This window comes from Sphingomonas jejuensis, assembly GCF_011927695.1.
Classification (GTDB): Bacteria; Pseudomonadota; Alphaproteobacteria; order Sphingomonadales; family Sphingomonadaceae; genus Sphingomonas_K; species Sphingomonas_K jejuensis.
Window position 1 is genome coordinate 57,672 of record NZ_JAATJE010000002.1, and the last position, 47,329, is coordinate 105,000.

At 67.7% G+C, this 47,329-nt stretch carries 42 protein-coding genes, 2 tRNA genes and 2 rRNA genes (2 of these 46 only partly in view); 16 read left to right on the forward strand and 30 right to left on the reverse strand.

Features of this window, described 5'->3' with window-relative positions; genetic code table 11:
• From lpdA to GGR88_RS09755, 12 genes are all read right to left on the reverse strand, one after another.
• Nucleotides 1–1,176: the 5' portion of a dihydrolipoyl dehydrogenase gene (gene lpdA / locus GGR88_RS09700; protein ID WP_167954525.1), read on the reverse strand. It extends 228 nt beyond the left edge of the window; the window shows 1,176 of its 1,404 coding nt (coding positions 1–1,176); it begins with the start codon at nt 1,174–1,176; the stop codon falls past the left edge of the window.
• A 47-nt stretch (nt 1,177–1,223) separates the two neighbouring features.
• Nucleotides 1,224–1,514, reverse strand: a complete 291-nt coding sequence (locus GGR88_RS09705; protein WP_167954526.1) for a GIY-YIG nuclease family protein — start codon at nt 1,512–1,514, stop codon at nt 1,224–1,226.
• A 42-nt stretch (nt 1,515–1,556) separates the two neighbouring features.
• Nucleotides 1,557–2,822, reverse strand: coding sequence for a 2-oxoglutarate dehydrogenase complex dihydrolipoyllysine-residue succinyltransferase (gene odhB / locus GGR88_RS09710; protein WP_167954527.1), 1,266 nt, complete (start codon nt 2,820–2,822; stop codon nt 1,557–1,559).
• A gap of 42 nt (nt 2,823–2,864) precedes the next feature.
• Nucleotides 2,865–5,822 carry a 2-oxoglutarate dehydrogenase E1 component gene (locus GGR88_RS09715; protein WP_167954528.1) on the reverse strand — a complete coding sequence of 986 codons (2,958 nt, stop codon included), beginning with the start codon at nt 5,820–5,822 and terminating at the stop codon, nt 2,865–2,867.
• A gap of 42 nt (nt 5,823–5,864) precedes the next feature.
• On the reverse strand, nt 5,865–6,749 hold the full coding sequence (sucD, locus tag GGR88_RS09720) for a succinate--CoA ligase subunit alpha (RefSeq protein WP_167954529.1): 885 nt from the start codon (nt 6,747–6,749) through the stop codon (nt 5,865–5,867).
• Nucleotides 6,750–7,247: a hypothetical protein gene (locus GGR88_RS09725; RefSeq protein ID WP_167954530.1), complete on the reverse strand. Its 498-nt coding sequence runs from the start codon at nt 7,245–7,247 to the stop codon at nt 6,750–6,752.
• Entirely contained in the window at nt 7,244–7,750 is a 507-nt protein-coding gene (locus tag GGR88_RS09730; RefSeq protein WP_167954531.1) for a hypothetical protein, read from the reverse strand. The genes GGR88_RS09725 and GGR88_RS09730 overlap by 4 nt, the downstream gene beginning before the upstream one ends.
• Entirely contained in the window at nt 7,747–8,709 is a 963-nt protein-coding gene (gene mdh / locus GGR88_RS09735) for a malate dehydrogenase (protein WP_167954532.1), read from the reverse strand. Before mdh ends, GGR88_RS09730 begins: the two co-directional genes overlap by 4 nt.
• Before the next feature lie 143 nt (nt 8,710–8,852).
• A complete protein-coding gene (gene zapE / locus GGR88_RS09740) occupies nt 8,853–9,956 on the reverse strand; it encodes a cell division protein ZapE (RefSeq protein WP_167954533.1) in 1,104 nt (367 codons plus the stop codon).
• 56 nt (nt 9,957–10,012) lie between these two features.
• Nucleotides 10,013–10,597, reverse strand: coding sequence for an ATP-dependent Clp protease proteolytic subunit (locus GGR88_RS09745; protein WP_167954534.1), 585 nt, complete (start codon nt 10,595–10,597; stop codon nt 10,013–10,015).
• 33 nt (nt 10,598–10,630) lie between these two features.
• A complete protein-coding gene (locus GGR88_RS15525) occupies nt 10,631–11,080 on the reverse strand; it encodes an acyl-CoA thioesterase domain-containing protein (protein ID WP_167954535.1) in 450 nt (149 codons plus the stop codon).
• 5 nt (nt 11,081–11,085) lie between these two features.
• Nucleotides 11,086–11,871 (reverse strand): succinate dehydrogenase iron-sulfur subunit, encoded by a 786-nt coding sequence (locus GGR88_RS09755; protein ID WP_167954536.1) that lies wholly within the window; start codon nt 11,869–11,871, stop codon nt 11,086–11,088.
• Between the two features lie 97 nt (nt 11,872–11,968).
• Here GGR88_RS09755 and GGR88_RS09760 point away from each other — a divergent pair, with 97 nt between their 5' ends.
• Both GGR88_RS09760 and GGR88_RS09765 read left to right on the forward strand, forming a co-directional pair.
• Nucleotides 11,969–13,021: a glycosyltransferase gene (locus tag GGR88_RS09760; protein WP_167954537.1), complete on the forward strand. Its 1,053-nt coding sequence runs from the start codon at nt 11,969–11,971 to the stop codon at nt 13,019–13,021.
• A 96-nt stretch (nt 13,022–13,117) separates the two neighbouring features.
• Nucleotides 13,118–13,285: a hypothetical protein gene (locus tag GGR88_RS09765; RefSeq protein WP_167954538.1), complete on the forward strand. Its 168-nt coding sequence runs from the start codon at nt 13,118–13,120 to the stop codon at nt 13,283–13,285.
• Nucleotides 13,286–13,306: 21 nt separating this feature from the next.
• Here GGR88_RS09765 and sdhA read toward each other — a convergent pair whose 3' ends face one another.
• Genes sdhA through sdhC form a run of 3 tightly spaced genes read right to left on the reverse strand, consistent with a single transcriptional unit; the run spans nt 13,307 to nt 15,902 of the window.
• Nucleotides 13,307–15,097, reverse strand: a complete 1,791-nt coding sequence (gene sdhA / locus GGR88_RS09770) for a succinate dehydrogenase flavoprotein subunit (protein WP_167954539.1) — start codon at nt 15,095–15,097, stop codon at nt 13,307–13,309.
• Nucleotides 15,097–15,486, reverse strand: coding sequence for a succinate dehydrogenase, hydrophobic membrane anchor protein (gene sdhD, locus GGR88_RS09775; RefSeq protein WP_167954540.1), 390 nt, complete (start codon nt 15,484–15,486; stop codon nt 15,097–15,099). The genes sdhA and sdhD overlap by 1 nt, the downstream gene beginning before the upstream one ends.
• Nucleotides 15,483–15,902: a succinate dehydrogenase, cytochrome b556 subunit gene (gene sdhC, locus GGR88_RS09780; RefSeq protein WP_167954541.1), complete on the reverse strand. Its 420-nt coding sequence runs from the start codon at nt 15,900–15,902 to the stop codon at nt 15,483–15,485. The genes sdhD and sdhC overlap by 4 nt, the downstream gene beginning before the upstream one ends.
• A gap of 158 nt (nt 15,903–16,060) precedes the next feature.
• Here sdhC and GGR88_RS09785 point away from each other — a divergent pair, with 158 nt between their 5' ends.
• Nucleotides 16,061–17,410, forward strand: a complete 1,350-nt coding sequence (locus GGR88_RS09785; protein ID WP_167954542.1) for a methyl-accepting chemotaxis protein — start codon at nt 16,061–16,063, stop codon at nt 17,408–17,410.
• Here the strand turns inward: GGR88_RS09785 and GGR88_RS09790 are convergent.
• The 3 genes from GGR88_RS09790 to GGR88_RS09800 form a co-directional block, all read right to left on the reverse strand.
• The gene (locus tag GGR88_RS09790) at nt 17,389–17,799 is read right to left on the reverse strand and encodes a hypothetical protein (RefSeq protein ID WP_167954543.1); all 411 of its coding nucleotides are present in this window, start codon (nt 17,797–17,799) and stop codon (nt 17,389–17,391) included. The genes GGR88_RS09785 and GGR88_RS09790 overlap by 22 nt on opposite strands.
• Before the next feature lie 111 nt (nt 17,800–17,910).
• Entirely contained in the window at nt 17,911–18,498 is a 588-nt protein-coding gene (locus tag GGR88_RS09795; protein WP_167954544.1) for a PEPxxWA-CTERM sorting domain-containing protein, read from the reverse strand.
• Nucleotides 18,499–19,004: 506 nt separating this feature from the next.
• Nucleotides 19,005–19,355 (reverse strand): hypothetical protein, encoded by a 351-nt coding sequence (locus GGR88_RS09800; protein WP_167954545.1) that lies wholly within the window; start codon nt 19,353–19,355, stop codon nt 19,005–19,007.
• Between the two features lie 285 nt (nt 19,356–19,640).
• Here GGR88_RS09800 and GGR88_RS09805 point away from each other — a divergent pair, with 285 nt between their 5' ends.
• From GGR88_RS09805 to GGR88_RS09815, 3 genes are read left to right on the forward strand one after another with little or no spacing between them, the layout of a single operon-like run.
• Entirely contained in the window at nt 19,641–20,333 is a 693-nt protein-coding gene (locus tag GGR88_RS09805; protein WP_167954546.1) for an SDR family NAD(P)-dependent oxidoreductase, read from the forward strand.
• Nucleotides 20,323–21,288 carry a 50S ribosomal protein L11 methyltransferase gene (locus GGR88_RS09810; protein WP_167954547.1) on the forward strand — a complete coding sequence of 322 codons (966 nt, stop codon included), beginning with the start codon at nt 20,323–20,325 and terminating at the stop codon, nt 21,286–21,288. Before GGR88_RS09805 ends, GGR88_RS09810 begins: the two co-directional genes overlap by 11 nt.
• A gap of 15 nt (nt 21,289–21,303) precedes the next feature.
• On the forward strand, nt 21,304–22,005 hold the full coding sequence (locus GGR88_RS09815; protein WP_342449773.1) for a DUF2459 domain-containing protein: 702 nt from the start codon (nt 21,304–21,306) through the stop codon (nt 22,003–22,005).
• Here the strand turns inward: GGR88_RS09815 and ligA are convergent.
• Genes ligA through GGR88_RS09830 form a run of 3 tightly spaced genes read right to left on the reverse strand, consistent with a single transcriptional unit; the run spans nt 22,002 to nt 26,719 of the window.
• A complete protein-coding gene (gene ligA / locus GGR88_RS09820; protein WP_167954548.1) occupies nt 22,002–24,110 on the reverse strand; it encodes an NAD-dependent DNA ligase LigA in 2,109 nt (702 codons plus the stop codon). The genes GGR88_RS09815 and ligA overlap by 4 nt on opposite strands.
• A 50-nt stretch (nt 24,111–24,160) precedes the next feature.
• The gene (recN, locus tag GGR88_RS09825; RefSeq protein ID WP_167954549.1) at nt 24,161–25,867 is read right to left on the reverse strand and encodes a DNA repair protein RecN; all 1,707 of its coding nucleotides are present in this window, start codon (nt 25,865–25,867) and stop codon (nt 24,161–24,163) included.
• A 36-nt stretch (nt 25,868–25,903) separates the two neighbouring features.
• Nucleotides 25,904–26,719 carry an outer membrane protein assembly factor BamD gene (locus GGR88_RS09830; RefSeq protein ID WP_167954550.1) on the reverse strand — a complete coding sequence of 272 codons (816 nt, stop codon included), beginning with the start codon at nt 26,717–26,719 and terminating at the stop codon, nt 25,904–25,906.
• A 110-nt stretch (nt 26,720–26,829) separates the two neighbouring features.
• Between GGR88_RS09830 and GGR88_RS09835 the strand changes: the two genes are divergently transcribed.
• Nucleotides 26,830–27,660: a class I mannose-6-phosphate isomerase gene (locus GGR88_RS09835; protein ID WP_167954551.1), complete on the forward strand. Its 831-nt coding sequence runs from the start codon at nt 26,830–26,832 to the stop codon at nt 27,658–27,660.
• 19 nt (nt 27,661–27,679) lie between these two features.
• Here the strand turns inward: GGR88_RS09835 and GGR88_RS09840 are convergent, their stop codons facing one another.
• From GGR88_RS09840 to yajC, 4 genes are read right to left on the reverse strand one after another with little or no spacing between them, the layout of a single operon-like run.
• Nucleotides 27,680–28,054 (reverse strand): Mth938-like domain-containing protein, encoded by a 375-nt coding sequence (locus tag GGR88_RS09840; protein WP_167954552.1) that lies wholly within the window; start codon nt 28,052–28,054, stop codon nt 27,680–27,682.
• Nucleotides 28,054–29,037 (reverse strand): protein translocase subunit SecF, encoded by a 984-nt coding sequence (gene secF, locus GGR88_RS09845; RefSeq protein ID WP_167954553.1) that lies wholly within the window; start codon nt 29,035–29,037, stop codon nt 28,054–28,056. Before secF ends, GGR88_RS09840 begins: the two co-directional genes overlap by 1 nt.
• A gap of 12 nt (nt 29,038–29,049) precedes the next feature.
• A complete protein-coding gene (gene secD / locus GGR88_RS09850) occupies nt 29,050–30,651 on the reverse strand; it encodes a protein translocase subunit SecD (protein ID WP_167954554.1) in 1,602 nt (533 codons plus the stop codon).
• 4 nt (nt 30,652–30,655) lie between these two features.
• The gene (gene yajC, locus GGR88_RS09855; RefSeq protein WP_167954555.1) at nt 30,656–30,994 is read right to left on the reverse strand and encodes a preprotein translocase subunit YajC; all 339 of its coding nucleotides are present in this window, start codon (nt 30,992–30,994) and stop codon (nt 30,656–30,658) included.
• Between the two features lie 154 nt (nt 30,995–31,148).
• Here yajC and GGR88_RS09860 point away from each other — a divergent pair.
• Together GGR88_RS09860 and GGR88_RS09865 are read left to right on the forward strand one after the other, a co-directional pair.
• A tRNA-Pro gene (locus GGR88_RS09860) sits at nt 31,149–31,225 on the forward strand.
• A 52-nt stretch (nt 31,226–31,277) separates the two neighbouring features.
• Nucleotides 31,278–32,483 carry a thiolase family protein gene (locus tag GGR88_RS09865; protein ID WP_167954556.1) on the forward strand — a complete coding sequence of 402 codons (1,206 nt, stop codon included), beginning with the start codon at nt 31,278–31,280 and terminating at the stop codon, nt 32,481–32,483.
• Here GGR88_RS09865 and GGR88_RS09870 read toward each other — a convergent pair.
• Both GGR88_RS09870 and GGR88_RS09875 read right to left on the reverse strand, forming a co-directional pair.
• Entirely contained in the window at nt 32,473–33,333 is an 861-nt protein-coding gene (locus GGR88_RS09870) for a YhjD/YihY/BrkB family envelope integrity protein (protein ID WP_167954557.1), read from the reverse strand. The genes GGR88_RS09865 and GGR88_RS09870 overlap by 11 nt on opposite strands.
• 47 nt (nt 33,334–33,380) lie before the next feature.
• A complete protein-coding gene (locus GGR88_RS09875) occupies nt 33,381–35,258 on the reverse strand; it encodes an AI-2E family transporter (RefSeq protein ID WP_209023366.1) in 1,878 nt (625 codons plus the stop codon).
• A 174-nt stretch (nt 35,259–35,432) separates the two neighbouring features.
• Between GGR88_RS09875 and GGR88_RS09880 the strand changes: the two genes are divergently transcribed.
• From GGR88_RS09880 to GGR88_RS09910, 7 genes are all read left to right on the forward strand, one after another.
• The gene (locus tag GGR88_RS09880) at nt 35,433–36,560 is read left to right on the forward strand and encodes a Gfo/Idh/MocA family protein (protein ID WP_167954559.1); all 1,128 of its coding nucleotides are present in this window, start codon (nt 35,433–35,435) and stop codon (nt 36,558–36,560) included.
• The gene (locus GGR88_RS09885) at nt 36,557–37,564 is read left to right on the forward strand and encodes an SMP-30/gluconolactonase/LRE family protein (RefSeq protein ID WP_167954560.1); all 1,008 of its coding nucleotides are present in this window, start codon (nt 36,557–36,559) and stop codon (nt 37,562–37,564) included. The genes GGR88_RS09880 and GGR88_RS09885 overlap by 4 nt, the downstream gene beginning before the upstream one ends.
• 109 nt (nt 37,565–37,673) lie before the next feature.
• Nucleotides 37,674–38,528: a type 1 glutamine amidotransferase gene (locus tag GGR88_RS09890; protein WP_167954561.1), complete on the forward strand. Its 855-nt coding sequence runs from the start codon at nt 37,674–37,676 to the stop codon at nt 38,526–38,528.
• Nucleotides 38,525–39,478 carry a glutaminase A gene (gene glsA / locus GGR88_RS09895; RefSeq protein ID WP_167954562.1) on the forward strand — a complete coding sequence of 318 codons (954 nt, stop codon included), beginning with the start codon at nt 38,525–38,527 and terminating at the stop codon, nt 39,476–39,478. The genes GGR88_RS09890 and glsA overlap by 4 nt, the downstream gene beginning before the upstream one ends.
• Before the next feature lie 20 nt (nt 39,479–39,498).
• Nucleotides 39,499–40,578, forward strand: coding sequence for an SPL family radical SAM protein (locus GGR88_RS09900; RefSeq protein WP_167954563.1), 1,080 nt, complete (start codon nt 39,499–39,501; stop codon nt 40,576–40,578).
• Nucleotides 40,579–40,686: 108 nt separating this feature from the next.
• The gene (locus GGR88_RS09905) at nt 40,687–43,311 is read left to right on the forward strand and encodes a TonB-dependent receptor plug domain-containing protein (RefSeq protein ID WP_167954564.1); all 2,625 of its coding nucleotides are present in this window, start codon (nt 40,687–40,689) and stop codon (nt 43,309–43,311) included.
• A 13-nt stretch (nt 43,312–43,324) separates the two neighbouring features.
• Nucleotides 43,325–45,919 (forward strand): M14 family zinc carboxypeptidase, encoded by a 2,595-nt coding sequence (locus GGR88_RS09910; RefSeq protein ID WP_209023367.1) that lies wholly within the window; start codon nt 43,325–43,327, stop codon nt 45,917–45,919.
• A 528-nt stretch (nt 45,920–46,447) separates the two neighbouring features.
• Here GGR88_RS09910 and GGR88_RS09915 read toward each other — a convergent pair.
• The 3 genes from GGR88_RS09915 to GGR88_RS09925 all read right to left on the reverse strand — a co-directional run.
• Nucleotides 46,448–46,524, reverse strand: a tRNA-Met gene (locus GGR88_RS09915).
• A gap of 70 nt (nt 46,525–46,594) precedes the next feature.
• A 5S ribosomal RNA gene (gene rrf, locus GGR88_RS09920) occupies nt 46,595–46,709 on the reverse strand.
• 101 nt (nt 46,710–46,810) lie between these two features.
• Nucleotides 46,811–47,329 (reverse strand): 23S ribosomal RNA (locus tag GGR88_RS09925) (it continues 2,272 nt past the right edge of the window).

Consider the following 47,329-nt stretch of genomic DNA (forward strand, 5'->3'; position numbering starts at 1 on the left):
GCGGTTGGTCTTGGCGCGGCTGTTGCCCGCAAACGGGAACTTGCCGACCTTGATCTCGCCCTTTTCCTTCGCCTGCTCCTCGGTCAGGCCGACGCCGGCGATCTCGGGGTGGGTGTAGACCACCGACGGGATGATGTCGTGGTTCACGATGCCGGTCAGCCCGGCGATGTTGTCGGCCACCGCGATGCCCTCGTCCTCGGCGCGGTGCGCAAGCATCAGGCCCGGCGTCACGTCGCCGATCGCCCAGATGCCGTCCACCGCCGTCTCGAACTCGTGGCCGACCTCGATCTGCCCGCGGCCGTTCACCGACAGGCCGGCGGCCTCCAGGTTCAGGCCCTCCGTGTTCGGCCGCCGCCCGATCGACACCAGCACGGCATCCGCCGCCAGCGTCTCGGCCGCGCCGCCCGCCGCCGGCTCGACCGTCACGGTCGCGCGTCCGCCGTCAACCGCGACGCCCGTCACCTTGGTGGACACCTTGAGCTCGAAGCCCTGCTTCTTGAATATCTTGGTCGCTTCCTTGCGGACCTCGGCGTCGAAGCCCGGCAGGATCTGGTCGACGAACTCGACCACCGTCACCTTGGCGCCCAGGCGGCGCCACACGGAGCCGAGCTCCAGCCCGATCACGCCGCCGCCGATCACCACCAGGTGCTCCGGCACCTTGGGGAGCGACAGGGCGCCGGTGGAATCGACCACCACCTGCTGGTCGACCGTGACGCCGGGCAGCGGCGTGACGGACGATCCAGTGGCGATCACGATGTTCTTCGCGCGCACGCTGCGGCCATCCACGTCGACCGTGTCCTTGCCGGTGAAGGCGGCGCGCCCCTTCAGCCATTCGACCTTGTTCTTCTTGAACAGCATGGCGATGCCGCCGGTCAGCTCCTTGACCGCCGTCGCCTTCTCGTTGTGCATCGCGCCAAGGTCGAGCGACGCGCCCTCCAGCTTCACGCCGAACTTGGCGAGCTCGCCCGATGCGGCCTCCTCGAACAGCTCGGACGCGTGCAGCAGCGCCTTCGACGGAATGCAGCCGACGTTGAGGCAGGTGCCGCCCAGCGTCTCGCGGCTTTCGACGCAAGCGGTCTTCAGCCCGTTCTGCGCCGCCCGGATCGCGGCGACATAGCCGCCGGGGCCCGCGCCGATCACCAGGACATCGAAATCGTAGCTCTGCTCGTCAGCCATGTCTCACCTCGTTCAGTGCTCCTGCGCAGGCAGGAGCCCAGGGTCGCTCAGAAGAGCGTTGGATATAGGTCATGCCATTGTGGATTGCCGCCCTCGATCAAGCGCAGCTTCCACGCACGTTTCCACTTCTTCATCTGCCGCTCGCGAAGACGGGCCGACTGAAGATCATCATGGGCCTCATACCAGTTGAGCAGTGTGCAGCCATGCTCCTTGGTGAACCCGTCCATTGATCCAGCACGATGCTGGTGCGCCCGGAGGATCAGGTTGCTCGTCACACCGACGTAGAGCGTTCCGTTCGGAGCGCTCGCCATCAGATAAACGAAGCCAGCCTTCTGCACTTGTCTCCCCCCGGGCTCCTGCCTTCGCAGGAGCACGCGCGATTACAGGTCGATCAGCAGCCGCGTCGGATCCTCGATCGCGTTCTTGATGGCGACCAGGAAGGTCACCGCCTCGCGCCCGTCGATCAGGCGGTGGTCGTAGGACAGCGCCAGATACATCATCGGCCGCACCACCACCTGCCCGTCGCGCACCACCGGCCGCTCCTCGATGCGGTGGAGGCCGAGCACGGCCGACTGCGGCGGATTGATGATCGGCGTCGACATCAGCGATCCGAACACGCCGCCGTTGGAAATGGTGAAGGTGCCGCCCTTCATCTCGTCCATTTTCAGCGTGCCGTCCTTGGCGCGCTTGCCGAAGTCGCCGATCGTGCGCTCGATGCCGGCGACCGACAGGTCCTGCGCGTCGCGGATCACGGGCACGACCAGGCCGTTCGGTGCGGACACCGCAACCGACACGTCGACATAGTCGTGGTAGACGATCTCGTCGCCGTCGATCTGCGCGTTGACGCCCGGGATGTCCTTCAGCGCCTGCACCGCCGCCTTCACGAAGAAGCCCATGAAGCCGAGGCGCACGCCGTGCTTCTTTTCAAACAGGTCCTTGTACTTGGCGCGCGCCTCCATGACCGCGGTCATGTCGACATCGTTGAAGGTGGTGAGGAGCGCGGCGGTGTCCTGCGCCTCCTTCAGCCGCCGGGCGACCGTCTGGCGCAGGCGCGTCATCTTGACGCGCTCCTCGCGCCGCTCGCCGGCGCCACCGGCAGTGGCCGGCGCGGCCGTCGACGGCGCGGGCGATGCCGCCGCGGCCTTCGCCACCGGCGCGTTCATCACGTCCTCGCGCGTCAGGCGACCGTCCTTGCCCGTCCCCTGGATGGTGGACGGATCGATGCCGCGCTCCAGGACCAGCCGGCGAACCGACGGCGACAGGGTGGGCAGTTCACCCTCGCCGACGCTCGGCGCGGGGGAAGGCGCAGGTGCAGGTGCCGGCGCCTGGGACGGTGCCGGCGCGGACGCCGGTGCGGCAGCCGGCGTCGGCGTAGGCGCGGGTGCGCTCGCTGCGGCGGCACCGCCACCACCGGCCTCGATCGTCGCGATCGCCGCGCCGACCTGCACCGTGTCGCCGACCGCCACCAGCTGCTCGCCCATCACGCCGTCGGACGGGGACGGCACCTCGACCGCGACCTTGTCGGTCTCCAGGCTGACGATCGGCTCGTCGGCCTTCACCGGCTCGCCCGGCTTCTTCAGCCATTCGCCGACCGTCGCTTCCGTGATCGACTCGCCCAGCGCGGGCACCTGAACTTCGGTCGCCATGTCAGTCTCTTTCCTCGAGCAATGGGTGGGGCCGGCGGCGCATCAGCTCGCGGCCTTGCCTGCCTTCTTGTCGCTTTCGCGGTTGCGGCGGATCTCGTCGCGGACGCTGTGGCCGAGCGCATCGGCGATCAGCGCGCCCTGCTCGGCCTGGTGACGCTTCATCAGGCCGGTGGCAGGCGACGCGGCCGCCGCACGGCCTGCATAGCGGGCGCGGGACACGGGCGCACCGGCGGCCGCCAGCGCTTCCTCGATCAGCGGCTCCACGAAGAACCAGGCGCCGTTGTTCTTCGGCTCCTCCTGGGCCCAGACCACGTCCTTCAGGTTCGGCATGCGCGAAATGCGCTTGGCCAGCGGCTCGCCCGGGAAGGGGTAGAGCTGCTCGATCCGGACAATGGTCGTGCCGGTGTCGCCCGCCGCATCGCGCGCTTCGATCAGGTCGTAGGCGACCTTGCCCGAACACAGCACCAGCCGCTCCACCGCCTCGTCGGCAGGCGCGTTGGTGTCGGACAGGATCCGTCGGAACTGCGTGTCGCCCAGGAACTCGTCGGCCGTCGACACCGCCATCTTGTGGCGCAGCAGCGACTTCGGCGTCATCACGATCAGGGGCTTGCGGAACGGCCGCAGCATCTGCCGGCGCAGCATGTGGAAATAATTGGCGGGCGTGGTGACGTTGGCGACCTGGATGTTGTCGCCCGCGCACAGCTGCAGGAACCGCTCCAGCCGGGCGGACGAATGCTCCGGCCCCTGCCCTTCATAGCCGTGCGGCAAGAGCATCACGAGGCCGTTGGCGCGCAGCCACTTGGCCTCGGCGGCGGCGATATACTGGTCGATGACGATCTGCGCACCGTTGGCGAAGTCGCCGAACTGCGCTTCCCACAGCACCAGCGTCTTCGGGTCGGCCATGGCATAGCCGTATTCGAAACCGAGCACGCCATATTCGGACAGCGGCGAATCCAGCACCTCGAAACGGCCGTGCGGCAGCGTCGACAGCGGCACGAACTTGCGCTCGTCGGTCTGGTCGACCCAGACGCTGTGCCGCTGGCTGAACGTGCCGCGTCCGCTGTCCTGCCCGGACAGGCGCACGCCATAGCCTTCGGACACCAGGCCGCCGAACGCCAGCGCCTCGCCCGTTGCCCAGTCGAAGCCCTTGCCGCTCGCGAACATCTCGCGCTTGGCCTCCAGCACGCGGCCCAGCGTGCGGTGGATGGTCAGCCCCTCCGGCACGGTGGTGAGCGTCCGGCCGAGCGCATCGAACAGCTTGCGGTCAAGGCCCGTGTCAACGCTGCGCCGCGCGCTTTCCGGATCGGCCGGTCGGCTGAGGCCCGACCAGCGCCCGGCGAACCAGTCCGCCTGGTTGGGCTTGTAGCTCTTGGCGCCCTCGAATTCCTCTTCCAGCCGGTCGACGAACTGCTTGCGCTCGCCCTCGGCGAACGCGCCGTCGATCACGCCCTCGCCCTGCAGCCGCTCGGCATAAAGCGTGCTGACCGGCGGGTGCGTCTTGATGGCGGCGTACATCAGCGGCTGGGTGAAGCTCGGCTCGTCGCCTTCGTTGTGGCCGAAGCGGCGATAGCACCACATGTCGATCACGACGTCGCGGTGGAAGGTCTGCCGGAACTCCACCGCCATCTTGGTGGCAAAGGTCACCGCCTCCGGATCGTCGCCGTTGACGTGCAGGATCGGCGCCTGGACGCCCTTCGCCACGTCGGACGGATAGGGGGACGAGCGCGCGAACTGCGGGCTGGTGGTGAAGCCGACCTGGTTGTTGATGATGAAGTGGATGCAGCCGCCGGTGTTGTACCCGCGGATGCCGGAAAAGCCGAAGCATTCCCACACGATGCCCTGCCCGGCAAAGGCCGCGTCACCGTGGATCAGGACCGGCAGCACCTGGTTGTGGTCGGCCAGATCGTCGCGCAGCACCTGGATGGAACGCGCCTTGCCCAGCACCACCGGATCCACGGTTTCCAGGTGGCTGGGGTTCGGCACCAGCGACATGTGGACGCTGATCCCGTCGAACGCCCGGTCGGTTGAGGTGCCGAGATGGTACTTCACGTCGCCCGATCCGCCGACATCCTCCGGATTGGCGGAGCCGCCGGAGAATTCGTGGAAGATCACGCGGAACGGCTTCGCCATCACGTTGGCGAGCACGTTCAGCCGGCCGCGATGCGCCATGCCATAGACGATCTCGCGCACGCCCTGCTGGCCACCATGCTTGATGACCGCTTCCAGCGCCGGGATCATGGACTCGCCGCCGTCGAGGCCGAAGCGCTTGGTGCCGACATATTTGCGGCCCAGGAACTTCTCATATTCCTCGGCCTGCACGACCTTGGACAGGATGGCGCGCTTGCCTTCCGGCGTGAACTCGATCGCCTTGCCGCGGCCTTCCATGCGCTCCTGCAGGAAGCGGCGCTCGTCGAGGTCGACGATGTGCATGTACTCGAGGCCGACCGGCCCGCAGTAATTGGCCTTCAGGATCTCCACCAGCTCGCGGATGGTGGCGGTCTCCAGCCCCATCGTGCCACCGAGGTAGATCGGGCGGTCGAGGTCAGCGCCGGAAAAACCGTGATATTCGGGCGTGAGGTCGGCCGGCGTCTCGCGCTGGGCGAGGCCGAGCGGGTCGAGATTGGCCGCCAGATGCCCGCGCACGCGATAGGTGCGGATCAGCATCATCGCGCGGATGCTGTCGTTGGCCGCGCGGGCGACCGCGTCCTTGTCGACCGGGGCCGGCGCGGGCGCCGCGGGCGCGGCACCCTTCTTCGGCGGCGCCGGCGGCACCTGCATCTGCGTGGGGTCCAGCGCCGCGGTCAGCGCGTCCGTGTCGGCGATCGGCCAGTTCTTGCGCTGCCAGCTGGGGCCGGCGACCGCCGCCTCCAGCCCGCCGAAATAACGCTGCCAGCCGGCGTCCACGCTGGCCGCATCCTCCGACCAGCGCCGGTAGAGCGCCTCGACATAGGAGGCGCTGACGCCCTCCATCTCGCTGAAATCCTGGCCTTCGATGCCCATCGCGTCCGCCTGTGCCTTCGACCTCCGGTTCGAGGTCTCCGATTAACCCTTCAGAACCTCGACGAGCGTCGTGCCGAGCTCGCTGGGGCTTGCCGCCACGCGGATGCCGGCGGCCTCCATCGCGGCGATCTTGTCCTCGGCGCCGCCCTGCCCGCCGGACACGATCGCGCCGGCATGGCCCATGCGACGACCCGGAGGCGCCGTGCGGCCGGCGATGAAGCCGACCATCGGCTTCTTGCGCCCGCGCTTGGCCTCATCCGCCAGGAACTGCGCGGCCTCTTCCTCCGCCGATCCGCCGATCTCGCCGATCATGATGATCGATTTGGTCTCGTCATCGGCCAGGAACAACTCCAGCACGTCGATGAAGTTGGTGCCGTTGACCGGATCGCCGCCGATGCCGACCGCCGTGGTCTGGCCCAGGCCGGCGTTGGTCGTCTGGAACACCGCCTCATAGGTCAGCGTGCCGGAGCGGGAGACGACGCCGACCGATCCCTTGGAGAAGATGGAGCCCGGCATGATGCCGATCTTGCACTCGCCCGGCGTCAGCACGCCCGGGCAGTTGGGGCCGATCAGCCGAGACTTCGATCCCGACAGCGCGCGCTTTACCCGCACCATGTCCAGCACCGGGATGCCTTCGGTGATCGTCACGATCAGCGGCACCTCGGCATCGATCGCCTCCAGGATGCTATCGGCGGCAAAGGGCGGCGGCACGTAGATGACGGATGCGGTCGCACCCGTCTTGGCCACGGCTTCGGACACGGTGTCGAACACGGGCAGGTCGATATGGGTGGTGCCGCCCTTCCCCGGCGTCACGCCGCCGACCATCTGCGTGCCGTAGGCCAGCGCCTGCTGCGTGTGGAAGGTGCCGGTCTCGCCGGTCATTCCCTGCGTGATGACCTTGGTGTTCTTGTCGACCAGGATGCTCATTCAATTAACTCCGCGGACGAAGGCCACCGCCACGCGGACAGCCGGCTGGGCGTCGCTGCCGGTGGCGGCAAGCTGCACGATGTGGGATGGCGCGCGCCAAAGGATGCCGTCGGGCGCGGACTGGATCGGATCGCCGAACGCGCCGGTCAGCGCGGCCTGCACCGCGCCGCGCCCGCGCACGTCGGCCACGCGCGCCGTCACCAGGCAGACCTGCGGCTGCCCGGCGGCACCCGGTCCCGTCATCAACACCACGTTGCCGTTCGGGCGGCCGTAGAAGCTGAGCGGCGTCTCGACCGCCTGCCCGTCCGACGACGCGGTGCCGCGGCGCCAGCCGTCCGCCTCCAGCCGCGCGCCATCGACGGCGCCGTTGCCGGATGCCGCGATGCACGACCGGGTCGCCGCCAGCACGTCGGCGGGCGCCGCCACGCTCAGCTGCGCCGCTGCGGGCGCGACGGCGGCGACGGTGGCAAGCCCGGCGGACAGGATGAAGCGGGTCATTGATTGCTTCCCATATGGACGGCCGCGTTCTCGTTGAGCACGGCGACGCGGAGCGCGGGACCACCGTCCGCCTCGCCCGCCGTCAGCACGATCTGCTGGTCGCCGGCGCGCCACACGCTGTTGCCGTTGTGGTCGGCGGGTTCGCCATAGACGGTGGCAAGCGCCGCGCGGACCGGCTCGCGACCATCCTCCCCCAGCGTCTCGGCCATCGCCACGCACATCGCGACCGGCGACGGCATGACGACCAGGGTCACGGCAGAGCCTGCCTTGCCATAGAAGCTCATGCCCGTGTCGGCCGACGCCTGGTCGCTGCCGAGGGCGCCTGCCGCGTAGCCGGCCGCCTGCAGCCGCGCGGTGTCGACGCCGGACGACGACACCGCCGATGCGCAGGCGCGCATGCCGTCGACGACCATGGCCGGCGCGACCGGCACCGTCGCCGCCGGCTGGGCGGCGACCTGAACCGGCGCCAGCGCCAGCGCGGCGGCGATGACAGGCATGCTCACCCCAGCGATCCGTCGATCGCGCGGCACGCCACCAGCAGTTCCTTGACCGCGTCAACCGACACCTGGAGGTTGGCCTTGGCCTCGTCGCCAAGCTTCACCTCGACGATCTTCTCCACGCCGCCCGCGCCGATCACCACCGGCACGCCGACATAAAGGTCGTCGATGCCATATTGGCCGGACAGGTGCGCCGCCGCCGGCAGGATGCGCTTCTGGTCGAACAGATAGGCCTCGGCCATCGCGATGCCGCTGGTGGCGGGCGCGTAGTAAGCGGAACCGGTCTTCAACAGCGCGACGATCTCGCCGCCGCCGCCGCGCGTGCGCTTCACGATCTCGTCGACGCGCTCCTTGGTGGAAAAGCCCATCTCGATCAGGTCGGTGACGGGGATGCCGCTGACGGTCGAATATTCCAGCACCGGCACCATCGTGTCGCCGTGGCCGCCCAGCACGAAGCTGTTCACGTCCTTCACCGACGTGCCGAACTCCTCGGCCAGGAAGTGGCTGAACCGCGCGCTGTCGAGCACGCCGGCCATGCCGACCACCTTCTCGTGCGGCAGGCCGGAAAACTCGCGCAGCGCCCACACCATCGCATCGAGCGGGTTGGTGATGCAAATCACGAAGGCGTCCGGCGCGTTGGCCTTGATGCCCTCGCCCACCGCCTTCATGACCTTCAGGTTGATGCCCAGAAGGTCGTCGCGGCTCATGCCCGGCTTGCGGGCGACACCGGCGGTGACGATGATGACGTCCGCGCCCGCGATGTCGGCATAGTCGTTGGAGCCGGTGATCTTGGCGTCGAAGCCCTCGACGGGGCCGCACTGGCTGAGATCGAGCGCCTTGCCCTGCGGAACGCCCTCGACCACGTCGAACAGGACGATGTCGCCCAGGCCCTTCAGCGCCGCCAGATGCGCAAGCGTGCCGCCGATGTTGCCCGCGCCGATCAGCGCGATCTTCTTCCTCGCCAAGAGCGTCTCTCCTCGTCGGGACGCGCGCCAATGCACCGGACGCGCGTCCGGGAACTATGCGCGCGGCCTTACCCCGCCCGGACCGGAAGAACAACCACGCATGTCGGACAATCTTTGCACATGCGAACCATGTGCAACAAGCATCAGTCCGCCCCGTGTCCGGTCGACAGATAGGCCTCCGACTGCATCTCGGTTAGGCGCGACACGGTGCGCTCGAACTCGAACGCGCCCGTCCCCGCCGGGTAGAGCGCGTCCGGCTCGACATCGGCGGCGGCAAGCAGCTTCACCCGATACTCGTAGAGCGCGTCGATCAGCGTCACGAAGCGCGCCGCCTCGTTGCGCTGGTCCGGCCCCATCTGCGGGATGCCGACCAGGATCACCGTGTGGAACGTCCGCGCGACCGCCAGATAATCGGCCGCCCCCCGCGCCTCGCCGCACAGCCGCTTGAACGAGAACACGGCGACCCCTTTCAGCGCCTTTGGCACGAACAGCGTGCGCCCGGGCGACACGGCAAGCTCGCACGACGGCACATGCTCCCGGTCCTCCACCGGATAATCGGTCAGCGCGAAAAAGGCGCGGGACAGCGCCTCCGTCGCCTCCGCCCCGTTCGGCACATGCCAGGTCTCGACGCCCGACAGCCGCTCCATGCGGTAATCCACCGGCCCGTTCAGCGGCAGCACGTCCAGCCGTTCTTCCAGCAGCGCGATGAAGGGCAGGAAGTGCTCCCGGTTGAGGCCGTCCTTGTAGAGGTCGGCCGGCGCCCGGTTCGACGTGGCGACCACCGTCGTCCCGGCGGCGAGGATCGCGGTGAACAGCCGGGACAGGATCATCGCGTCGGCCGAATTGTTGATCACCATCTCGTCGAAGCAGAGCAGCCGCGCTTCGGCCGCGATCGCGGCGGCGACCGGCAGGATCGGGTCGCCGCGCTCCTCCGCGCGCTCCTGCCGGACGCGCTCGTGCACCTCCAGCATGAAGGCATGGAAATGCACCCGCCGTTTGGAGGCGAGCGCGACCCGCTCGAAGAACAGGTCCATCAGCATCGACTTGCCGCGCCCGACACCGCCCCACAGGTAGACGCCGCGCGGCGGCGGCCGGTCGCGTCCCAGCAGCCGCGCGAGGCGGCCCGGCCGCGGCGTCTCCAGCGCGCGCGCAAGCGCATCCAGCCGGTCGGCCGCCCGGGCCTGGTCGCCGTCTGGCCTCAGTTCGCCGGAGACAACAAGGACGTCATACTGTTCGCGCACGCTCATCGGCGCGGTGGGAGGGAGCAGAAGGTCATGGGCAAGCCGCCTCGCTCGCCCAAAGCTCAGATCACGTCAAGCACCAGTCCCAGCCGCTCGGCCTCCTCGGCCTCGATGTACCAGTTGGACGGCGCGCGGCTCGTCAGCTCCTCGAAGCTGACCTGCGAGCCGGCGATCAGGTCACGGAACCCTTCTTCCTGGATGATGATCGACTGCTCGATCTCGTTGAGCTTGGCCTTCAGCACCGCCGGCAACGTGTTCAGCGGACCGGACAGCTGGACGGTGGAACTCATGAGCCGCTCGTGGATCATCAACCGCGTGCGCCGCGTCAGGAAGCGGCACTCCACCGGAAACGCCGACATGAAGGTCGCACCCGCCGAATAAACGGCGACCTTCCCGAGGAACAGCGTCTCCCGACCATAATAGTCGCGCATCAGGCGGATCGCGTCACCCATCGCCCGCGCCATCTCCGGATCGCCGCCCAGGGTGGTGATCGACACCACCAGCGGGCCGTCCTTGGGTGCTGCAAGCACCTGATCCTTGAAGGATCGGTACATGACATCGTCGACGGTGCCATGAAGCTGGACGTGCGGCGCAGCCAGCAGCGGGTATTTGGTCGCCTTGGCGGCGCGGGTCTGATCATCGGGCATGCGCGCCAAACAGGTCGCGGCCCCGCTTGTTCCTCAGGCTTTCCTGACGGTGCCGGAGAAGGCGGCGCCGCGCACCCCGTCCTGTTCGATCACGCCGCGCAGGAAGATCAGGCGGCGCGTCTCGCGCAGCAGCTCCACCACCGCGTCGACCGGCTTGTCGCTGCTGAGCGCGGCGAAGAACTGGCAGCTGGCGTCGATCGTCGCACCGCCCATGCCGTCGCTGATCCCCATCGCGCGCAGGCCGAGGAACAAGGCCTGGTCGACGACGGCGAGCGTATAGCCGCCGTGCACGCCGTCCGAGATGTTGCGCACCCGCGGCCCGGTCTCGAACCGCACGCGGGCGAGCCCGTCGCCCTCGCGCCGCATCCGGATGACGCCGAAGATCGCGACGAAGCGGTCGGCATCGCGCGCTTCCGCCACGGACCAGCCGCCGCCGGCGGGATCGTCACGGAAGTCGAGCAGCGCCTCCGGGTCGATCGGCACCGCCGTCAGACCTGGCGTTCGAACATCAGCTTCTTGGTCTCGGCGATCGCCTTGGCCGGGTTGAGGCCCTTGGGGCACACGTTCGCGCAGTTCATGATCGTGTGGCAGCGATAAAGGCGGAACGGATCCTCGAGCTCGTCGAGTCGCTCGCCGGTCATCTCGTCGCGGCTGTCCGCCAGCCAGCGATAGGCCTGCAGCAGGATCGCCGGGCCCAGGAACTTGTCGCTGTTCCACCAGTAGCTGGGGCAGGCCGTCGAGCAGCACGCGCACAGGATGCACTCGTAAAGCCCGTCGAGCTTCGCGCGGTCCTGCGGCGACTGCAGGCGCTCCTTGCCTGACGGCGGCGGCGTCACCGTCTGCAGCCAGGGCTGGATGGAGGCATATTGCGCGTAGAAGTGGCTGAAGTCCGGCACCAGGTCCTTCACCACATCCATGTGCGGCAGCGGCGTGATGCGGATCTCGCCCTTGTGATCCTCGATCGCGGTGGTGCAGGCCAGACCGTTGCGGCCGTCCATGTTCATGGAACAGCTGCCGCAGATGCCCTCGCGGCACGACCGGCGGAAGGTCAGCGTCGAATCCTGCTCGCCCTTGATCTTGATGAGCGCGTCCAAGACCATCGGCCCGCATTCGTCCAGATCGACCTCGAACTGGTCGTAGCGCGGGTTCTCGCCGCTTTCCGGATCGTAGCGGTAGATCTTGAACGATTTGACGTTTTTCGCGCCCGCCGGAGCCTTGTGGACCCGGCCCTTGCCGTTGATCTTGCTGTTCTTCGGGAGCGTGAACTCAGCCATCGTCGTCCTCGGTGTCTCTCGCGATCCGGCTATGCCTTTCGCCGTTCGCGCGCAAGCACCTATGGCGATGCCGCGCCGTCCGGGCTAGCAGGCGGCGATGCCCAAGCTGCTGATGATCCACGCGGGGATCGGTGCCGATCCGCTCGATGCCGTTGCTGTCCGACTCGCCAACGGCCTGGCCGACAAGGCGCAAGTCACGCTGCTCGCCCCCGCCGGCGTCCACCCGGGCGCCGCCGCCGGCGCGATCGGCCGCAAGGTCGCGGTGGAGGCGGGCAGCGGCGGGAGCCGTCCACTCCTGTCGGCGCTGCCGGCGCTGGTTCAGCGGCTGAAGCGCGACCGCTTCGACCATGTGATCGCCACCGGCAACGGCGTCGGCTGGCTGGCCGCCGCCGCCAACATCGCAGCCGGGCGTCCGTCGCGGCTGACCATCAAGGTGGACCGCCCGCTCGACGCAAAGGGCGCGCTGACGACCCGGCTGCAGGCAAGCGTGTTTGCCGAGGCGGTGCGGGTGCTGGTTCCGTCCGATGCCGACCGCCGCCTGCTCGCCCGGCGCTTCCCGGCCGCGGCATCGCGCTTCCTGGCCGTTGCCGAACCGATCCTGCCCGCGACCGGACGTTCGCTCCCGCCGCCGCGCCACAAGGGCGGCCGCCGCCGGCTGGTCGCATCCGGTGTTGTCGATAAGGCGGCGCGGTTCGACCTGCTGATCGATGCCGTCGCTGCGGCCGCCAGCGACGTGCAGTTGTCGGTCGTCGGCGACGGGCCGGACCGCGACCGGCTGCTCGCGCGCGCCGCGGCGGCGGGCATCGCCGACCGGGTCGAGATCGTGCCGGGCGCGGATCTGACGCCCCACCTGCGCGATGCCGACCTTTATCTGCTCGCCGCCGCGCGCGAGGCGATGCCGCCGCACCTCATCGAGGCGCTCGGCCATGATCGCGGGGTCGTCTCGACCGACAGCTTTGCGGCCGCGCGCGACCTTCTGGACGGCGCACCGGGCTGCGCCGTGGTGCGCCGCGACGATCCGCGCCTGATCGCGCAGGCGATCGACGAAACGCTTGCCGCCGGGCCGCGTCCGTCGCTCCGCCCGATCGCGGAGCGGCACGGCGTTGCCGCGGCTGTTCAGGCCCATGCCTGGGCCATGGGGATGCTGTGACCGAAACGCCACAGCATCGATCCACTGCCCAAGTGGGTGATGCGCAAGCGATTTTCAGCTGCTAATGTCGCAATGGTCCAATTAGAGTCGCGTTGCATGTCACGAGACGATCAGCCGCGGAGCAAAGCCGATCCGGACGGGGAGCGCCGCGACCATGTCGGACGCAACCTGCGGGCGAGCTTCGCCATAACGGGCGAAAGCCGGGAATCGCGCGACCTGCTGATCCGCCTGCTGTCGGTCGAGCACCCGCCCCGCAAGCCTTGAGGCGGGCGCCCGGCCGGCGCCTCAGTAAACGCGCTTCTTCGGCTTGATGTAGTCGATGTCGTCGGTCAGCGTGTAATCGTGCACCGGACGGGTATCGAGCCGCACCGTGTCGCCGCCGTCCAGCCACGCCACCGTATGCTTCATCCAGTTGGCATCGTCGCGCTCCGGGAAGTCCTCGTGCATGTGCGCGCCGCGGCTTTCCGTCCGGTTGGCGGCCGAGCCGATCGTGACCAGCGCCTGCCCCATCAGGTTGTCGAGCTCCAGCGTTTCCACCAGGTCCGTGTTCCAGATCAGGCTGCGGTCCTTGATGCCGACATGGCCCAGGCCGCGCGCGACCTCGGCCATGTGCGACTTGCCCTCGTTCAGCAGCTCGGTGGTGCGGAACACCGCACAGTGGCGCTGCATCGTCTTCTGCATGTCCAGGCGAAGCGCCGCCGTGGTGGTGCCGCCGGATGCGTTGCGGAAGCGGTCGAGCCGGCCGAGCGCCTGGTCCTCCGATGCCTTGGACACCGGCGCATGGGCGATGTCGGGCTTCACGGTCGCGGCGATGCGCTTGCCCGTCGCGCGGCCGAACACGACCAGGTCGATCAGCGAGTTGGAGCCGAGCCGGTTGGCGCCGTGAACGGACACGCAGGCCGCCTCGCCGACCGCGAACAGGCCGGGGACCACGCTGTCGGGGTCGCCGCCGCGCAGCGTCACCACCTCGCCATGATAGTTCGTCGGGATGCCGCCCATGTTGTAGTGGACGGTGGGCACGACGGGCAGCGGCTGGCGGGTCAGGTCGACGCCGGCGAAGATCTTGCCGGTCTCGGTGATGCCGGGCAGCCGTTCGGCCAGCACCTTCGGGTCGATATGGTCGAGGTGCAGGAAGATGTGGTCGCCTTCCTTGCCGACGCCGCGACCCTCGCGGATCTCCATCGCCATCGACCGCGACACGACGTCGCGGCTGGCGAGGTCCTTGGCCGACGGGGCATAGCGCTCCATGAAGCGCTCGCCTTCCGAATTGGTCAGATAGCCGCCTTCACCGCGCGCGCCCTCGGTGATGAGCACGCCCGCGCCGTAGATGCCGGTCGGATGGAACTGCACGAACTCCATGTCCTGCAGCGGCAGGCCGGCGCGCAGCACCATCGCGTTGCCGTCGCCGGTGCAGGTGTGCGCCGACGTCGCCGAGAAATAGCAGCGGCCATAGCCGCCGGTCGCCAGCACGGTGGCGTGCGACCGGAAGCGGTGGATGGAGCCGTCCTCCATGCACAGCGCGATCACGCCCTTGCACTCGCCGCCCTCCATGATGAGGTCGAGCGCGAAATACTCGATGTAGAAGTCCGTGTCGTACTTCAGGCTCTGCTGGTAGAGCGCGTGCAGCATCGCATGGCCGGTTCGGTCGGCCGCGGCGCAGGTGCGCTGCGCCGGCGGGCCTTCGCCCATGTTCTGCATCATCCCGCCGAACGGGCGCTGGTAGATCTTGCCCTCGTCCGTGCGGCTGAACGGCACGCCGGCATGCTCCAGCTCGTACACGGCGGCCGGCGCCTCGCGGCACAGATATTCGATCGCGTCCTGGTCACCCAGCCAGTCCGACCCCTTCACGGTGTCGTACATGTGCCAGGTCCAGTGGTCCGGCCCCATGTTGCCGAGCGACGCGGCGATGCCGCCCTGCGCCGCAACCGTGTGGCTGCGCGTCGGGAACACCTTGGTGATGCAGGCGGTCTTCAGCCCGCTTTCGGCAATGCCCATCGCCGCGCGCAGGCCCGATCCGCCGGCACCCACCACCACGGCATCATAGACATGGTCGACGATCTTGTAGGCAGACGGCATCAGGCGGCGCTTCCTGCAAAAGCGATCCGGAGGATCGCGAAGATGGCGAGCGCGGCAGTGCCCACCGTGAAGAAGTTGAGCAGCACGAGCAGGAACACCCGGCTCTCGTTCGACTCGTAATCCTCGATCACGACCTGCAGCCCCAGGCGGAAGTGCCAGAACACCGATCCGACCAGCAGGATTATGCCCACCGCGACCAGCGGCGATCCGATCCAGGCGATCACCGTGGCGTGATCCAGGTTCGGCAGCCGCGCCAGCGACAGCACGAACCACAGGAGGAGGAACAGGTTGGATCCGGCCGTCAGCCGCTGCATCCACCAGTGATGGGTGCCCGACTTGGCCGAGCCGAGGCCGCGGACCCGGCCGATGCTGGTGCCACCGCCCCTCATGCGCCGCGCCCCAGCAGGATCCAGGCCCACAGGATGGCCGTCAGCAGGATCGACCCCGCCATCGTCATCAGCGCCGACCGCTTGTTGGAGCGAAGCTCGAAATTGGCGCCCACGTCCATCACCAGGTGGCGGACGCCCGACAGCATGTGCTGGAAGAAGGACAGCGTCAGCCCGACCAGCAGGATGTAGCCGACGATGTTCAGCGATCCCGACGACAGGGTGAACACGTCCAGGAAGCGCGCATAGGCCTCCGCCCCGCTCGCCGCCGCCATCAGCCACCAGACCAGCACCACCGTGCCCACCGTCGCCATGCCGCTGCCGGTCGCACGGTGGAGGATCGAGACCAGCATGTGCGGGCCCCATTTCCAGATCTGAAGATGCGGCGAGAGCGGCCGCGTGCGCGCTGAGGTGGCCAAGAAGGAAGCCTCTCTGAGATAAAATGCTTGGCCCGCGTCTTAGCGTGGCCGGGCGCGCACGCAACCATCGTCGGCACGCTCGTGCGCTTAACGCCTGCTTTACGTGCAAAGGGCTAAGGCAGGCGGGTAATTTCCTCACCCCCGGGAAGCCTTTGCCGATGTCCTTCCACGATCACGCCAAGCCCGTCGACATCCAGGTGCCGGTCGCCGACCGACTCAGGGCGTTCGATCGCGATCACAGCCTGGTCGCCTGCTGCCTGGAAATCGCGGACCTGTTCGCCGGCGCGGAACAGCGCATCGCCGACCGCTTCTGGACCCACTTCATGGGATCCAGCGATGCGGCTGGAAAGATCACCGAGAGCAAGGCCAGCGAGCTTCGCCAGTCTGGCGTCGATTATGTCCGCAGCCGCTACCGCCACGTCACCGACCAGCGCTGGGCCGATCTGGCGCGCGATTACGCCCGCAACGCGCTCGCCAGCAACATCTCGCCGACAACGCTTCTCGCCGCCTTCGCCCATGCGCACGAGGAGGCGCTTTTCGTGCTGGCGGAGAAGGTGTCCGGCGATCCCGCGCGGATGACGCGGCTGGCCGGCACCTTGCTGCGCGTATCCTCGATGGAGGCGGAGATCATGTCCTCCTACATCGCCGATCACCAGACCGCACAGGCGCGCACCGACCGCACCCGCAATGCCGATCTGTTCCAGGATCGGATCGCGTCGGAGGTGTCGAGCACCTCCACCCTCGGCAATGCGCTTCGCGGCCAGGCCGTCGATGCCTCCAGCGCCGCGCGCGGCATGCTCGGCAAGGCATCGGAGGTCGCCGCGGCCGCCGAACAGTCCGCCGTCGCCATGCGGGAGGCCGCGCACACCGCCGCCGGCCTCATCCGCGCGATTGACGATGCCCGCGCCGAGGTGGAGGTCGCCGCCGACATCGCCACCCGCGCGTCGGCACAGGCGTCGGAAGCCGTCGGCATGTCGCAGGCGCTCTCCACCCACGCCCAGTCGATCGAGTCGATCCTGTCGCTGATCCGCGACATCGCCGGCCAGACCAACCTCCTGGCGCTCAACGCCACCATCGAGGCGGCGCGCGCGGGCGATGCCGGCCGCGGCTTCGCGGTCGTCGCGCAGGAGGTGAAGAGCCTCGCCAACCAGACCGCACGGGCGACGGACGACATCGCCGCCAAGATCGCCACCATCCAGGCCGCGACCCGCACCACCGTCGACGCCAACGGCTCGATCCGCGACACGGTGGGCGAGGTGCAGCAGTCCGCCACCCGCATCCGCCAGGCGATGGAAACGCAGGCACAGACGGTGACCATGATCACCGCAGCCGTCGACGAAACCGCGCTCGCCGCCGACTCGATGAGCACCACCATCGCCTCCATCCGCACCGACACCGAAGCGGTGGCGAGCGAGATCGACGCGCTGGAGACCGGCTTTCAGAAGGTCGACTCGAAGCTCAGCCACCTGAAGTCGGCCGCCGACGATTATGTGCGACGGGTGGCCTGAGGGGGCCGACCGATCGGGAGCGCCGTCCTGACCGTCGCGATGACGAACAGCATGAAGGCGACCTGCGCCAGGATCTGCGGGCTCAGCAGCCACTCCATGCGCTGCGCCGCATCGCGAGCGGCCAGCGTCGTCACCGCGACATTGTGGACGACGTTGGTGGTGATCAGCAGCACGGTCAGCGGAACCCCGATCCGCGGTCGAAGGAAAAGCAGCGCCGCGACGGCAGGGTCGATGACGGTCAGGCTCGTCCAGTAGATCGCACTGGCAGTGCCAACGCCGCCATAATCCCAGCCGAGCCCATGCTGCACCAGGATGCGCGCATGGTTGAGCGCACCCAGCAGCAGGCACGCCGCCCAGATGGCTCTGACGATCCGACTTCGTCGCTGCACCTCGCGCCCCTTCACGTCAGGCGGGCACTCGCAAGATCGTTGTCGGACCTCGCACAAAAACGCCGCCGGCTCACATTGCCGAACGGCGTTCTTCGTGAATGGCGGCGAACGTCAGGCGAGGCTCATGGCGACTTTGCGGCGCCGCACTGCGGCTCCAACAAGACCAAAGCCAGAGATCATCATTGCCCAGGAAGCAGGCTCAGGAACCGCGGACGAATAACCCTCAGAAAAGATCAGATCGATGAAGGCCGTCGCAGGAACACCGCTCGCGTTATAGTAGTCGCCGCGGGCGTACAGGTTTTCGGTCGCCCGCGCTGCGAAAGTTCCAGTAGAGGACGAAAGTCGCAGAGTGTAGAGCTGGCCCGGCGTCAGAGTGATCGGAGCAAAGGTAAACTGCGTCATTGCCAGGGTGGTATTGATCGTCACGGCGTCGCTCGTGCCGAGCAGCGCGCCTGAGAATCCTGCACCCTCATACAGCTGCACGGTGATGGCGGCGGTACCCGACGCTCGAAGCTGGAACGAGGCGAATGAGATGCTGGTAGCTGTGGGCGTAAACGACTGCCCGAGCGAAAAGAAATTGCTGAATTCACGCGTGGCATCGCCCAGGTTGGACTGATCGACGATCACGGTGGCGGCATGCGCTCCAGCAGCATAAGTCATGGCCGGCATCGCAAGCGCAGCAAAGATGATTTTACGCATCTGAACCCCCCAAACACTTGACCCCGCCCCCTGCGGGATGCGCGCTCCTTAGCAGAAGCCCTGGCGGCGCTCCAGCTTGGTTAATTGTGAGTTCGTCCCCTTTTGGATATTGCTTTAAATTCAAAAGGAGAACCGGCTGGCGATGTCATTCGCCACCGTCGACTTCTGGTTTCTGTTTGAAGACTCTCGATCGCTGAGCAAATCGGAATGCTTGCCCACCCGCCGCTCCAGCCCTGCGACCAAGGGGTTCCACGATTGTCATAAGAGACGAAGGCGTTGCCGACGGCCTCAGTTTCTTCGTCCAAGACAACGACGGATATCTGTGTCGAGAAGCCTGTGGGAACGCCACAGTCACGCTGGAACCGGCCTTCAGGAGGTGGATCCGAAGTCCAGCGACCTGAAGGCGGCCGCCGACGATTATGTGCGGCGCGTGGCGTAGCGGTGCTCAGAGCACATGCTGACCCTCATCAAACGACTGGTCATTTCGATGCTTGGGCGCCCCTCTGTCAGCGTCGATCGCGAACAACAGCCAGAGCCTCCGCGATGCTCCACATGTTTCCGTCACGTCTCAGCTTCGCCACCTGAAATGCCTCCGTGCTCCAGTATCGAACCGTCATGCGGCATGTGATCATTGGTACGTTGCCTGGTAGCGCGTCACTGCAGATCACGTCCGTGATCCGCCTCACGCGTTCGGGGTGGACCATCACGATCTCGCCTGCCGCTGCAGCTTGATCTGACGCAGCGCTCGCCGACTCGGCATCACGGCTCATCACCGCAGCGATCAATTCCTGATCGGTGGGGCATAGATCAGCGGCGGCACATCGCCCCATCGAGGCAAGCATCATGATGGCGAGCACCGACACCTCCTGGCTTGTTGTTCCGGATTGTAGGTCAACCTCAGCTTCCCACCAACGGCACGGGCGTACCCACACAACCAGCCCCAATGGGCCGCCGCTGTCCTACAGCACCCGCTTCGTGCCACACGCATCCCGCATGTCGCTCGCACGTTCCTCATCCCGCCCGACGCCCTCGATCGGCCACCCCGCGGGAGGGCCGAAGTTGATGGGGACGTGTCGTAAACTTCATCAACTTCCGCGCCAGGCGACTCGCCGCCGGGCGCGCGCCGTCCTAACAGCGGCGCCATGACCAACATCCTCCTGACCGGCGCCACCCGCGGCATCGGTGCCGCCGCGCGCGATGCGCTGTCCGCCGCCCCAGCGCGCGCCAACGTCCACGCGGTCGGCAGCCGCGATGCCGACCTCACCGATCGCGCCGCCACCTCCCGGCTGTGGAACGATGCGCTCGACGCGCTCGGCGGGCGCATCGACGTGCTCGTCAACAACGCCGGCGTGTTCGAGGCGAACCCGATCGACGACGGCGAGGACGCCTGGCTCGACAGCTGGGATCGCACGCAGCGCATCAACCTGTCCGCCGCGGCGCAGCTCTGCCGGCTGGCGGTGCTCCACTTCCAGGCGAACGGCGGCGGGCGGATCGTCAACGTGGCGAGCCGCGCAGCATATCGCGGCGACAGCCCGGCGCACTGGCACTATGCCGCGTCCAAGGGCGGCATGGTCGCCATGACCAAGTCGATCGCGCGTGGGGCTGCCAAGGACGGCGTGCTCGCCTTCTCCGTCTGCCCCGGCTTCACCATGACCGGCATGGCGGAGGATTATCTGGAAAGCCGCGGCGGCGACAAGTTGCTGGCCGACATCCCGCTCGGCCGGGTCGCGTCGGCGCAAGAGGTGGCGGAGGTGATCCGCTGGCTCGCGCTCGATGCGCCGCCGTCGCTCACCGGTGCGGCGATCGACGTCAACGGGGCCAGCTATGTCCGATAGCTGGAAGCTGTCGCTCCCCTGCACCCGTGCGGAGGCCGAGGCGATCGATGCGGGCGACGGGGTGATGCTCGATCCGCCGCCCGTGCTGGCGACGCTGGAGGAGGTCGTCGACGATGCCGAACGCTGGCGACTCGATGCCTATTTCGAGGCCGAACCGGATGCCGCCGCGATCGCCGCGATCCAGGCGCTGGTGCCCAGCGCGTCGGGCACCGCGCCCACGATCGAGCGGCTGCCGGCGGAGGACTGGGTCACGCTCAGCCAGGCCGGGCTGGAGCCGCTCCGCGTCGGGCGGTTCGTGGTCCACACGCCCGCGCACCCCGCCGATGCGCCGCCAGGCGGGCGCGCCTTCCTGATCGATGCGGGCCAAGCCTTCGGGACCGGTCATCATGAAACCACGTCGGGATGCCTCGCCGTCATCGACGCGATGGCTGGCACGACAGTCGCCCGCGCGATCGACGTCGGCACCGGCACCGGCCTGCTCGCCTTCGCCGCGGCCGCGTTGTGGCCCGATGCGCTGGTGATGGCGACCGACAATGATCCGATCGCGATCGACGTGACGCGCGAGAACGCGGCGATCAATGGCTTCGCCACCGACCGCTTCGCGCTTGTCGTCGCGGACGGTGCCCGCGATCCGGCGATCACGGGGGCCGCGCCGTTCGACCTCGTGATCGCGAACATCCTTGCAGGGCCGCTGATCGCGATGGCGGCGGAGCTCACCGCGATCGCCGCGCCGGGCGGCACCATCCTGCTCGCCGGGCTTCTCACCCGCCAGCGCGACGAGGTGCTGGCCGCCTACCGGGCGCAGGGATGCGCGCCCGCCGACATGCTGGAACGGGGCGACTGGTCGATCCTGCGGCTGTCGGCGCCCAGCATGCCGGTCGCGGCCGGCCCGGCCGCTGCCGGCGATCGCTCCGGCTGGGCCACGGACGGGGACTCGCCACCCGGTGCCGGCTGACTTAGCCTTGGCGCCGTGGCACCGTCCCGCATCCTCGCGCTCGTCGTTGCGGCCCCCATCCTGCTGCTGCTCGGCTACGGCGTCGCGGGGCTGGTCGGCGGCGCACTTCCCGCCAATTCGGACTGGGCGCAGACGCCGGGCGGCATCCCGATCGGCATCGAAACCAACGGCATCCATACCGGCATCGTCCTGCCGGCCGTCGGGAACGGCATCGACTGGCGCCCGCTGGTCCGCCCGGTCGACCTGCCCGATCCCCGCCGGGCCGGCCGCTACCTCGCCTTCGGCTGGGGAGAACGGCGCTTCTATCTGGAAACGCCCACCTGGGCCGACGTCACGCCCGGGACGATCCTGGCGGCAGCGGTCGGCAGCGACCGCACGCTGGTCCATGTCGACCATCTTTCCGGCCTTACGCCTGAGCCCTGGCGCCACGTGGTTCGCGTCAGCCCTGCCGAGTACCGGGCGATCGCCGACGCGATCCGTGCCCGCTTCCGCCCCGGCGCAGGCGGCGCCATCCCCGGCTACGGGCCGACGGATGTCTTTTACGAGGCGGTGGGCGATTACTCCGCCGTCACCACCTGCAACAGCTGGGTCGGCCAGGTCCTGCGCGGCGCCGGCCTGCCGAGCGGGCGCTGGACGCCGTTCAGCTGGAGCGTGATGGCGCAGGCGGCACCGCCGCGCCGGTGGCGGCTCCCGCCCGTTGCGGCACTGTCGGACTAACCCGCCGCCGCCACGATCGCGGCCCAGCCGGCCTCGTCCGTCACCTCGATCCCCAGGTCGGCGGCTTTCTTGAGCTTGGACCCGGCCCCGGGTCCGGCCACCACCAGATCGGTCTTCGCCGACACCGACGCCGCCACCTTTGCGCCCAGCGCTTCCGCCTGCGCCTTGGCCTCGTCGCGCGACAGGGTTTCCAGCGTGCCGGTGAACACCACCGTCTTCCCCGTCACCCGCGACGCCCGCACTTCATGCACAACATTGGCGGGAGACACCTCGCGCAACAGCTCGGCCACCGCCTGCTGGTTGTGGGGTTCGGCAAAGAAGTCGATCAACGCGAGCGCGACCTCCGGTCCGACGCCCGGCGTCTCCAGCATGGCTGCGAGCTCCGCGGCCGCCTTGGCGAGCAGCCGATCGTCGCCCTCCCCTGCCTCGCCAAGCAGCGCCTCCCGCCTCGCCACTGCCGCCATCACGGCGGCATGGAACGCGGCCCAGCTCGTCCAACGCCTCGCCAGATCGCGCGCCGTCACCTCGCCAACATGGCGGATGCCGAGCGCGAACAGGAAACGGTCGAGCGGCGGCGCGCGGCGCGCATCGATGCCGCGCAGCAGATTGTCGGCCCAGACCCCGCCGCTCTTCTTGCGTGCGGTCAGCCGGTCCCGGTCCAGCCGGAAGATGTCGGCCGGCGTCGCGATCAATCCGTCGCGGTGGAAATCCTCCACCTGCTTGGCGCCGAGCCCTTCGATGTCGAGCGCGTGGCGGCTGGCGAAGTGGCGCAGCCGCTCCACCACCTGCGCAGGGCAGACAAGGCCACCCGAGCAGCGCCAGTCCACCTCTTCCGGCTCACGCACGGCCTCCGATCCGCACTCGGGGCAGTGGGTGGGGAAGACGAAGGGTCGCCGCGCCTCTTCGCGCGACAGCACCTCCAGCACCTGCGGGATCACATCTCCCGCACGCTGGATCGCGACCCGGTCGCCCACGCGGACACCCAGCCGTGCAATCTCGTCGGCATTGTGGAGCGTGGCGTTGGTCACCGTCACGCCGCCCACCCCGACCGGCTGCAACCGTGCGACGGGGGTCAGTTTTCCCGTCCGACCGACTTGGATGTCGATCGCATCGACCACCGTCTCCGCCCGCTCCGCCGGAAACTTGTGGGCAAGGCCCCAGCGGGGCGCGCGCGCGGCAAAGCCCAGTCGCTCCTGCCAGTCCAGCCGGTCGACCTTGTAGACCACGCCGTCGATGTCGAAGGGGAGTGCCGCTCGCTCCACCTGGATCCGACGGTAATGGGCGATTGCCTCCGCTACCGTGTCGCAGCGCTGGAGCAGGTCGGATACCGGAATTCCCCAACGCTCGATCGCCGCCATCACCGCGGATTGCGTGTCGCCCGGCAGGCCTGCCACCTCTCCCCAGCCATGTGCGAGGAACCGCAACGGTCGCGATGCGGTCACGCCAGCGTCCTTCTGGCGCAACGAACCGGCGGCCGCGTTGCGCGGATTGGCAAACTGGCGCGCGACACCGTCGCCGGCCTCGGACAGGAGACGTTCGTTCAACGCCAGGAAGTCGGCCTTGGCCATGTAGACCTCGCCCCTCACCTCGAAAAGCGCGGGTGCCTCAGCCGGGAGCACCTGCGGGATGTCGCCGATGGTAAGCGCGTTTGCCGTCACGTCTTCGCCCGTGGTTCCGTCCCCCCGGGTCGCGGTGAGCACCAGCCGGCGCTCCTCATAGCGAAGCGAAAGCGACAGCCCGTCGATCTTCGGCTCGGCCGTGAGCGCTACGGGCTCGTCCTCCGCCAGCTTCAGCCAGCGGCGTGCGCGCGCCACGAACTCGCCCACGTCCTCGTCCGCAAAGGCGTTGTCGAGGCTCAGCATCGCGCGGGCATGCTGTACCTTCGGCAAACCCCGGGCAGGCGCGCTGCCGACCCGGCGGGATGGGCTGTCCTCGGCCGTCAATTTGGGATGTTCGGCCTCGATCGCGCGCAGCTCCCGCACCAGGGCATCATAGTCCGCGTCGCTGATCTCGGGCGCGTCCTCCCCGTGATAGAGCGCGTCATGGCGCGCGATCTCCGCGGAAAGCCAGCGGAGGCGGGCGGCGGGTGTCTGATCGGCGGCCATGCGGCGGGCCTAGGATGGCGCGGCCGGCCGGATCAAGCGGCAAGCTACGCTCAGAGTGCCAGAAAGCCCTGCCGGACCGGCGCAGGTTGGCCGAGCAGTCGCGCCGCCTGCGCTCTTGCCTCATCGGTCACGTCCGCGCCCGACAGCATGCGTGCGATCTCCTCGCGGCGATCGTCTGCGTCGAGCGGGCGCAGCGACGTTCGGGTGACCAGCCCCTCATGCCCGGCCTCATGGCTCTTGGCGATCAGCAGGTGCTGGGCGCCGCGTGCGGCGACCTGCGGGCTGTGGGTGACGACAAGCAGCTGCGCCGTCGCGGACAACCGGGCGAGCCGGTCGCCGATTGCGCTTGCCACAGCGCCGCCAACGCCGCGGTCAATCTCGTCGAAGATCATGGTTGGGGCGCCGCCCTCGGCCGCCAGGGCGACCTTCAATGCCAGGATGAAGCGGCTGAGTTCGCCGCCGCTCGCCACCTTCACCAGCGGGCCGAACGGCGCACCGGGATTGGTCGAGATCTCGAATTCGACCCGGTCCCGCCCGGCCGTGCTCCAGCCATCCTCGCTGAGCACCTCCACGACCGTGCGGAACCGCGCTGCGTCGAGCTTCAGCGGCGCGAGTTCCTCGGCCACGGCCGCGTCCAGCCGTTCGGCGGCATCCGCGCGATCGCGGCTCAATGTCTCTGCAGCGGCGACATAGGCGGCTCTCGCTTCCGCCGCCGTGCGGGCCAGCGCGGCAATGCCCTCCTCTCCCGCCTCGATCGCGGTCAGGCGGGTCGACAGTTCCGCCGTCAGGGACGACAAGGCGGTCGCATCGACGCGGTGTTTGCGGGCAAGCGCACGCAGGTCGAACAGGCGCGCCTCGATCAGCTCGAGCCGGCCGGGATCATAGGCAAGCGCATCGCGGGCGGCGGCCAGCCTGTCCTCGCCCTCGCTCGCCTCGATCACTGCCCGGTCGAGCGCCGCCAGGCTTTCCGACAACAGCGGATGATCAGCGGCGATGCGCTCCAGTCGGCGAGCGGCCTGCCGCAGCTGCGCAAGGGCTCCGTCCGATCCTTCGAGATGCGCCACGACCGCGGCAAGCTCCTCGCCGGATCGGGCACCGCGCTGAATGGTCGCGCGCTCGTCCGCAAGCGCTTCCTCCTCGCCCGGCTGCGCATCGAACGCCGTCAGCTCGGCGACCGCATGGGTCAGCCAGTCGCGCTCCCGCTCCGCCTCGGCCAGCGTTGCGGCCGCTGCGGAGAGTGCGGCTTCGGCAGCCCGCCATTGCTTGTGGAGCGTGGCGACGCCCGCCGAGTCCAGCCGCCCGAACACGTCCAGCAGCGCGCGGTGACCGGCCCTGTCGAGCAGACCGCGGTCGTCATGCTGACCGTGGATCTCGACCAATCCGGCGCCGATCTCTCGCAAGAGGGCGACGGACGCCGGCTGATCGGCGACGAATGCACGACTGCCGCCATCGGCCTTCAGCAGCCGGCGGATCACCAAAGGCTCGCCCGGCTCCAGATCGATGCCGCCATCGGCAAGCCGTTCCGCAAGAGCGCCGCCCGCCGGCGGTGGATCGAAGGTGGCGACCACGCTCGCCTGAGCCGAACCGGACCGCACCAACCCCGCATCCGCACGCGCACCGAGCGCAAGGCCCAGCGCATCCAAAAGGATGGATTTGCCCGCACCCGTCTCGCCGGTCAGCACGGTCAGACCCGGCCCGAAATCGAGGTCCAGCGCCTCGATCAATACGACGTCGCGGATGGCGAGGGACGTCAGCATGTCAGCCCGCGCCGCGTGGGCCGGGCATGATCCGGCTCAGCCCGCGGTCGCCGCCGCCGGTGCGGCCGCGACCGGCGCGTTCGGAACATGCTCTCGAACCAGTTCATAGGCCCGCTCGTACCACTGGGTGCCGGGATAGTTGTTGCCGAGCACCGCCGCAGACCGCGCGGCCTCCGTCGGCAGGCCCATGTTCAGGTAGCTCTCGGTCAGTCGCATCAACGCCTCGGGCGTGTGGCTGGTGGTCTGATATTCGTCCACAACGCGCCGGAAGCGGATGATGGACGCCAGCCACTGCGACCGGCGCTGATAGAAACGGCCGATCTCCATCTCCTTGCCCGCCAGATGGTCGGAAATCAGATCCACCTTCAGGCGCGCGTCGGCGGCGTAGTTGGTGTTGGGATAGCGGCGGATCAGCTCGCCCATCGCATCCAGCGCCTGCTGCGTGATGCGCTGGTCACGGGTCACGTCGGCGATCTGCTCGTAATAGTTCACGGCGATCAGGTAGAGCGCGTAAGGCGCATCCCGGTTGCCCGGATGGATCGTCAGGAAGCGCTGGGCCGAGCCGATCGACGCGGTGTGATCGCCTTCCAGATAATAGCTGTAGGCGCTCATCAGCTGCGCGCGCCGAGCCCAGACCGAATAAGGATGCTGGCGCTCCACCTCGTCGAAGATCAGGGCGGCCATCTTGTATTGCCCGCGATCCAGCCGGTCGCGGGCCGCGGAGTACAGCGTGTTGACGTCGCGCGCGACATAGCTGGTATCGGCGCGCCCGGCGCCGCCGCGTCCGGCGCAGCCTGCGATCAGCAGGGCAAGGAGGAGGACGACGATGGAGCCGGACTGGAAGGAACGCATCCCATGCCTTTAGCCAACCGACGCCCGCCCGCCAAGCGGCTTGCTTGAACCCGGGAAACCCGGGCGCCTCAAACCGTTATGGCTGCGAACCGATCCAACCAGGAGCCTTCATGACCGCCGTCCGCCTTCAAACCCACCGCGTCGAAAAGCCCTGGGGTCGTCAGAAGCTCTGGCCCGGCTTCGACGATGCGGCAGAGGGCGGCGAGCCGATCGGCGAGGTGTGGTTCCAGCCCGAGGACGGGTCCCATCCTGAACTGCTAATCAAATATCTGTTCACCAGCGAGCGGCTGTCGATCCAGGTTCACCCGGACGATGAGCAGGCGGTCGAACGTGGCTATCCACGGGGCAAGTCGGAGGCCTGGGTGATCTTGGACGCCGAACCCAGTTCCACCATCGCGCTGGGCCTGATCGACACAGTGTCGCACGAGCGCCTGCGCGCGGCCGCCGAAAGCGGCGAGATCGAGCAGCTGGTTGACTGGAAGCCGGTCGCAGCCGGCGACGTGCTCTATTCGCCCGCGGGCACCGTGCATGCCATCGGCGCAGGGCTGACGCTCATCGAGGTCCAGCAGAATGTCGACCTCACCTATCGCCTGTACGATTACGGTCGCCCGCGCGAACTGCATCTGGACGACGGCATCGCAGTGTCAGACCCGATCCCCTATGTGGCGCCGCAGTCTGCTCGTCCGCTCGGCGGTGGCCGGGTGCTGCATGTCGAAGGCCCCAAGTTCGTGATGGAGCGCTGGTCTGGTGCGGCCACGCGCCGCGTGCCCCTCGACGGTGGCAAGGCCTGGTTCGTCCCCGTCACCGGCTCCGGCACCGTTGACGGCCAGCCCTACGAGCCGGGCCAGTGCTGGATGCTGGAAGGAACGCCCCAAATCGTGAGCGGTGAGGACAGCGACATCGTCTTCGCCTACACGGGCCGCACCGCCATCGCCTTCTGACAATCGCCGGGCGCGCCGGTCAGGCGTCGGTGGGAAGCAGCGCGGCGGCGATCCAGCGATCCTCGCCGCGCAGCACGCCCCAGGCACGTGCAGCCGCCCGGCTGTCCATCGGCTCTACCCCGATGCCGCGCGCCTCGAGTGCCTGGACGAACGGCGCCGGAGGACGACGCAGCTTGGCTCCCGTCCCAAGCAGCAGGAACTCGGGCGCGGGATCGAGCGACAGGATCGCGTCCAATCCTTCGAGGGAGATCGTCTCGGCATCCCACGGCAGCGCCGCGAGCGGAGTAAGGATCAGGCCGCCGTCACGAAAGCTGTCGTCGACGCGAAAGCCTCTGCCGGAAAATCCTGCGACGATCGGGCCGCGGCCACGGCGGGCGGGCTCAAGCTCGGGCATCAGCCGGCCTGATCGACACCCTTGTCCCGCGCCGCGATCCGCTCTGCGCCTTCGGCAACGCCGCTGGTCTTCGGCTCGAAGCTGTCCGGGCCGACCTTGAACTGGATCAGGATGCCGTTGCCGACAAACATCGACGACCAGGTGCCGATGACGATGCCGAGCAGCATCGCCAGCGAGAAGCCGAGGATCACCTCCGGCCCGAACACGACCAGCGCCGACAGCGCGAGGATCAGCGTCAGCGATGTCATCACCGTTCGCGCCAGCGTCTCGTTGATCGACAGGTTGAGGAGTTCGACGATTCCCATCTTGCGGTACTTGCGCAGGTTTTCGCGCACGCGATCGAAGATGACGATCTTGTCGTTCAACGAGTAGCCGATGATCGTCAGCAGGGCGGCGATGGTATTGAGGTCGAACTCAAGCTGGGTCAGCGCAAAGAAGCCGAGGGTGACGATCATATCCTGCGCCAGCGCCAGCAACGCTCCCAGGCCGAACTGCCATTCGAATCGCAACCAGATATACAGCGCGATCGCGAGCATGGCGAAGCCGAGCGCAAGCGCACCCTTCTCGAACAGCTCATCCGACACCTTGCCGCTGACGGCTTCAACCGACCCGACCTCGGCGCCCGGATATTGCGACTCCAGCATCGCGCGCACCCGGCTCGTCGCGCGGCTGGCGGCGTCGTCGCCGCCCTCGGGCACGGGCAGGCGGATGGCGACCTCACGCGGAGAACCGATCTGTTGCAGCGTGGCGTCGCCCAGGTTGAGCGCGTTGATCCGCCCGCGCAGCTCGTCGATCTGGACAGGCTGAGCGAAGGTCACGCGGATCGACTGGCCACCGACGAAATCGATGCCGAAATTGAGGCCGCGAGCGAGCAGCAGCGCGATCGAGATCACGACCAAAGCGACAGACACGACTGTCGCCACGCGCCGCCAGCGCATGAAGTCGATGTTGGTGTTGTCGCGGACGAGCTTCAGGGGGCGCATGTCGATCGTTCCTCAGATCACCAGCTGCTTCGGCCGCGTCTTCAGCCACCGTGCGACCAGCAGACGCGTGAAGGTCACGGCCGTGAAGACGGAGGTGACGATGCCGATCGTCAGCACCACGGCGAAGCCGCGAACGGGCCCCGCGCCGAAGATGAACATGATCACGGCGGCGATGACGTTGGTAATGTTCGCGTCCAGGATGGCCCGGCTCGCTTCCTTGTACCCGAACTCGACCGATCCGTTGATGGTCCGGCCGCGTCGCTGTTCCTCGCGGATGCGCTCGTTGATGAGCACGTTGGCGTCGACCGCAGCGCCGATCGTCAGCACGAAGCCGGCGATGCCCGGCAGTGTCAGCGTGGCATCCATGATCGCCATGACACCGATGATCATCAACACGTTCACGACGAGCGCGATGTTGGCGTACACGCCGAACCGCAGGTAGGCGAACAGCATCAGCAGCACGACGGCGGCGGTGCCGATGACGCCGGCGACCACGCCGCGCTCGATCGAGTCCTGGCCGAGTTCCGGGCTGATCGTCGACTCCTCGATCACCTGCAGCTCAACCGGCAGCTGTCCAGAGCGGAGGGCGATGGCGAGCTGGTTGGCGCTCTCCACCGTGAAGTTTCCGCTGATCTGCGCGCTGCCGCCGAGGATCGGCTCGTTGATGTTGGGGGCCGAGATCACCTCGTTGTCGAGAATGATGGCGAACGGGCGGCCGGTGTTCTCCTGCGTAACACGCGCGAACTTGCGCCCGCCGGAGCTGTTGAAGCGGATCGTCACCACCGGCGCATTGGTTTGCTGGTCGAACGTCTGCTGAGCATCCACCAGCTCGTCGCCGGCGACCATGACCTGACGCCGCACGGCGAGGTTTCCGGGTCCGCCATTTTCGGGCGGGTAGGGCAGGATCTGCCCACCGATCGGCGCGCGCCCGGCGGCCACGGCCTGCGGATCGGCGTTGATGTCGACGAGCTTGAACTCGAGGCGGGCCGTCTGGCCGAGCAGGTCCTTCAATTGCTGCGGATCCTGCAGGCCCGGCACCTGCACGACGATGCGGGTCGCGCCCTGCCGGATAATCGTCGGCTCGCGGGTGCCAAGCTCGTCGATGCGGCGGCGGACAATGTCGGTCGCGACCGCCATCGCATTGTCCAGCGCCGCGTCCAGCCCGGCTTCCGTCGGCGTCACCGTCACGCGGTTGGTATCAACCACCGCGATCTGCCAGTCACGCTGCCCGGTCACCCCGACGCCCTGCGTCAGCGCGCGCAGGCGCTCCACCGCGCCGTCGACCTCGGCCGGGTTGCGGACGAAGAAGCTCAGCTGCCCGCCGCGGGTAGAAATCTCGCCGATGTCGATGCGGGGCTGCTGCCGACGCATTTCGGTGCGGATGGTTTCTTCCATCAGCTGCAGCCGCTGCCGCGCGATATCGTCGACCTGCGCTTCCAGGAGGATGTAGCTGCCGCCGGCGAGATCAAGGCCGAGGTTCACCACCGGAGCCGGCATCCATGCCGGCAGCGCCTGGCGCGCACGATCGGGCAGAAGGCTCGGGATCCCGGCAAGAACGCCAATGATCACGGTGGCCCAAACGAGCCACATCTTCCAGCGGGGAAAGTCGAGCATTGGGTCAGTCGTTCGCGGGTTTAGTGCCGCCGGCCGGCATCACGTCGGACAGCGTGCCCTTGACCGCGCGCACCCGGACATTGGGGGCAACCTCGACCTCGACATGGTCCGCCTCGACGCGGGTGACCTTGCCGATCAGCCCGCCTCCCGTCACGACCTGATCATTCTTGCGCACCGCTTCCACCTTGGCCCGGTGCTCCTTCACGCGCTTCTGCTGCGGCCGGATGAGCAGCACGTAGAAGATCACGAAGATCAGGACGAGCGGCGCCAGCTGCGCGATGAAGGCGCCGGCCCCCGGCGCGGCGGTGCCCGCGGTCTGGGCAAATGCGGGAGAAATCAACATCGTGGATTGAAGCTCGCATGAGAACGGACGGTCGCGGACGGAGCCCGGACAGGATGGTTCGGCGCGCTATCACGCAAGGCCCCGGTCAGCAAGCGCGCGGGCCCGGGCCGGCTTGCATGGCGGCGCGATGGCGCGTAGACGCCGCCGTCTCGGTCGGGGCGTAGCGCAGCCTGGTAGCGCATCACACTGGGGGTGTGGGGGTCGCAGGTTCGAATCCTGTCGCCCCGACCAGAGAACGGATCGCGCGCCCTCGCCGCCTTTTGGTCGCTTGAGGATCCTGCAAATGCGCGAAGCCGCCATCGTCTCCACCGCTCGCACGGGCATCGCACGTGCCTTCAAAGGTGCGTTCAACGATACGGACACGCCGGTCCTGGCCGCGCACGTGGTAAATGCGGCCGTTGACCGCGCGGGGATCGATCCGGCGCGTATCGAGGATGTCATCATGGGGGTGGGGTCGCAGTGGGGGCCGCAGGGCTTCAACCTCGGTCGCACCAGCGTGTTTGCCGGGCATCTTCCGCAGGATGTCCCAGGCGTTGCGCTTGACCGCAAATGTGCTTCCGGTCTGACCGCGCTCGCCTTCGCCGCGCGGGGCATCATCGCAGGCGACATGGACGTTGCCGTGGCGGGCGGCGCCGAGTCGATCACTCATACCCGCAACAGCCATGCCCCGAACCATCGCGCGCAGCCGCAATCCGTCACCGACGGTGCGCCCCACGCCTACATGGCGATGATCGAGACCGCGGAGCTGGTGGCGGAGCGCTACGGCATCTCGCGTGAGGCACAGGATGCGCTCGCGGCGCAAAGCCATCAGCGCGCCGCGGATGGCTTTGCCGCCGGCCGTTTCGCCGATGAGATCGTGCCGATCACGGTCGAGCAGGACATCGTTGCCAAGGATGGAAGCATTACGGGCCGGCAGACGGTCACGCTCGACCGCGACGAAGGCGTGCGCGCCGACACGACGGTGGAGGCGCTGGCCCGGCTGAAGCCGGTCTGGCGCGACGGGCAGATCGTGACGGAGGGCCGCTTCGTCACCGCCGGCAATGCCAGCCAGCTGTCCGACGGTGCCTCCGCGCAGCTGTTGATGGACCGCGCCACCGCGAAGGCGGAGGGCCTGCCGATCCTGGGGATCTACCGCGGCTTCCAGTCGGCGGGCTGCGCGCCGGAGGAAATGGGGATCGGCCCGGTTTTCGCCATTCCGAAGCTGCTGGATCGCGCGGGGCTGAGCGTGGCCGATATCGGCCTGTGGGAGATCAACGAGGCGTTCGCGAGCCAGCTGATCTACTGCCGTGACCGGCTGGGCATCCCCGACGACCGCCTGAACGTCGATGGCGGTGGGATCGCCGTTGGCCATCCCTTCGGCATGACCGGGAGCCGCCTTGCCGGTCATGCCTTGATCGAGGCGCGCCGCCGCGGCGTGCGGTGGGCGGTCGTTTCCATGTGCGTCGCCGGCGGAATGGGGTCGGCGGGCCTCTTTGAGATCACCGACTGACGCGGGCTGCGTCTCCCTCGCCGTGCACCTGCCGCTCCAGTTCGGCATTCAGCTCGGCGCCCAGCAGGAACACGTAGGCGCTCAGCCATAGCCAGGTCAGCAGCACGATGACCGCGCTCAGCGAACCATAGGTCGCGCCATAGTTCCCAAAATTGGCGACATAGATGCCGAACAGCGACGTGCCGACGAGCCACAGGATGGTGGCCCCGATCGCGCCGGGCGAGAGCCAGCGCCAGCGCGGCTGATCGACCGATGGGCCGACGTAGAACAGCGCGGACGCCCCCGTGACCACCAGGGCTGCGAGCACCAGATATCCGACCAGGCGCAGCAGGATCAGGACTATGGTCGGGGCGCCGGGCATCAGCCCTTCCAGAAAGCCGATCAGCGCTGTCGCGAGCATCGCCACGATGACCAGCAACACGCCGCCGACCACGATCGCGAAATTGATTGCCGTGGCCTTCATGAAGCCGCGACGTTCGGCGGTATCGTAGGCGACGTTGAGCCCGGTCACGATTGCCGAAGCGCCCTTGGTCGCACCGTAAAGTGCGATCACGAGCGCCAGAAGAAGACCCAGGCCCTGCTTGCCCGAAGAGGACTCGACGACGCTCAGCAACTGCTCGGTCACGATCGTCGCGGCTTCCTCGGGAAGAGCCGAAAAGATCGCCTGAATATCGTTCTGGACCGTGCCAGGCGCGGCGAACAAGCCGTAGCTGAGCACAACCGACGCGAGCAGCGGGACGATGGCGGCGAAGGCATAGAAGGCGATCCCGGCCGCGATCAGGCCGATATTGTCTTTGCCGGTCTCTGCCCATGTCCGCTTCAGGATGGCGAGCCAGCCTTCGGCCGGCACCTTGAGCGGTGACGCCGCCCCGGCACCCGCCTTGTCGTCAGGATGCATCATGCCGCCTCCTCCGCATCGCCGGCTTCCGCAAGGTCGAGACATGCCTCCACGGCCTGCCCGAGCGAACCGACATAAAGATCCGCACCCAAGGCGCGCTGGATCTCCCGATCGCTGAGCGCTGCCTCGCCCTCCGGCCACAATCCGACGAGGATCGGCACGCCAGGAGATCGCGCGCGCACGCGCCGGATCAGGTAGCGGAGGTGCGACGGCGTACCGCCGATCTCCAGATATGAAATGCAGACGAGGCGCGTCGGCGACAGGTCGAGCGACCCGATGTTGGCGCGCGACCCGGCCTCATGCGCCACCCGGCTGGCGCCAAAGCCACGCTTCGTCAGCAGCTGCGCCAGCATCGCGGTCACGGCGTCGTCCAGCACGCCGCGGCCGGCGATGCACAGCACCGCGCTCTCTTCACGCCACGTATCCGGCGCCTCGCGCAGCTCGACAGGTGCGGTCTCGTTGAACCCCGCATCATCTTGGGGAACCGGCTTCAGCGGTTTGTCGCGGGCAATCGTCTCGCTTGCGGTGTCGTCCGCGCCTTCAAGCTCGCTGACCAGCACCAGCATGGAATCGACCACGCGCCCGGCCCGAGTCCGATCGATGGCGCCGCGCGATACATCGGCCGCCGCAAGCTTCAGCGCGGCCAGCGCGACCTCATCATAATATGCGGTCAGGGAGCGCTCCTCCAGCTGCGCTTCGGCTTGGTCCAGTGCCTCGTCCGGATCCTCGGCCAGCATCCTTTGGTAAAAGCTTTCCACCGGGCTGAGCGCCGGGCGGTCGCCAAGCAGCACGTCCAGGAACTCCAGGCTGGGAATGTGCCGGCCGAGCACCACGAGCAGCAGGGTCAGCGGCATCGACAGGACCAGCCCCACGGGTCCCCAGATCCATGTCCAGAACACTGCCGCCAGCACCACGGACAGCGGCGACAGCCCGGTCGAGTGACCGTAGAGCAGCGGCTCGATGACATAGCCGATCAATGGCTCAAGCACGACAAAGAGCGCGGCCACCATCAGCACGGTGGTCCAGCCCGGCTCCAGCCCGGCCGCAACCGCCAGCGGCAACGCCGCCCCCAGAAGCGCGCCGATGTAGGGCACGAACCGGAGGACGCCGGCCAGGATGCCCCACAGCGCCGGCACCGGCAGGCCGATCGCCCACAAGCCCAGTGCCACCACCGTGCCGAAGCTGGCGTTCACCGCAAGCTGCGACAGAAAATACCGGCTCAACCGGGCTGCCGCGTCGTCCATCGCCGCGGTCGTGCGATGAAGGTCCGACGACCCGAACAACCGGATCAGCCGGTCGCGAAGATCCTCCTTCTGCATCAGCATGAAGATCGCCACCACCAGCACGATCACGAAGGTCTCGAAGGGCGCGACCACCGGCTCCAGATAGCCGCCGATCTGCTCCAGCACGGGCACCTGCGGCTCCACCACGCGGACGTGCAGTGGCTGCGTGCGGGTTCCGCGCACCAGATCGGGATCGGCCGGTGCGGCCGCGGGCGCCTCCTCCGACAACAGCTTCAGCCGGTCGGTCGCGAAGCGCTGCGCCCGGTCGACCTTTCCCTGGATTGTTTCGGCGTAGGCAGGCGCGTTGGTGGCCAGGGAGGCCGCCTGCATCCCGACCAGCGTGCCGATCGCGCCGAGCGTCGCCAGCGCGGCAAGCACGGCGGTGAAGATCGCAAGGCCGCGGGGCAGACGCAGGCGGCGCAGCAGCACCACGATCGGCGACAGCACAAAGGAAAGCAGCACGGCGAGCGTGATCGGGATCAGCACGTCGCGAGCGAAGAACAGCCCCGCGACCACGACAACAAACACTGCCAGCGCCAGCAGACCGCTCAGCGCCGGCACCTGCGCGGGCAGCACGGTTGCGCCTGCCGTCATCTCGTCGCCTGCCGGCCTCTGCCGGGCCGGTGTCGCCTGAACCATATGGACGTCCCCTTTGGGACATGAACCATCAGCCGCTCGGTTCGTGCCACGGTGCCGCTTCGGCAGCCGCGATGTGCAACCCTTGGCCGTCGTCACCGTTCACGAAATCGAGCAACGGGAGGATCAGGCATGGTGGGCAGGCGACAGATGGTGGGCGCGGTCGGCGCCGGGCTGGCAGCCGCGATCCTCTCCGGCGTGGCGCCGGCAGCGCTGCAAGGCACGGGGCGCCGCGCTCGGCAGGATGGACGCATGGGATATGCCATCGTCGGCCTCGGCAACTACGGGACGCGCCAGATCATGCCGTCGTTCGTGCACAGCCGGAACGCCCGCATTGCGGCGCTGGTCAGCGGCACGCCGGCCAAGCTGGAACGCTACGGCGCGGAATATGACGTGCCGACCACGCACCGCTACAGCTACCAGGACTTCGACCGGATCCGCGACAATCCCGATATCGACATCGTCTATGTCGTGCTGCCGGTCAGCATGCATGCCGAATATTCGATCCGGGCCTCCCGCGCGGGCAAGCATGTGATGTGCGAAAAGCCGATGGCCATGTCGGCGGTCGAATGTCAGTCGATGATCGATGCCGCGACCGCCGCCGACCGGCAGCTGATGATCGGCTATCGCAGCCGCTTCGAGCCGAACAACATCCATGCCATCGCGCTTGCGCGGTCCGGGAGGATCGGCGCGCATCGTGTGTTCGACAGCCAGCATGGCTTCGCTGCCTCGCTGCAGAGCGGATGGCGCCTCGACCGGTCGATGTCGGGCGGAGGGTCGATGATGGACATCGGCATCTATGGCCTGAACGCCGCCCGCTACATGCTGGGTGAGGAGCCGACGGAGGTCATCGCGATGGACGCGACCGACCGCACCGATCCCCGGTTCCGCACGGTGGAGGATCGCCTGCTGTCCACGCTCCGCTTCCCTTCCGGGGCGGTGGCGCAGCTGGTGTCGAGCTATTCCAGCCACCACAACCGGTACCGCCTGAGCGGCGCCGACGGCTTCATCGATGCCGATCCCGGCACGCCCTATGAAGGACAGCGCTTGCGCCTGAAGGCGGGTGACGAGGACGTTCGGGACGTCACGCGGCCGGTCGGCCCGCGGGAGCAGTTTGCCGGGCAGCTCGACCATCTGCCGACAGCCATCCGGGAAGGGCGACGCAACATCGTGCCTGGCGAGGAAGGGCTTGCTGACATCCGCATCATCGAGGCGATGTACCGGTCCGCGGCCGAACGGCAGCCGGTGCGCCTGGCATGACGCCTGTCACCCGTCGACACCTGATCGCGGCGGCTGCGCTCTCCCCGCTCGCCGCGCGGGCGGGGGCGCAAGGCCCGACAATCATCGGCCGGATCCATCGACTCGATCCCGGCCTCGATGCGATCGTCGACACCGCCTCCGCGATCGAGGTGCTGGGATCGGGCTACCGCTGGGCGGAGGGACCGGCATGGTCGCGCGCCGAGCGTCACCTGCTGTTCTCCGACGTGCCCGCCAACATCGCCTATCGCTGGCGCCCGGCCGATGGGGTCCAGCCCTGGCTGCAGCCATCCGGCCTGGCCGGTGCCGTTCCACCCGGCATTCGCGAGGCCGGATCGAACGGCCTGAGCTTCGCCCGCGATGGCGCGCTGCTGATCGCCAACAGTGGCGGCCGCAGCGTCGACCGGCTTGATCCGGCCACTCGCCGGCGGACCCGGCTCGCCACCTCACATAATGGAAAGCGGCTCAACAGCCCCAACGATCTCGTGGAGGCGCGCAGTGGCGCCGTCTTCTTCACGGATCCGCCCTATGGCCTTGCCGAGGGTGACGACAGCCCACTGAAGGAGCAACCGCACAACGGCCTCTATCGGATTGATTCCGGTGGCAGAGTGGTGCTTCTGGACGGCACCGAAAGCCGCCCCAACGGCCTCGCGCTCTCACCCGACGAGCGCACGCTCTACCTTGCATTGTCGGAGGACGCGCACCCGCGCGTCCTCGCCTTCGATCTGAGCGCCGATGGCACGGTGTCGAACAAGCGCGTCTTCTGCGACATGCGCGGCCTCGACGGTCCCGGCCTGCCGGACGGCGTGAAGACGGATCGTGCCGGCCATGTCTTTGCGACCGGCCCGGGCGGCGTGCATGTGATCAGCCCGGCGGGACGCAGGCTTGGCCTGATTTCCACGGGCAAGGCGACCGCTAATATCGCGTTCGGTGAGGATGGCCGCAGCCTGTTCCTGACGTCGAGCGACATGCTCGCCCGGGTGCGCCTGCGCAGCAGCGGCTGGTGACATCAACGCAGATCGCGCCGGAACACTCCCCCTCTGATCATGGCCTGCGCGGGACAATCTCCGCCGGTCGGACGTTGGGACGCAGGAGTGCATCGTCGAGGAGCCCGAATTGCGACATTACCTGGTGGCGGAGAGCGAGACACAAGAGGAACGGGATGAGCGCCGGGAGCATGCCGGCAAGAGTTCGGGAGAAACCTACGCCGCCACGCTGAAGCAGATCGACCCGGACTGCGAGATCGAGATCATCGCTCCCGCGGATGCCGATCAGGCGCCGCTGGAACCCGGCGCCATCGCCCGGTTCGATGCCGTTTTCCTCACCGGATCGCCGCTCCACGTCTACAACGACACGCCGGAGGTCCGCCGGCAGCTCTCCTTCATGCGCGCGGTGTTTGCATCGGGCACGCCGTCCTTCGGCTCCTGCGCGGGCCTGCAGGTCGCCGTCGCGGTTGCAGGCGGATCCGTCAGGAAGATGCCGCAGCGGATGGAGGCGGGTGTGGCCCGGCGGATCACCGCCACGGATGCGGGCAAGCACCATCCCATGCTGGCAGGCCGGCCCGCGGTCTGGGACGCGCCGGCAGTCCATGGCGACGAAGTCGCCGAACTTCCCGGCGGTGCCATCCACCTTGCCGGCAATGACGTGACCGACATCCAGGCGGTAGAGATCCGCCATGATCGTGGCATCTTCTGGGGCGTCCAATATCATCCCGAACTGGCGTTGGGGGAGGTGGCCGCGGCGCTGCGCCGTCAGGCAAGTTCGCTTGTCGACAGCGGACTGGCACGCGACGAGGATGCGGTGGCGCGTCAGGCCGACCTGTTCGATGCGCTCCACCGGGACCCGGAAGACCGGCGGATCAGGTGGGAACTTGGCGTCGACAGCGAGACGGCAGACGAGCCGCATCGCCGCCGCGAACTATTGAACTTCATCTCGGCGCTGCCGTCGATCGATGGACGGGTCCGATCGTGACCGATCCCCAGCCAGACACCGCCGCGCTCCAGTCCATCGTAAAGGATATTGCCGCGGAGATCGCCCGGGACGCCGAGACGATCGAGCGATCGGCTGATGCAAAGGATCCGGATGCCCGCCCCGGACCGTTCGGGATCGCAGTGACGCCTCTGAACGGGGATGCGGTGTACGCCGGCGCGGCCGATACGCCCTTCCCCCTGCAGAGCATCGCCAAGGTGTTCGCGCTCGACCTGGCATTGTCGGAGATCGGCGACGACATCTTCGAGCGGGTCGGCCGCGAACCGTCCGGCGACCCGTTCAACTCGATCATCGACCTGGAACTGAACCACGGCATCCCGCGCAATCCGTTCGTCAACTCCGGTGCGCTCGCGGTCGTCGACATCCTCGTCGAACGGCTGAAGGACCCCGAAGATGCCGTGGCCGGGTTCGTCCGGACCGCTCTGAAGCGCGACCGTGTCCCGTACGACGACGAGGTCCTCGCCAGTGAAAAGAGCGGCGGAGACCTCAACCGCGCGATGATGAGCTTCATGCGCCATCATGAGAACCTGCATTCGTCGATCGATGACGTGATGGAGGCCTATGTGCGGCAATGTGCCATCTTGCTCGACGTGAAGGATCTGGCGGCGGTCGCTGCAACGCTTGCGCCGACACGCCTGGGCGGAAGCCAGGCGGAGAACGCGCGTGCATGTCAGACGCGCAAGGTGCTCGCCCTCATGATGACGTGCGGCCATTACGACGGATCCGGGGATTTCGCGGTGCGCGTCGGCCTTCCTGCCAAGAGCGGTGTCGGCGGCGGCATCATGGCCGTTGTTCCGGAAGTTGCGGGCATCGCCGTCTGGTCGCCCAATCTCGATCAGCATGGAAACTCGATCCTTGGTGTGCGCGGCTTGGAAATGCTTGCGGCGCGCACCGGCTGGTCGGTGTTCGGCCCGCCACGGCCGCTTGGGTGATGCCCGCTCCTGCCCCCGCCATGGCCGCGGCCCTGGCGTCGCCCGCGGCGGGCTGGCGGCCTCGGCGGCTGCTGATCACCCGCGCCGCGCGCGGCTTCGATCATGGCCGGTCGATCATGGCCCGGGCCGCCGCGCTCGGCGTCGACATCGTCGAGCTGCCGGGCGACCGGCTGACTCTACCCAAGTCTGACGATCCGCGCCGGGCCTATGTGGAGGCGAAGGCGACGCTGGCGGTCGTCGTCGCGCCCCCCTCCAAACGTCGCCTCCAGCCGATCTCACCCAGCGCCGACTGGCGGGTCGACCTCGCCGAAGGTTGCCCTGCGCATTGCAGCTACTGTTATCTCGCAGGCTCGCTCAGCGGGCCGCCGATCACCCGCGTCTACGCCAATCTGGACGAGATCCTGGACAGCCTTCCCGACCATCTCGGCAAGGGGCAGGTCACGTCGCGGCTGGCGCGGCGGGCACATGAAGGCACGACCTTCGAGGCGTCGTGCTACACCGACCCACTGGCGCTGGAGCGGCTGACCGGCTCCCTGTCGACCATCATCGCATGGTTCGGCCGCTGGCAGGCGGATGCGCAGCTTCGTTTCACCACCAAGTTCGCGGACGTGGAGCCCCTCCTGGCGATCGCCCATGCCGGCCGCACCCGCATGCGCGCATCGATCAATCCGGCCGCCTTTGCCCGCTTCGAGGGCGGAACGGCCCGCGTTGCCGACCGGCTGCGCGGCCTTCGTCGCATGGCCGATGCCGGTTACCCGATCGGGCTGACCATCGCACCAATCATCGCCGCTCCCGGCTGGGAGGAAGCCTATGGTGCGCTGATCGACGATGCCGCAGCCGCCTTGGCTGGCGCCGACCATGCCGACCTGACGGTTGAGCTTATCACCCACCGCTTCACCGCCGGATCGAAGGCGGTGCTCGACAGCTGGTACCCGGGCTCCTCCCTCGACATGAGCGATGCGGGCCGGGCAACCAAGCGGACCAAGTTCGGAGGCGAGAAGCAGGTCTACGACGCAGAGACGATGCGCCGGCTCCGCTTCTTTTTCGAACAAAGGATCGGCGGCGCGCTCCCGAAGGCGCGCATCCTTTACTGGACCTAGATCGAAGCGACACCAAGTTACGCTGCGATTGCGAACAGATTTTCTGCGTCGCACCAACGACTCGGATGAAAGCAGTTTGGCGGGACCAAGAAAGGGGACTCGCCCGCCATGTTTCGTTCGATCAAGACCGCCTCCCTTCTGGCGGTGACGACATCAACCGCCGCACTCGCGCAGGTTGCTCCGCTTCCGGAGGCCGCTCCGGCAGACTCGGAAGAGATCATCATCACCGGCAGCAACATCCGCCGGTCGGCTGCCGAAGGCTTCAACCCCGTCCAGGTCCTTGGTCAGGAAGAGCTGCGCACGTCCGGTCGGATCACGGTCGCGGATGCCATTCGTTCGATCTCCGCCAACACCGGCAACGCCGCCAACGAGACCAGCAACAGCGGCTGGGCGTCGGGCTCCGCCGGCATCGGCCTGCGCGGATTGTCGCAGAAGAACACGCTGGTGCTGCTGAACGGCCGCCGCCTCGCCAACTACGGATTCCCGGCCAACGGCCTGTCCGACACCTTCGTGAACCTGAATGCGCTGCCGCTGGTGGCGGTGCAGCGGATCGAGGTGCTGAAGGATGGCGCCTCGGCGGTCTACGGCTCGGATGCCGTTGCGGGCGTCGTCAACATCATCACCCGACAGAATTTTGACCAGCTGGAGCTTGGCGGCAGCTTCGGCACATCGGGTGAGGGCGGCCTCGACACTTGGCGCGGACAGCTGGTGGGGGGCGTGGGCGACATTGATACCGATGGGTGGAACGTCCTGTTCAGCCTCGAAACCTATCAGCGCGACAGGCTCGATCAGGATCAGCGCCGTCTGACTCGATCGGGCATCTACAGCGACCTGCCGGGCGGCCGCTGGAACGGCTGGTCGGCCCGCGGTGCCCGCTTCCTGATCAACGGTGAGTCCGTCCCCTTCCTCGATCCTCAGGGCAATTGCCCGCAGGGCATGGAGCGGGTCGCAAGCGCACCGATCGACGGCCTTCGCGGCGATACATGCGCGATCAACCTGGCACCCTATACCACGCTCATCCCCTCGACCGAGCGCTACCAGGCCTTCACCCGTGCAACCGCGCGGCTGGACGACACGACCGAGGTCTTCGCGGAGGCGCTCTACAGCCACATCACGGGCATCTCGATCTTCGGATCCAGCCCTTACTTCACGCTGGAGGGCGGCCGCTTCGCACTCAGCCCGACCACTGGCCTTGCGGAGCCGGTGTCCAACCTGCTGCCGGCGAACAACCCGTACAATCCGTACGGCCGTCCGGTGCAGATCGAATACACCTTCTTCGATCTCGGACAGTCGCTGAAAACCAACATCTCTGAGGCGTTTCGCCTGCTCGGCGGCGTGCGCGGCGAGCTGGGCGGCTTCGAGTGGGAAGCTGCGATATACGCATCCGGCTCGACCGAGCGGGAGCGTGTCGCGGCGGGCTTCGCGAACCGCTTTCCCCTCGCCGCATCGCTCGCCGACGGCAGCCTCAACCTGTGGGAGCCGAACGCCACCAATCCTGCCGTGTTGGATGCCATCCGCCTCAGCACGCTGCGGCGCGCCCGCTCCCGCCTCTACGGGGCCGACCTGAAGATCGCCGGGAAGCTTTTCGATTTGCTGGGCGGTCCTGTCGATTTCGCGGCTGGTGTCGAAAGCCGGCGCGAATCGCTCGTGTCGCTCAACCCGCCTGAGATCGACCAGGGCCTGCAGGTCCGCCCCGCCATCGCGGCGGTGGACGGAGAACGGAGCGTCATCGCCGCCTATGCCGAGGTGAACGTGCCGATCGTGCGGGGGCTGGAGGTGCAGCTGGCGGCGCGCGGCGACCATTATAGCGACTTTGGCGATGCTTTCTCGCCAAAGGCGGGCGTGCGCTGGCAGGCGTTCGACTGGCTGATCCTGCGCGGATCCGCCTCACGCGGTTTCCGTGCGCCGTCCTTGTCGGAGAACTCGTCCTCCACCAACATCTCCTACGGCTCCGTCATCGACCCCTTCGATCCCGACGTGCCGAACTCGCGCCAGTCGCCGACCTTCTTCACCATCGGCAACACCCAGCTCGAGCCGGAGCGGACCCGCAGCTACAATCTGGGCGCGGTCTTCACCCCGACGCGAACCACGACGCTCAGCGTCGACTGGTACAATCTGAAGCTCACGAACCTGATCGGCACCAACAACACCACGGTGCTGGTCGCAGGCAACGACCCCGCCAACGTCGCGCGCGATGCCCGTGGCAAGCTGGTTGCGGTGTACAACCGGTATCAGAACCTCAGCGAGCTGGAGACGTCGGGCATCGACATCGACCTGCTGCAGCGCGTGCCGACCGACCGTTTTGGCGAGTTCCGGCTGTCCAGCGTCTTCACGCATGTCTTCAACTATCGCCGGCCGAACACCGTGGGTGGACCGCTGCTCGACTATGCAGGATCCAACCTCGGACCGACCCTTCCGCGGAACAAGGCGACGACGCGGCTCGGCTGGTCGCTTGATCGTACGGAGGCGGCGGTCACCTGGTTCCACACGGGCGGCTACCGTCAGGCGACGGTGGTCGGCGGGCAGGAGCGGGTCGACGGGTACGACCAGTTCGACATCTACCTCGGCTATCGGCTCACCGACGGCATCACGCTCTACGGCAAGGTCGACAACGTGCTGGACGAGTGGCCGCCGCACGACGCGTCATTCCCCGGCATCCGGGCGCCTTACGACTTCATCCAATACGACCTGCGCGGCCGCTATTTCCAGGTCGGCTTCGATGCCCGCTTCTGACGAGAGGATGACGATGCTCCGCACCACCTTCGCTGCGGCCCTGCTGGCGGCAAGCGCTCTGGCGTCCCTGCCCGGCGCGACGGCCACCGCACAGACAAGCTATTACTTTCCCGATGCTGCAGAGGGCGAGCTCGATCCCGCCATCCCGACGCCTGAAGCGTTCCTCGGCTATCCGATCGGCAGCCGCTACACACGTCACGACCGGTTGGTCGCCTATTTTCAGGAGCTTGCCCGGCTCTCTCCGAGGTTTCGTGTCGAGGAGATCGGACAGAGCTACGAAGGGCGCCCGCTCTTGTCCGTGCTCGTAACATCGCCGGCGAACCACGGCCGTATCGACGCGATCCGTCAGGCGCACGCCACCCTTGCCGATCCCGCTGCGCCGCCGATCGACGCCAATGAGCCGGTGGTGATCAACCTGTCCTACAGCGTTCACGGCAACGAAACGTCGAGCGGGGAAGCCGCGCTGCTCACCGCCTATTACCTCGCTGCTGCCCGGTCGGACCGCGTGGCGGGCTGGCTCGATCGTTCGGTGATCGTCATGGATCCGGCCCAGAACCCCGACGGGCGCGATCGCGCGGCGAATTGGCACAATGCATGGCGCAACGACCCGCCGATTGCCGACCCGTTCGACAAGGAGCATGTGGAACCGTTCCCCAACGGCCGCACCAACCATTACTTTACCGATCTCAATCGCGATTGGCTCGCGGTGACGCAGGTGGAGACGCCGCCGAAGCTGGCGATCTTCCATCGCTGGCTGCCGAACGTGATGATCGACTTCCACGAAATGGGATCGGGCAGCACCTATTATCTGGAGCCGACGCCGGAGAGCAACCAGAGCGCGCTGCTCCCGAAATCCTCCTATGATGCGAACCTCTTGATCGCCCGCTACCAGGCGCGCGCGCTCGATCGGCTCGGATCGCTTTATTATACGCGCGAGAACTTCGACAATTTCTCGCCCGTCTACGGATCGACCTACCCCGACTTCCACGGCGGCGTCGGCGCAACAGTCGAGCAGGCGAGCTCGCGCGGGCTGGTGCAGGACACTGCGGGCGGCCTACTGGAATTCCGCTTCACCATCCGCAATCAGCTGGCGGTCGGCCTGGCGACCATCGACGGGGCCGTGGCCGAGCGCGCGGCGCTGTTCGACCTGCAGAAGAGCTTCTTCCGGTCGGCGGTCGAGGAGGGACGGCGCTATCGCACGCGCGCCTTCGTGTTCGGCGATCCCGACGATCCGGGTTTGACGCGGCGGATGGTCGAGCTGCTTCTCACCCACCGCATCCAGGTGCACCGGCTGGCCGCCCCGGTGACGATCGACGGCGTTCGTTATGAGCCCGGCAGCGCCTTTGCTGTTCCGTCAGCCCAACCGCAGTTCCGGCTGGTCCGCGCCATCTTCGAGGAAACGCCGCCCGTGTCCGGCGTCGTCTATGGCAGCACATCCTATTCGATTGCACAGGCCTATACGTTGCGGTTCGGCGGCGCGCGATCGCTTGGCGGGTTGGGTGATCCGGTGACGGAGACACCGCCGCTGCCCACGGCACCTCTCTCTGCATCGAGCTATGCCTATGCCATCGACTGGCGGGACGTGAACGCGCCGCGCGCGCTCGCCGCTTTGCTGAAGAAGGATGTGCGGGTTCGCGCCGCCTTCGGCCCCTTTTCCGCGGCGACGGATGGTGGCGATGTCGGCTTCGGCCGCGGTACTCTTGTCGTGCCCGTCGGTGGCCAGGCTCTCGACGGCGATGCCCTGCGGCAGGCCGTCGCAGACGCAGCCGCGGAGGCAGGTGTCGCGGCGCATGCGCTCGCAGGTGGGCTCAGCGCGAGCGGGATCGATCTCGGCAGTGACAGCGTCCGTGCGATCCGTTCGCCGCGCGTGGCGATGGTCATGGGAGAAGGCGTCAGCGCGGCTGAGATCGGCTCCACATGGTTCGCGTTGGGCGAACGGCTGCATTGGCCTGCCACCCGGCTCGATCCCGCACAGGTCGGGCGCGTCCCGCTCGAACCCTATACCACCCTTGTGCTGGCGAGCGGCGGATACGAAGGCTGGAGCGATACCACCGTCACCCGGCTGCGACGCTGGATCGAGGGGGGTGGGTCGCTCATCACCTTCGGCACGGCGTCGCGCTGGGCGGTCGAGCAGGGGTTGGCGGGCACAACCGCCGTTGAGGCTCCTGACGTCGACGAAGCGGTTGCCGCAGCGGCGGGCGGCGCACGCCTCGACTTCGACGCGCGGCGCGATGCCCTCGGCGAGGCGCGGACCAGCGGCAATGCCATCTCGGCCGATGTCGATCCGACCCATCCGCTCGCCTTCGGCCTGACGCGCCGCGACCTGTTCGTGAACAAGGAAAGCGACGTCACGCTGCCGCCGGTCAGCGACCCCTTCTCCAACGTGGTGGCGATCGACAGCGATCCGGGTGTCAATGGCTACCTGTCCCGGCCTTTGCGCGACCGCTTCGCGGGCTCGGTTTGGGCGCAGGTCGCCCGGCTGCAGAACGGCAACGTCGTGCTGTTCGCCGATGACCCGGCCTATCGTAAATACTGGCTCGGTACGGAGCGCCTGCTCATCAACGCGGTGTTCCTCGGCAACCACCTGACTCCATCGACGCGGCGTTGAAGCCGCAGCCCCGTGCATCGTCCGCGACTGCACGGGGCTAAACGCCTCCCTGGGCCTCAGCGACCCTGCCTTCATCTGCACTCCCAACAAGCAAGATCGTTGGGCGAACACGTATTCTAGCGCTCGGCAGAAGCTCCCGTGGGGGAGGTAATCCGGCAGGAGCGCGGGTCAGCCATGGCGATGCTTGGCGCTTCCAGCGTGAATGACGTCCTACCCGCCCACCCTCGATGGTCTGGATCCGTGAGCGGGCACATGCCTGACACGCGGCGTGTCTTCGCCTTTCGAACGCGATTAGCTGCTGCCGGTGCCTGATCGTTTCCTGCACCGCCCTTTTCAGCCGCGCAGACCTCATGCGCTCCTGCCCCCCCCCGGGACGGAGCATAGGATCCAGCAAAGAACTATCCTCACGGGGCGTCAGGCGCGCGTGTGAAATGATGCTGCGCGCCGATTGGCCAAAGCCTCGCAGCCCTCAGCCGCCCAAACGCAAAAACGCCCCCCGCTCGATGAGCGGAGGGCGTTCGAAAAAGCTGGTTGCGGGAGCAGGATTTGAACCTGCGACCTTCAGGTTATGAGCCTGACGAGCTACCGGGCTGCTCCATCCCGCGCCGGGTCCTGTCGATCGAGACGACAGGGATGTGAATGGGTTTTCTGTCCGCGCTGCGCGCCGGCTTCAAAGCCTGGCGACGACCTACTCTTCCATCGCTTAAGCGATAGTACCATCGGCGCTGTCGGGTTTCACGGCCGAGTTCGGGATGGGATCGGGTGGGTCACCGACGCTATGGCCACCAAGCTATGGAGCCGGCGCGCCGCGGGGACAGGTTGTTTGAGATCGTGAAGGCATGAGCGTCTCATCCACGAGACAGCCCAGGGCTGTCGTTGATGGTGGGACTCTTCAAGCGCGAATAGAGCGATTAGGACCGGTTAGCTCCATGCGTTACCGCACTTCCACATCCGGCCTATCAACGTGGTGGTCTTCCACGGCTCTATGATATCTTATCTTGAGGGAGGCTTCCCGCTTAGATGCTTTCAGCGGTTATCCCGTCCGTGCATAGCTACCCTGCTGCACCGTTGGCACGATGACAGGTCCACCAGAGGCACGTTCACCCCGGTCCTCTCGTACTAGGGGCAACTCCTCTCAAATATCGACGCCCACGGCAGATAGGGACCAAACTGTCTCGCGACGTTCTGAACCCAGCTCACGTACCACTTTAATTGGCGAACAGCCAAACCCTTGGGACCTGCTCCGGCCCCAGGATGTGATGAGCCGACATCGAGGTGCCAAACAACCCCGTCGATATGAGCTCTTGGGGGTTATCAGCCTGTTATCCCCGGCGTACCTTTTATCCGTTGAGCGATGGCCCTTCCACGAGGGACCACCGGATCACTATGACCGACTTTCGTCTCTGCTCG

Excerpts from the sequence above, each read along its gene's own strand:
- sdhA (WP_167954539.1), bottom strand. The coding sequence starts at position 15,097 with ATGCCGTCTGCCTACAAGATCGTCGACCATGTCTATGATGCCGTGGTG.
- zapE (WP_167954533.1), bottom strand. The coding sequence starts at position 9,956 with ATGAGCGTGCGCGAACAGTATGACGTCCTTGTTGTCTCCGGCGAACTG.
- GGR88_RS09810 (WP_167954547.1), top strand. The coding sequence starts at position 20,323 with ATGTCCGATAGCTGGAAGCTGTCGCTCCCCTGCACCCGTGCGGAGGCC.
- GGR88_RS09885 (WP_167954560.1), top strand. The coding sequence starts at position 36,557 with ATGACGCCTGTCACCCGTCGACACCTGATCGCGGCGGCTGCGCTCTCC.
- GGR88_RS09760 (WP_167954537.1), top strand. The coding sequence starts at position 11,969 with ATGCCCAAGCTGCTGATGATCCACGCGGGGATCGGTGCCGATCCGCTC.
- GGR88_RS09765 (WP_167954538.1), top strand. The coding sequence starts at position 13,118 with ATGTCACGAGACGATCAGCCGCGGAGCAAAGCCGATCCGGACGGGGAG.
- GGR88_RS09755 (WP_167954536.1), bottom strand. The coding sequence starts at position 11,871 with ATGGCTGAGTTCACGCTCCCGAAGAACAGCAAGATCAACGGCAAGGGC.
- GGR88_RS09910 (WP_209023367.1), top strand. The coding sequence starts at position 43,325 with ATGCTCCGCACCACCTTCGCTGCGGCCCTGCTGGCGGCAAGCGCTCTG.
- GGR88_RS09830 (WP_167954550.1), bottom strand. The coding sequence starts at position 26,719 with ATGCGTTCCTTCCAGTCCGGCTCCATCGTCGTCCTCCTCCTTGCCCTG.
- secD (WP_167954554.1), bottom strand. The coding sequence starts at position 30,651 with ATGCTCGACTTTCCCCGCTGGAAGATGTGGCTCGTTTGGGCCACCGTG.
- GGR88_RS09835 (WP_167954551.1), top strand. The coding sequence starts at position 26,830 with ATGACCGCCGTCCGCCTTCAAACCCACCGCGTCGAAAAGCCCTGGGGT.
- GGR88_RS09900 (WP_167954563.1), top strand. The coding sequence starts at position 39,499 with ATGGCCGCGGCCCTGGCGTCGCCCGCGGCGGGCTGGCGGCCTCGGCGG.
- GGR88_RS09795 (WP_167954544.1), bottom strand. The coding sequence starts at position 18,498 with ATGCGTAAAATCATCTTTGCTGCGCTTGCGATGCCGGCCATGACTTAT.
- GGR88_RS09905 (WP_167954564.1), top strand. The coding sequence starts at position 40,687 with ATGTTTCGTTCGATCAAGACCGCCTCCCTTCTGGCGGTGACGACATCA.
- GGR88_RS09880 (WP_167954559.1), top strand. The coding sequence starts at position 35,433 with ATGGTGGGCAGGCGACAGATGGTGGGCGCGGTCGGCGCCGGGCTGGCA.
- GGR88_RS09785 (WP_167954542.1), top strand. The coding sequence starts at position 16,061 with ATGTCCTTCCACGATCACGCCAAGCCCGTCGACATCCAGGTGCCGGTC.
- GGR88_RS09875 (WP_209023366.1), bottom strand. The coding sequence starts at position 35,258 with ATGACGGCAGGCGCAACCGTGCTGCCCGCGCAGGTGCCGGCGCTGAGC.
- yajC (WP_167954555.1), bottom strand. The coding sequence starts at position 30,994 with ATGTTGATTTCTCCCGCATTTGCCCAGACCGCGGGCACCGCCGCGCCG.
- recN (WP_167954549.1), bottom strand. The coding sequence starts at position 25,867 with ATGCTGACGTCCCTCGCCATCCGCGACGTCGTATTGATCGAGGCGCTG.
- GGR88_RS09805 (WP_167954546.1), top strand. The coding sequence starts at position 19,641 with ATGACCAACATCCTCCTGACCGGCGCCACCCGCGGCATCGGTGCCGCC.
- sdhD (WP_167954540.1), bottom strand. The coding sequence starts at position 15,486 with ATGAGGGGCGGTGGCACCAGCATCGGCCGGGTCCGCGGCCTCGGCTCG.
- sucD (WP_167954529.1), bottom strand. The coding sequence starts at position 6,749 with ATGAGCATCCTGGTCGACAAGAACACCAAGGTCATCACGCAGGGAATG.
- GGR88_RS09865 (WP_167954556.1), top strand. The coding sequence starts at position 31,278 with ATGCGCGAAGCCGCCATCGTCTCCACCGCTCGCACGGGCATCGCACGT.
- secF (WP_167954553.1), bottom strand. The coding sequence starts at position 29,037 with ATGCGCCCCCTGAAGCTCGTCCGCGACAACACCAACATCGACTTCATG.
- ligA (WP_167954548.1), bottom strand. The coding sequence starts at position 24,110 with ATGGCCGCCGATCAGACACCCGCCGCCCGCCTCCGCTGGCTTTCCGCG.
- GGR88_RS09840 (WP_167954552.1), bottom strand. The coding sequence starts at position 28,054 with ATGCCCGAGCTTGAGCCCGCCCGCCGTGGCCGCGGCCCGATCGTCGCA.
- GGR88_RS09715 (WP_167954528.1), bottom strand. The coding sequence starts at position 5,822 with ATGGGCATCGAAGGCCAGGATTTCAGCGAGATGGAGGGCGTCAGCGCC.
- odhB (WP_167954527.1), bottom strand. The coding sequence starts at position 2,822 with ATGGCGACCGAAGTTCAGGTGCCCGCGCTGGGCGAGTCGATCACGGAA.
- GGR88_RS09725 (WP_167954530.1), bottom strand. The coding sequence starts at position 7,247 with ATGACCCGCTTCATCCTGTCCGCCGGGCTTGCCACCGTCGCCGCCGTC.
- GGR88_RS09745 (WP_167954534.1), bottom strand. The coding sequence starts at position 10,597 with ATGCCCGATGATCAGACCCGCGCCGCCAAGGCGACCAAATACCCGCTG.